The sequence below is a fragment of the Streptomyces sp. NPDC043996 genome, assembly GCF_056435225.1.
Genome location: NZ_JBWKEY010000001.1, coordinates 168,365 through 225,055, shown reverse-complemented (window position 1 = coordinate 225,055; position 56,691 = coordinate 168,365). Strand labels below are relative to the sequence as shown.

The window sequence follows — 56,691 nt, the reverse complement described above, 5'->3', positions numbered from 1 at the left end:
GCCCGCGCCGTCCGCTGTCCGTCGCCGCGCTCGTCGCGGAGCTGCGGGCGACCACCGTCGACCCGCGCGCGCCCCGGGCGCTGCGCGAGGCGGCGGCCCAGCGCCTGGCCCGCCTCGCCGGCCTGAGCGACACCGACGGGCGCCCCCTGGTCCCTTCCGCCCACCCGTCGCGCTGGTGGGGCATGTACGAGCCGACGGCGAGCGCGGTGCCCCTCAGGGACCGCGACAGGCCGGTCGTCCTGTCGGGCAGCGCCCTGGACCAGCTCGCCAACACGTGCGCCCTGCAGTGGTTCCTGGGCCGCGAGGTGAAGGCCGACGCGCCCGCGACCGTGGCCCAGGGCTTCGGCAACGTCGTGCACGTCCTGGCCGACGAGGTCGCCTCCGGGCGCACGCCCGCCGACCTGGACGTGCTCATGGAGCGCCTGGAGTCGGTGTGGGACGCCCTCGCCTTCGACGCCCCCTGGAAGTCGGAGCAGGAGAAAGAACACGCGCGCGCGGCGCTCGAACGCTTCCTCCAGTGGCACGTCAACGGCGCCCACGCGGGCCGCGCCCCCGTCGCCAGCGAGCACGACTTCGACGTCACCCTGGAAGCGGGCCCCTACGAAGTGCGCGTGCGCGGCTCCATGGACCGCGTCGAGCGTGACGCCGACGGCCGCGCCTACGTGGTCGACTTCAAGACCGGCAAGCAGGCCCCGAGCGCCGCCGACGTCGCCCGCCATCCGCAGCTGGCCGTCTATCAGCTCGCCGTGCGCGAGGGCGCGGCCGACGACGCGTTCGCGGACGGCCACCCCGAGGTGGGGGGCGCGGAACTGGTGCACCTGCGCCAGGGCGCGGCCAAGAAGGACGGCGGCGACGCCCTGCCGAAGGTGCAGGTCCAGCAGCCGCCTCCGGAGGGCGAGGGCGACTGGATCGGCGACCTCCTGGCCACGGCCGCGGGCAAGGTCCTGGACGAGCGCTTCACGCCCGCAACGGGCCAGCACTGCGGCCACTGCGCCTTCCGCGCCTCGTGCAGCGCGCTTCCGGAGGGCCGACATGTCGTGGAGTGAACGGCGGTGCGGCCCGGCGGCGGCGGTGGCCAACGTCACCCCTGACCTCGGCGCTTAGCACCCGCACAGGCCATCTAAAGTCTTCGTAAAGCTGAACCGCGCACTCAGCGCACGGTGCCCCACCGCACCTTTCGAACGTGCGCCCTTTTCGAGGAGAGACACATGGCAGCCAACCGGAAGCTCCTGGCAGCGGCCGCCGCCTGCGCCGCCGCCGTCATCGGCATCACGGGCTGCAGCGGCGACAGCGGCGACAAGGACCCCTTCGAGGGCATGAGCGCCGACAAGATCGCCAAGAAGGCCGCCAACGCCTCCGAGGACGCCGGTTCCTTCCGCGCCAAGGGCAACGGCAAGCGGGACGGCAAGCTGGTCGACGTCGACTTCAGCGTCGCCAAGTCCGGCGACTGCAAGGGCAAGATGGGCTCCGCCACCGAGGGCCACGCCCAGATCCTCGCCGTGGGCAAGACGTCGTACGTCAAGGGCGACGACAAGTTCTGGGCGAACTCCCCGGGCGGCGGCTCCGGCGTGACCGAGCTCCTCAAGGGCCGCTGGATGAAGTCCCCGAGCGGTGAGGGCAGTCCCTGCAAGGCCGAGGAGATGTTCAAGACCAAGGAGCTCAAGGGCCTCAAGCGCGAGAAGGACGCCGAGGTCGACGGCAAGAAGGCCGCCGTGCTCACCAAGACCATCAAGAAGAAGAAGGGCGACGAGACCAAGACGTTCTACGTCGCCATGGAGGGCAAGCCCTACTTCCTGAAGGCCGTCATCAAGGGCGGTGACGAGCCCGGCACGGTGCTCTTCTCCGACTACGGCACGGCCATCGAGGTCAAGGCCCCGCCGGCCAGCGAGACCGTCGACACCGACAAGCTCGTCTCCGGTTCCTGACCCGCCGACGACCCTGGCGGCGGCTGCTGACGACCGGATCCACCCCGGCTGTCAGTGGCCGCCGCTAGCCTCTCTGACGTGCCTTCCCGCCTCACCGACCCCGACGAGCTCAAAGAGCTCCTCGGCATCCCGTTCACCCCGGAGCAGACGGCCTGCATCACCGCGCCGCCCGCCCCGCAGGTGATCGTGGCCGGAGCGGGCTCGGGCAAGACGACGGTGATGGCCGCGCGCGTGGTGTGGCTCGTCGGCACCGGCCAGGTCGCCCCGGAGCAGGTCCTCGGCCTGACGTTCACGAACAAGGCGGCGGGCGAGCTCGCAGAGCGCGTCCGCCAGGCCCTGGTCAAGGCGGGCGTCACCGACCCGGACGCGGCGGACCCCGACGACACCCCGGGCGAACCGGTCATCTCCACGTACCACGCCTTCGCCGGGCGCCTCCTGACCGACCACGGCCTGCGCCTCGGCCTCGAGCCCACCTCCCGCCTCCTCGCCGACGCCACCCGCTTCCAGCTCGCCGCGCGCGTGCTGCGCGAGGCCCCCGGCCCGTATCCCGCGCTGACCCGCTCCTTCCCGGACCTCGTCAGCGACCTCCTGGCCCTCGACAGCGAGCTTGCCGAGCACCTGGTGGACCCCGCCGCGCTGCGCGCGCACGACACCCGCCTCCTGAGCACCCTGGCGGGCACCCGGCTCACCAACGACGACCTGCGCAAGGTCCCCGAGACGGCGTCGGCCCGCATCGAGCTCACCGGCCTCGTCGAGCGCTACAGGAACGCCAAGCGCGCCCGCGACCTGCTCGACTTCGGCGACCAGATCGCCCACTCGGCGGCGCTCGCCCGCGACCACGCGGAGGTCGGCGCGATCCTCCGCGAGGAGTTCCGCGTCGTCCTCCTCGACGAGTACCAGGACACCTCGGTGGCCCAGCGCATCCTCCTCGCGGGCCTGTTCGGCGGCGGCACCGGCCACCCGGTCACCGCGGTCGGCGACCCCTGCCAGGCGATCTACGGCTGGCGCGGCGCCTCCGTCGCCAACCTCGACGACTTCCCGCACCACTTCCCGGGCGCCGACGGCCGCCCCGCAAGACGCCACGCCCTGAGCGAGAACCGCCGCAGCGGCGGCCGCCTCCTGGACCTCGCCAACGGCCTGGCCGCGCCCCTGCGGGCCCGGCACGCGGGCGTGGAGGCCCTGCGGCCCGCACCGGGGGCCGAGCGCGACGGAGCGGTGCGCTGCGCCCTCCTGCGCACGCACGCCGAGGAGATCGACTGGATCGCCGACTCGCTCGCCCACCTCGTGCGCACCGGCACCGACCCCGGGGAGATCGCGGTCCTGTGCCGCACGGCGACCGACTTCGCCGACATCCAGGGCGCGCTCGTCGCCCGTGACGTCCCGGTCGAGGTCGTCGGCCTGTCCGGCCTGCTGCACCTGCCGGAGGTCGCGGACCTCGTCGCCGTCTGCGAGGTCCTTCAGGACCCCGGGGCCAACGCCTCCCTGGTGCGGCTCCTCAGCGGGCCCCGCTGGTGCATCGGCCCCCGCGACCTGGCCCTGCTCGGCCGCCGCGCCCGCCTCCTGGTCCGCCACGGCCCGACGGCGCCCGTGGGCGCCGACGGCCCTGACGACGCCGAAGCCGCCGACCGGCGCCTCGCCGAAGCCGTGGAGGGCGTCGACCCGTCCGAGGTGATATCGCTCGCGGACGCGCTCGACACGTTCCTGGAGACGCCCATCGACGCCCCCGGGGGCGGGGGCGGGGACGACGGGCTGCCGTTCTCGGCGGAGGCGCGCGTGCGCTTCGCCCGCCTCGCCGCCGAACTGCGCGACCTGCGCCGCTCCCTGGCCGACCCGCTCATGGACGTGCTGCACCGCGTCCTGACCGTCACGGGCCTCGAAGTCGAGCTGTCGGCGTCCCCGCACGCCCTGGCCGCCCGGCGCCGCGAGACCCTCTCGAACTTCCTGGACGTCGCCGCGTCCTTCGCGGCCAACGACCCGTCGGCCCCGCTGCTCGCCTTCCTCGGGTTCCTGCGCACCGCCGCGCAGTACGAGAAGGGACTCGACAACGCCCTGCCCGGCGGCGAGAACACCGTCAAGGTGCTCACCGCCCACAAGTCCAAGGGCCTGGAGTGGGACGTCGTCGCCGTCCCCGGCCTGGTCAAGGGCACGTTCCCGAGCGCCCAGGGCCGCGAGAAGTGGACCGCCCAGGCCAAGGTCGTCCCGCACGCGCTGCGCGGCGACGCCGACACGCTGCCCGACGTCACCGCCTGGGACAACAAGGGCATGAAGGCCTTCCACGCCGACATGAAGGAGCACCAGCACACGGAGGAGCTCCGCCTCGGCTACGTCACCTTCACCCGCCCCAGGAGCCTCCTCCTGGGCTCGGGCCACTGGTGGGGCCCCACCCAGAAGAAGCCGCGCGGCCCCTCGGACTTCCTGACGGCGCTGTACGACCACTGCGCGGCCGGACACGGCGAGATCGAGGCCTGGGCGGACACACCGGAGGACGGCGAGGAGAACCCGGCCCTGCGCGAGGCGGCGGCCGACCACGCCTGGCCGCTGCCCCTGGACGCCGAATCGCTGGCCCGCCGCCACGCCGCCGCGGACACCGTCCAGGCGCACCTGGACCGCCTCCTCATGGCGGAAGGGGTGCCAGGCCGGGGCACCGCACACCCCGGAGCGCGCGACCACGCGGAGTCCCACCCGGCGGCCGACCCGGAGTGGCCACCGCCTCCGGAGGAGGACGGGTTCTACGAAGAGGGCGACGTCCTCTACGAAGGCGCCCTTCACGAAGACGCCCTTCACGAAGGTGTCCTTCACGAAGGCGCCCTCTACGAAGAGGGCGGGTCCGGAGTGGATCCGTACGACGACGGTGACCTCCCGCCCGAAGACGAGGACCCCACCGCCTGGGACTCCTGGAGCAGCGACCGCCCGGCACCCCCAGGGGCGGGCCCGTCCCCCGAACCGGCCATCCCGCACGCGCGCGTGCCGCACGCCACGGAGCCCGAGCAGGACCTCACCCCCGAGGAACTGCGCACCCTCGCCTCCTGGGACCGCGATCTGGACGCCCTCACCGGTGAGCTGCTGCGCGCCCGCGAAGGCGTGCGCGACGTGCTCCTGCCCACCTCGCTCAGCGCCTCCCAGCTGCTGCGCGTCGCCACCGACCCGGACGGCCTCGCGCAGGAGCTGGCCCGGCCCATGCCCCGGCCGCCCCAGCCCGCGGCTCGCCGGGGCACCCGCTTCCACGCCTGGGTGGAGGCCCGCTTCGAGGAGCTGCGGCTGCCCATGCTCGGCCCGGACGAACTGCCCGGCGGCGGTCCCGGGGAAGCCGAGATCGCCGACGAGCGGGACCTGGAAGCGCTCAAGGAGGCCTTCGAGCGCACCGAGTACGCCCGTCGCACGCCCCACCGCGTCGAGGCCCCCTTCCAGCTCACCCTCGCGGGCCGCGTCATCAGGGGCCGCGTGGACGCCGTCTACAAGAAGGCCGACGGCGACACCGTCACGTACGAGATCGTCGACTGGAAGACCAGCCGCGTCCAGGACGCCGACCCCCTCCAGCTGGCCGTGTACCGCCTGGCGTGGGCCGAGCAGCACGGAGTGCCGCTGGAGTCGGTGACGGCCGCGTTCCTGTACGTGCGCAGTGGCGAGACCGTGCGCCCCGAGCACCTGCCCGGCCGCGCCGAACTGGAGAGCCTGCTGCTCGACGGCGACGGCGACGGCGACGGCGGCGGCGACGGTGACGCTGACAGCGACCACCACGGCGATGAAGCCCATGGTGACGAAGCCCACGGCGGAGGCGGCCACGGCGGTGACCGCGCCCCCGGAGGGGGCGGTCACGCCCCGGCCCGCGCCGCCCGTCCCGGAGGCGCGGGAGCCGGTGGACCAGGAGGTGGACCGGGGACCGACCGGCCGCCCGGTCAGACGGCCCCCGAGGGCCGATAGGCTCGTGGCCATGAGCAAGTCCGTCAACAGCGCTGCCAGCGACGTCAGTGCCGTGAACGCCGTCAGGGCGTACATCGGCGACCACCGAGCCGCCTTCCTCGACGACCTCGCGGAGTGGCTGCGCATCCCGTCCGTGTCGGCGCAGCCCGAGCACGCGGACGACGTACGGCGCAGCGCCGACTGGCTCGCCGCGCGCCTCAAGGACACCGGCTTCCCGACCGCCGAGGTGTGGCCCACGCCGGGCGCCCCCGCCGTCTTCGCCGAGTGGCCCTCCGGCGACCCCGACGCGCCCACCGTGCTCGTCTACGGTCACCACGACGTGCAGCCCGCCGCCCGCGAGGACGGCTGGGACACCGACCCCTTCGAGCCGGTCGTCCGCGAGGGCCGCCTCTACGCGCGCGGGGCGGCCGACGACAAGGGGCAGGTCTTCTTCCACACCCTGGGGGTGCGCGCCCACCTCGACGTGACCGGCCGCACCGCCCCCGCGGTGAACCTGAAGCTGATCGTCGAGGGCGAGGAGGAGTCCGGCTCGCCGCACTTCCGCGACCTGGTCGAGCGGCACCGCGACCGCCTCGCCGCCGACGCGGTCGTGGTCTCCGACACCGGCATGTGGGCCAAGGACACCCCCACCGTCTGCACGGGCATGCGCGGCGTCGCCGACTGCGAGATCGAGCTGCACGGCCCCGACCAGGACATCCACTCCGGCTCCTTCGGCGGCGCCGTGCCCAACCCGGCCACGGCCGCGGCCCGGCTCGTCGCGGCCCTGCACGACGAGCACGCGCGCGTGGCGGTCCCCGGCTTCTACGACGGCGTCGTCGAACTCACCGACCGCGAGCGCGAGCTCTTCGCCGAACTGCCCTTCGACGAGGCCGAGTGGCTGCGCACGGCCAAGTCGTACGCCCCGCACGGAGAGGCCGGACACACCACCCTGGAGCGCGTCTGGGCCCGCCCGACCGCCGAGGTCAACGGCATCGGCGGCGGCTACCAAGGCGCGGGCGGCAAGACGATCATCCCGTCGAGCGCGATGCTGAAGCTCTCCTTCCGGCTGGTCGCGGGCCAGGACCCGGACCGGATCGAGGACGCCGTCCGCGCGTGGGTGGCCGATCAGCTGCCCGCGGGCATCCGGCACACGATCACCTTCGGCGCCGCCACCCGCCCCTGTCTGACCCCGCTGGACCACCCCGCCCTGCGGTCCGTGGCCCGCGCCATGGGCCGTGCCTTCGAACAGGAGATCCGGTTCACGCGCGAGGGCGGCTCGGGCCCGGCGGCCGACCTCCAGGACGTCCTCGGGGCGCCCGTGCTCTTCCTCGGCATCTCGATTCCCTCGGACGGATGGCACGCGCCGAACGAGAAGGTCGAGCTCGACCTGCTGCTCAAGGGCGTCGAGACCACCGCCTACCTGTGGGGCGACCTCGCCGAGCACTGGCGCGATGCACACTGAACGGACCGCGTCCCGTCCGCACGGAACCGCACCGCACGCCGCACACCCGCTCACCGAACCACCCATTCCACCGGGGGAGTTGGAAGCACCAGTGACCACCTGGACCGACCGCGCCGCTGACCGTCCCGTCTCGCTCACCGCGCCGAGCGGCATCGACCGCGCGGCCCACCACCGTCTCGACGAGGCCTGGCTCGCCGCCGCGTGGAGCCACCCCTCGACACGGGTCTTCGTGGTCTCCGGCGGTCAGGTCCTCATCGACGAGACGCCCGACGGCCGCACCGAACTGGTGACGACCCCGTCCTTCGAAGCACCCCTCACCGAGGCCCACCGCTACTTCCTGGGCACCGATGACGACGGCGTGAGCTACTTCGCCCTCCAGAAGGACTCCCTGCCCGGCCGCATGGACGCCTCCGCGCGCGCGGCGGGACTGCGCGAGGCGGGCCTGCTCCTGTCGCCGCGCGACGCGGGCCTGATGGTGCACGCCGTGGCCCTGGAGAACTGGCAGCGCATGCACCGCTTCTGCTCGCGCTGCGGCGAGCGCACCACCATCGCGGCCGCGGGCCACATCCGCCGCTGCCAGGCCTGCGGCGCCGAGCACTACCCGCGCACCGACCCGGCCGTGATCATGCTCGTGACGGACGAGAAGGACCGGGCGCTGCTCGGCCGCCAGGTGCACTGGCCCGAGGGCCGCTTCTCGACGCTCGCGGGCTTCGTGGAGCCGGGGGAGTCCATCGAGCAGTCCGTGCGGCGCGAGGTCTGGGAGGAGGCGGGCGTCACCGTCGGCGAGGTGGAGTACGTCGCCAGCCAGCCCTGGCCCTTCCCGTCCAGCCTCATGCTCGGCTTCATGGCCAAGGCCACCTCTTCGGAGATCAACGTCGACGGGGAGGAGATCCACGAGGCGCGCTGGTTCTCCCGGGAAGACCTGCGGGCCGCGTTCGAGTCCGGGGAGGTCCTGCCTCCCTACGGCATCTCGATCGCGGCCCGCTTGATCGAACTCTGGTACGGCGAGCACCTGCCGCGCCCGGGCGCGGCGGCCTGACCCGCCCCGAGGTCCTAGGCGGCGAGCTTCTGCTTCACCTGCGCCAGCGAGGGGTTCGTCAGCGTCGAACCGTCCGGGAAGAGGACGGTGGGAACGGTTCTTGCTTTTCCCACCGTCTCTCAGGCGGCCAGGCTCACTAGGTCCCCCCAGAGGAGAGGGACGGTAGCCACCTCCCCTGTACGGAGGTCGGTCACGTCCACGCTGCGGGTCATGCCCAGGGAGATCGACTGAGTGCCCTCCGGCGGCGTGTCGGTAAAGCCGATCTCCATCACGAACGCCTGCGAGGGGAAGTTCTGGCCGTACTCGAACCTGACACCGTCAGGGCCAGCGATGACCTTCACACCCCATGAGATCAGCTTCTCCCGCCGCTCCTCACGACTCGCGCTGTCCCACCATTCCCCGTAGGTCCGACCGGTTGGGCGCCACTCACTGACAGGAGCTGTCTCCGGAGCGCTGGTCAGTGCCTCACGGTCGGCAGCGGCCTTCGCGACATGTCGTCCGTACTCGACTGCTGACAACCGACCGGCCTTGAGCTCTGCGGTGAACTGCTCAATCTGAGCGTCCACAAGCGCTACTTGAACGGCCCTGGAATCGTCCTGAATGGCCCGACGCTCCATCACGGGACGATCGCCTATCTGAGCCTTGAGCGTGGCTTCCACGAGGCTGTAGAGCGGTTCTGCGGCCATGGTGTGCCCCTCGCACCGGACGCGGCCCTTGCTCTTGTTGCCCTGGCACCGGATGCGGGCGGCTTGGTTTCCCTTGCCGCCCCGGACCCAGTAGAGCGGGTGCTCGTAGTCGGAGCCGTCACAGAAGAGCCACCCACGCACAGGAGAGACTTTCGCAGGCCCCTTGGTGTACTTGACCAGGGTCACGGCTTCCTGGAGCGCCAACCACTCCGACTCGTTCAGCAGAGGCTCCGAGCGCATGACCGGTGTCCCGTCCGCGTTCCTCACCACGGTCCCGTCAGCCCCCGGGCGAGCCGCAGGGGTTCATGGGCGATTCAGAGAGCTGGACGTATAGGGGGCAGATTGAGTTACCGCTTCGCCAAGGTCTATCGACCCGAGCACCGCAACCTGGCTGTTGGGAATCCGGGGCTGCATCTTGAGCTCCGCATGTGGCTCTTGGCCGTCGGCCGCATGCAGCGTGGAGGGCATGCGCCCCTAGGTTCCGGAGAGCTGGAGCTGATCCTGTCCAAGGAGGACGGCAGTCCGTACACCCCGAGTCGCTACCGGCAGGCCAGGGGGGGTCTGATCAAGGCGGGCCTGCTCGCCCCATCCGCCTCCGCGCGGTGCCTGCTCATCCCGTTCACGGTCGCGTCCATGGACGCCCCGTCGAAGGGGGAGCGGGAAGAGTGCGCCACCCACGGCCACAACGTCCCCTGGGATGGCCGGAGCGGCGACTGGCTGTTCAAGAACCCTGAACGGGCCCGAGCGGGGGAGGCCGAGTGCGACAACATCGCGGTAGTCCGTTTCCTGCGGGCGGGTGGGCGCGGTCAGTGCGTCTGAGTGCCGAGAGCAGCGTTAACGGACCGGCGCCCTCGGCGGCTTGATGCCAAGGGCCAGCACTACGCCCCTTCTTGAATAAGCATGGCCGCCCCCACGCGGGGCGAGCCAAAGCTGGTTCCAGATATAGATAGAAGCTAATCCCCTTAAAGGGGTAGTAATTGCTGGACAGTTAAACTCTCTCCCTCTAAGGGAGGGTGAGTGAAGTTGACATCTCAGAAGTAACTACACTCCCCTCCTTGAGGGAGGGGACACTTCCCCACCGAAGAGACAGCTTCAACCCACCCTTCGGGGTGGAGAATTGATCAGTCAACTGGCGGGAGCTGCGAGGTTGGGACGCGGCCTAGCCCTCGTTGCCGTCGTCGAGCTGCTGCCTGTCGAGTCATGATGACCACCTCCAGGCCCTGACCCTCGACCTGGAACGGCACTGCTGTGGATCTTGGTGGATAGCTCGAAGGCTGTGGACAACTTCGTCACCCTCCTGAGGGAGGGGAAGCCGACTGTCGTTCTGGCATGAATCGAGGCCCTGCCTCGACGACAGGGCCCCACAACGCCATGGCCCGGGCCTAACCGTCTACTTCCGGTACCCGTTTGGCGTGGCCAGGTCAGAGAACAGGTACGTGACCATGTTGACCGACTCGGGCCTGAGAGAGGAAATCCCAGAACATGTCTGCGTCAGGGAGGCCGGAGTGCGGGTTCCTCTTCTGTATTGCCTTCATTGTCTCACTTCCTCCGCCCTTTTCCTCGGACATTTGGATGAGCATCTCGACGACGACATCTGGTTTTGCCCCGTCGATTCTCACTGAACCCACTTGCCCTAGGCCGACGTCCTCCAGCGAGAACGACTGGCCTTCCTTGAGAGCGCGAGTCTCGGAGTGCCCTTTGAACCCTGGTGCACCGTAGAACGTGATCTTCATGTCCCTCATCCCTTGCTCCGGCGTGGCAACATCGCCGAACGGCAGGATGATGCCTGCCCTCTCAGGAGACGCCTTGACGCTTCTCCCCGCCAGCTCACCCGTTCGGCCTACGCCGGGTACTGACCATGGACCGTCGGTGAGCTACTGAACTGGGGGATCAAACGCGAAGTAGTTCACGGAGGCGACATGCCTAGGCAGAAGACGGCGAACAGTAAGCGCTCCAAGTCGGGAGCAGCGAAGAAGACCTCTCCATATAACCAGTTCATGAAGGACGAAGTTCCCAAATACGAGACGGGCCACCCCGGGGTCACGCACAAAGAGGCGTTCAGGAAGGTCTCGGAAATGTGGAAGGACTCCAAAGAGAACCCGGGAAACTAAATGCCGGTTGTGCAGTAAGATGCGCACAGAGGAAGTCGGCAAGGGAAACGGGTGCTGAGCCTGCTGCCTCTGCAGCCTAGCCCCCACGGAACTCGTGGGGGCTTCTGCTTGCCCATCCTTGGATCACCAACGAATCAACATCCCCCACCTTCAGGGGTGGGGTTGGATCAGATCAGTTGTTGTCTGTAGCAGATCGGCCGGGGTTATATACCCCCGGCCGTCATCAATAATGTACGTGTCCTCTGATGAGCACCGGGACGGCCTGTGACGCAGGCAAAAGTGATGATGATTCCTCACTCTGTCTGACGTTTCGAACCATCCTCCAGAGCCCAGTGGTTGCCCTCCCGGGGCTCACCGGAGGCTCTGTGCATTCTTGTGGCACCTCTTGATGACCTCGTTCGGGGATTCCTAGGGTTGCGTCCCCTTGGGGTCCTCGCGGGCCCTTCTGCGGCTTCAAACTCGTACGCGATCCATGGAAGGTGCCCCTGCGGTCCTCATGGGGCGGGAGTCGGAGCATTACCCCCGTTGCGCAGGGCGTGACAGCCGTGGGAGGTCTCAAAAACCATCGTTTGTGAGACGTCAGGTCAATGCTGGAGGCGCGCCCGATTCGAACCACCCCGCACGTCTCGAAACTCGTCTCAAAACGACCCGCCTTGGCCTTCGTTATGAGACGCCTTTGTGAGACATCGGCGGCATGGCAGCGACTACGGCCCCGGCCGCCCTCGTTGAACGTCACGACTGCCCCAAGTGCAGCGCACCGGCCGGGAGTCCATGCCGGACTGCCAGCGGGAAGGTGGCCACCGGTTACCACACTGGACGCTTCACCCTGGTGCCGTCCCTCAAGGCCGAGCTGGAGATCAAGACCCCACTCGACCGCAGCCCCGGCAAGCCCTGGACCGAAGGCGCTCCTGTCTCGGTCGATCAGTCAGCGGATGCGAGCACGGCCATCCGCATCGGCTACGCCCGCTGCTCCACCGTCGGGCAGGAGCTACAGAGCCAGTTGGATGCACTGGAGCGTGCCCACTGCAAGCGTGTCTTCTCCGAGAAGGTCAGCACCCGGGTCAAGGTCCGTCCAGAGCTGGAGATCGCCCTGTCCCTGGCCAGGGAGATCAAGAGGGCGGCACCTGACCAGGCCGTGGTCCTGGTGGCGCATGAGATGAAGCGGCTTGCTCGGTCGGCAGTGGAGTTGATGACCCTGGCATCCGTCCTCCAGGCCGAGGGCATTCAGCTAGAGCTCCTCTCCGGCCCTCTCCAGGGCCTCTACGATCCGAATGGCGCCGGGGCCATCGTGTTCGCCGTCCTGGCCGTGGGGGCCGAGGTGGAGCGCGAAGGCATCCGGGAGAAGACCCTGGAAGGGCTGGATGCGGCGGCACGTCTGGGCAACCATGGCGGACGGCCCTCCGTGATCACAGACGACATGCTTGCCGTCGCCCGTGCCAGGAGGGCCAAGGGGGAGGGTGTCACCGCCATCGCCAAGGCTCTGGGGGTATCCAGGGCGACTTTGTACCGGCACATCGAGGAGTGACAAGACAGCCGCTGCCTAGCCCTTCTCGCATGCGCACCGCTGGTCTCTTGGCCCGTAATTGATCGGCTTCCCGCACTCGGGGCAGTCCCGCAGCACGGTCATGGCGGAGGCGTCCATCAAGCTCTCTCCACCTCCGTGCCATGCACGCCGGATGCGTGATCGCGAACCAGGGTGCTGGCCCTGCTGGCTACTCGAAGATCGTTAGCCATGATGGCTCGGGCACGGTCGGCCCAAGCCGACGCGCACTGAGCGCACCCCGGGGCAGGAGCACAGTCGAGCAGCCAAGCACGGTAGCCGACGGGCAGCTCAATAGGGATGGGGTCCGGATGCGTCTGCGTCCTGGAAGGCATGCACCCCATGGTCTTGATCGTCTTCGGTCACCGCGACGGCGCTGCGGGCGTCGCCTAGGCGTCACTCGAAGGCGTCAAACCGGTGTCATTCCAGAGTTGCCGGATCTACCGTGGTCCTATGGCGACGATGACGCAGGTACCGAATGACACGCTGCGTGCCGTGCGTATCGGCATGCGCATGAGCCAGGACGAATTCGCTGCGGCTATCCGCAAGGCCGGTGATGAACTGGGGGAGCCGAACGAGGCGAACAAGCGGCTTGTGCAGAGGTGGGAGTCAGGCGTGACGCGCTCGTGCCGCCCGGTGTACGCACGGGCGCTGGAGAGGGCTACAGGGCGGCCTGTCGAGACCTTGGGGTTCGGGCTGCCGGTGCCACCCGCACGGGTGCGTGAGGACGGTTCTGGGGGCCATGACATGGAGCCGAGCCTTGAGGGCGTAACGCACCCCGCGAGTGGTTCCCCGCGAACAGCTCCCAAGGGAGAGAACTACTCGGGTGTGTGGCTGTCCCGGTACGAGTTCTTCTCATCGAGCAGGGACGAGACCTTCGAAGGTAAGCACTACGTCCTCGTGCTGCACCGGGGGAACCGTCTGACCGTGGAGTCCTTGCCTGGTGCCTCGTCCAACCCGGACTCTCCCCTCTCCCTGGACCTGACCGTTGATCGCAACGTGGTGACGGGATCGTGGGTGGAGCAGACCGCCACCGACGGCTACTACCAGGGCGCCCGCTACCACGGGGCGATTCAGATGCTGGTGGAGCCGACCGGTCGCAGGATGGCGGGGAAGTGGGTCGGGTTCGGGAAGGACTTCGATGTCAACAGTGGCCCCTGGGAGCTTCGGCTCATGGACCGTTCGACCAGTAAGGCCACCATGGAGAGCTTCAGCCGTACGCCAGAGTGAAGCCGTCCGTGCCCGACAGCATGACTTGGCCCCTGCCCGATCTTGCGGACAGGGGCCTTCTGCTTGGAGGGGGACTCAAGCTGCCATGGCCTGCTTGACCTGAGCCAACGACGGGTTCGTCATCACGGACTCAGTGCCAGCGTCGGAAACCACGAGGAGCGTGGGAACCGTCTGGTTCCCACCGTTCGCCTTCTCGACGAACGCGGCGGAATCCGGGTCATGCTCGATGTTGACCTCGGTGTACGCGATGCCCTCGCGGTCCATCTGGCTCTTCAGCCTGCGGCAGTAGCCGCACCACGTGGTGCTGTACATCGTCACGGTGCCCGGCATGTCTCTCGCGCTCCTTCACGGCTCGGGGTGCGTCAGCGCACTTCGGGGTGCGTGCTCGCACTGACACGAACGTACGCGACCGGCCCACCATTCCCGCATTAGTACGACTGCGACCGCTCCCCTGTGGACAACCGGCTCGTCCGGCCCAGGGGACCTGGCAGCATGGCGGGGTGACACCAGCAACGCACTCCAGCCTCTTCCCGGCGGTCCCGGACTCCGCCGACGCGGTGCTCGAGGGCCTCGACCCCGAGCAGCGCGAGGTCGCCCTGGCCCTGCACGGGCCGGTCTGTGTGCTCGCGGGCGCGGGCACAGGCAAGACCCGCGCCATCACCCACCGCATCGCCTACGGCGTGCGGGCGGGGATCCTCCAGCCCGCCAGCGTGCTCGCCGTCACCTTCACCAACCGCGCGGCCGGGGAGATGCGCGGCCGCCTGCGCCAGCTCGGCGCCCACGGCGTCCAGGCCCGCACATTCCACTCCGCGGCCCTGCGCCAGCTCCAGTACTTCTGGCCGAAGGCCGTCGGCGGCTCCCTGCCCCGCCTCGTCGAGCGCAAGGTCCAGCTCGTCTCCGAAGCGGCCGCGACCTGCGGCACCCGCCTCGACCGGAACGAGCTGCGGGACGTCACGGGCGAGATCGAATGGTCCAAGGTCACCCAGACCGTCCCGGCGGACTACGCGGCCGCGGCCGCCAAGTCCGGCCGCGAGTCCCCCCGCGACCCCGCCGAGATCTCCCAGATCTACGCCGCGTACGAGGACCTCAAGCGGGACCGCTCCGTCATCGACTTCGAGGACGTCCTGCTCCTGGCCGTCGGCATCCTCCAGGACCGCCACGACATCGCCGAGCAGGTCCGCTCCCAGTACCAGCACTTCGTGGTCGACGAGTACCAGGACGTGAGCCCCCTCCAGCAGCGCCTCCTGGAGCTCTGGCTCGGCGAGCGCGACAGCCTCTGCGTCGTCGGCGACGCCAGCCAGACGATCTACTCCTTCACCGGCGCCACCCCCGACCACCTGCTGAACTTCCGCACCCGCCACCCGGGCGCCACGGTCGTCAAGCTCGTCCGCGACTACCGCTCCACCCCCCAGGTCGTCCACCTCGCCAACGGCCTGCTCGCCCAGGCCCGCGGCCGCGCCGCCGAGCACCGCCTGGAGCTGATCTCCCAGCGCGAGCCGGCCGCCGAGCCGGTCTACGCGGAGTACGCGGACGAGCCCGCGGAGGCCGAAGGCGCCGCCCGCCGCATCCGCGCCCTCATCGCCGACGGCGTCCCCGCCAGCGAGATCGCCGTGTTGTTCCGCACGAACTCCCAGTCGGAGATCTACGAGCAGGCCCTGGCCGACGCCGGGATCCCCTACCAGCTGCGGGGCGCCGAGCGCTTCTTCGAGCGCACCGAGGTGCGGGAGGCGGGCGCCGCGCTGCGCGGCGCGGCCCGCTTCGGCGCCAACGACGCCCTCCTGGACGACATGGTCGACCTGCCCTCACAGGTCCGTGCCGTCCTGTCCACCAAGGGCTGGACGACGCAGCCGCCCGCAGGCTCCGGCGCGGTCCGCGACCGCTGGGAGTCCCTGGCCGCCCTCGTGCGCCTCGCGGAGGACTTCGCCCGGGCCCGCCCCACCGCGACGCTCACCGACCTGGTGGCCGAGCTGGACGAGCGCGCCGCCGCCCAGCACGCCCCCACCGTCGAGGGCGTCACCCTCGCCTCCCTGCACGCCGCGAAGGGCCTGGAGTGGGACGCCGTGTTCCTGGTGGGCCTCGCCGAGGGCATGATGCCGATCACCTACGCCAGGACCGACGAACAGATCGAGGAGGAGCGCCGCCTGCTGTACGTGGGCGTGACGCGGGCGCGCGTCCACCTGTTCCTGTCCTGGGCGGTGTCCCGCTCGCCCGGCGGGCGCCCCAACCGCAAGCCCACCCGGTTCCTGAACGGGCTGCGCCCTGGCTCGGGCGCGGCGGCGGGGGCACGCGCGGCGGGCGGCGGCGCAGGCATCGAGCGCGGCACAGGCCCCGGCGGCGGTGGCTCCGGCGGCCCGCAGCCCCGTCGTCGTAGCAGTCGCACACCGGCCCGCTGCCGGGTCTGCGGGCGCACGCTCACCGAGGCCGGTGAGATGAAGCTCATGCGCTGCGAGGACTGCCCGTCGGACATGGACGAGGGGCTGTACGAGCGGCTGCGGGAGTGGCGCTCGGTGCAGGCGGGACGCACGGGCCAGCCCGCGTTCTGCGTCTTCACGGACAAAACCCTGATCGCCATCGCCGAGGCCGTGCCCGAGGAGGAGGGCGAGCTCGCCCGCATCCCCGGCGTCGGCATGCGCAAGCTCCGCCGCTTCGGCACCGATGTCCTGGCCATTTGCGCAGGTCAGGAGGTTTCGGATGGCGACGAGGGCAACTGATTCAAACTCGTCGAAAAAATAGTTTGCGCATGCGCCAGCAATCCCCATAGGTTCTTAAGCACGGGAACAGCGGCTTCTCCGAAGCCCGGGTTCCGTGCTGTACTTAATAGTCCGCAGGTCCGGCCCCGGCCGGTCCCCTAGACGCCGAGAGGAGGCGATTCCAGTGATCAGCACCACCGAGAGCTTCACCAGCACCGTCAAAATGACCGATCGCTCGGTCGTCGCTTCCTGCCTGCTCGGCCTCTCGAACCCGGGCACCGGTCTGTCCGTCGGCACCGCCGCCGTGCGTCCGGTTGCCTCCCTGTCTCCCGCTGGTCTGCTGATCCGCGAGGGCAATGAGCGACCGACCAAGGCACCGGAAGCAGTAGCGACGGCACAGGCGCAGGCCTATGCCTCCGCGGCAGCCGGTGCCGGATTCCGGACGCAGACGCAGCAGCACCACACGATGTGGGCCTTCCGTGGGCTCGAACCCTGGAGTGATCCAGCCTGATCTCGATCAGGCCGGCGCCTTCAGGGCCGCGGAACCCCACCCGGGATCCGCGGCCCTTCTGTTTTCCCCGAACAGGAAGACAGAACGAAGGGGCCACAGCAAGACCCGGTACCAGCCGCCAACCGGCCGACCCCGGCCGGAACGACCAGACGAGGAAGAACACCACCGTGCAACTCGAAGCGCACGCCCCGTCCGTACCGCCTTCAGACACGCTCCCGCCGCCCGCACCCACGGAGGACCCGACCTTGACTCCCCTCACCGCGCTCACCGCGCTCGACGACGCCATCGAGAACCTCGGCGTACCCGTTCCCTGCCGTGCCTACGACCCGGAGGTCTTCTTCGCGGAGTCCCCGGCCGACGTCGAGTACGCCAAGTCGCTCTGCCGCACCTGCCCGCTGATGGAGGCCTGCCTCGCCGGCGCCAAGGAGCGGCGTGAGCCGTGGGGCGTCTGGGGCGGCGAGCTGTTCGTGCAGGGCGTCGTCGTAGCCCGCAAGCGGCCGCGTGGCCGTCCGCGGAAGAACCCGGTAACGGCATGAACACCGGAACGATCGACCGCCCCCTGACGCACGACCCGAAGAAGCAGGCCCCGATGAAGGCACCCACGAGCGAGCCCACCGGCTCCGCGACCCCAGACTTCACCACCACCGGCGCGCTCGGCTCGCGCCAGAACAGGACCCGAGAAATGCAACTCATCCCAGAAGCCCTGGCTCGTGCGCATATGCACGAGCGACTGCGTGAGGCCGAGCAGCAACGCCCGGCCATGCGCCTGATCGCGGCCCGCCGCATGCAGCGCCGCGCGGAGCGCGCCTCGCTGCGCGCCCGGCGCGCGCTCGCCATAGCGGTCATGCAGTAGTCAGCTACGCAGGCAACACACGCGACGCAGGCAGCACACGCATCACACGCGACACACGCCAGACGGAGCACGCCCAGCACACGGAACACGTGCCGCACGCGCGGCAGGCGCCGCACGCGTCGCGCGCCCGGCACGGAAGCTGCCGGTGAGCTCCACAGCAGTCCCCACGGGGGCCGGTCCGAACGGACCGGCCCCCGCGGTGCGTGGTGACCACCGATCCCCGGGCGACGGCGATATGGTCGCCGGGTGGACCAGCAGCCTTCTCAACCTGCGGACACCGAGGATCTCGTGTGCTCCCGCTGCGGCACGGTCGCCCACGGCCGACCGCCCACCTGGACCTGCTCCGTGGAGAACGGCACCCGTCACTACTTCTGCGACGCCTGCGCCCGGGACAACATCCGGGCGATCGAAGGGCGACTCGACTCGTCCTGGTGGTGACCGCGGGCGCCGTCGCCGTCGCCGCCCGCCATCAGCTCACGCCTGCGCCGCGTCCCCCAGCTCCGGCTCGTCCCCCACCTCCGGAACCTCCTGCTCCGTCGGCCGCTCCGGCTCCCGCGCCTCCTCCGGCAGGAAGCCGGGCAGCCACGCCTCCAACTCGTCCCGCATCCGCACGGTCGCCCCCAGCTGGCACAGGACGCCGATGGTGCTCAGCGTCACGCGGTGGATCAGCAGATACGACGGCGGCAGGTTCAGCCGCTTGCCCAACTGGTAGGCGGGGGAGCGGGGGTCGGCAACGCGGGCCGCCTGGCTGCGCATCCAGCCCCGGGTGAAGGTGAACTCGTCCGCCAGCGCCGGCTCGATGATCGGCAGCAGATAGTCGAGCACCGCCTCCGGCTCCAGGTCCACCGAGTCCTTGACGAAGCCCTCCTCGCACAACATCTCGTAGACCGCGTCGGCCTCGCCCTCGACCGTCATCCGCAACGAGTGGCCGATCGTCGGCGGCAGCCCGCCGGGCAGACGGTCCACCGTGCCGAAGTCCAGGACCCCCAGCCGCCATTCGCCCTTCTCGCCCGGCAGCAGACGGAAGTTCCCCGGGTGCGGGTCGGCGTGCAGAAGACCGGTGCGGGCCGGGCCGGAGAAGAGGAAGCGGGCCAGGAGTTGGCCCGCCCGGTCGCGCTGCTCCTGCGATCCCTCGGTGATCACCTCGGACAGCGGCACCCCGTCCATCCACTCCGTGACCAGGATCTGCTCGCACTGGTGGACCACATCGGGCACCGCCACGTCCGGGTCGTCCGCGAACTCCTGCGCGTGCGCGCGCTGGGCCCGCGCCTCCAGGTCGTAGTCGAGTTCCTCGGAGACGCGGTCGCGCAGCTCCGCGATCAGCGGCTTGATGTCCATCCCCGGGATCAGCGGCCCGAGGACCCGGGCGAAGCGGCCCAGTTGGTTGAGGTCCGAAAGGAGCGCCTCGCCCGCGCCCGGATACTGGACCTTCACCGCGACATCGCGCCCGTCCTCCCACACGGCCCGGTGCACCTGCCCGATCGAGGCCGCCGCCGCGGGCTTGTCCTCGAACTCGAGGAACCGCTCGCGCCAGTCCGGGCCGAGCCGCTCCGCGAGCACCGCGTGCACGGTCCGGGTCGGCATGGGCGGCGCCGCCTCCTGGAGCTTGGTCAGCGCGGCGCGATAGGGCCCCGCCAGTTCCTCCGGCAGCGCCGACTCGAAGACGGACATCGCCTGTCCGAACTTCATCGCACCGCCCTTGAGCTCGCCGAGCACCTTGAACAGTTGCTCCGCCGTGCGCTGTTGCAGCTCGCGGCCGACGATTTCCGCGGACTTCCCGCCGATCCGTTTGCCGAGCCCCCAGGTCGCACGGCCCGCGAAGCCGAGTGGCAGCGCGGCCAGTTTGGCAGTACGGGTGACCGCCTTCCGGGGAAGATCAGACATGCGCCCCTCCAAGTCCCAGACAGCCGCGCCCCTTCAGGCGGTTACCCGGCCATTGTCTCGTGTGGCTCTTGATCCACGGAGGCGCGCTCCCCCTTTTCCTCCTCCCCGGCTCCACAGGAACAGGAACGGTGCGCGGGCACGCGGTCCGCGCGCCAGGTGAAGTCGGGCATCGCCGCCTGCCAGCGCAGGCCCGCGAGCGTCGGCTCCGCCCCGTCCAGGAAGGCCAGGGCGTGCGCCGCCGCCATCCCGGCGACGGTGGTCGCGAGGGCCAGGTCGCAGGCGGGCACGGGGCGTCGGCCACCGGAGTGCCACTGCGCCAGCATGCGTGGCCAGGCCTCGTCGCGGTCCGTCTCGGCCAGGGCGAGACAGCCCGCGCACGCGCTCACCCCCGGCAGCACCAAGGGGCCCACCACGCCCGTGCCCTCGATCACGCCCGCGTACAGATGAGGGGTCCCCGAGGCGATCAGGGGCTCGGCGGTGGCGGGTGCGGGAGCGTACGCGTCGAGGCCGTCGCGCGGGGTGAGCAGGACCAGGGACAGGGGCCGCTCGTCGGCCCTGTCCTCGGGGTGGCGCGGCGGGCGGTCCGGCGCCGCCTGCCGCACGGCCCGTCGCGCCGCGGTGTCCCTGCGCTGGCCGACCGACTCGGCGGGCAGCCCGCCCGGAGCGACGTCCCACGGCTCGACGCAGCCCCCGTCCATCACATCGACCTGTCCGACCCCCGCCCCGGACAGGACCGACGCGACGACCGCGCCCACCCGGCCCGCGCCCCGCACCCGCACGCGCGCCGTTCTGCGGGCGGCCGCCTTGCGGATGGCGTCACCGGGCCGCGGGGTGACGGCGGACAGCGCGGAGACGTCGGGGCGCAGCCGGTCCATGGCGTCCGCGCGGGCCCGCAGGGCGTCGGCCGCGGGGCCCCCGCCCCGCGCGTCGTCGAGCAGACCGGCGTGGGCGAGGCGGTCGATGAGCCCGTCCACATGGCCGTCCGGCAGGCCCATCCGCTGGCCTTCCGCGCGCAGCAGCGGGAGTCCGCGGGTGCCGTCGAGGAGAGTGAGGAAGGTGCCCGTCGCCGTGTCGACCGGCGCCAGTACGCGGGCGTGTGCGGGGGTCACCCCGAACTGCACCGTGTTCAGATCGCGCCAGCCGCGCCGCAGCGCGGGCTTGAGGATCGGATACATCGCATACATACGTGCCCCCCCGTGTTCGCGTCACCGCCGGACCCACCTCACGCGTCCGCGCGCCGTACCTGCTTTCGCCATGCTTTAGCCGCTTCATCCCGCCCTATCCCGTTCAGGCAGGTCTGGGGCGGTCCATGCCGTGTCCCCGCTCGACAGCCAGCATGCCCGTCCCGGCGGAGACGTGCCCGGAGTTGTCCACAGGCGCGGACCACTTGTCGTACTAATCGAGCTGATCGAGCGCAGAGAGAGTGGATCGATACCGAACCGTCCCGGAGGCGGGACTTCCACCTTGCCCAGCGGGTAACGTCGAGGCGTGCCCGCCGACCCGTCCCCTCGCCTCGCTGGGGAGACCTCACCGCACCGCACCGGAAGTCCACAGCGCAGCGCGACCAGCCCGCCGTCAACCGGTCCCGCGGCAAACGCGGTCGAGGTACGGCGGAGCGCACGCCGCCGCAGAACGGTCTCGGCGTACCGCGAGGGCGACCGGACGGTCGTGCTCATCCCCGCGCGCATGTCCGAGGCGGAGGAGCAGCGCTGGGTGACGGTCATGCTGGACAAGCTGGCCGCGCAGGAGAGCAAGCGGGTCCTCGGCGACAGCGAGCTCGCCGAGCGGGCGCGGCGCCTGTCCGAGCAGTACTTCGACGGCCGCGCGCGCCCCACGTCCGTTCGCTGGGTCACGAACCAGAACACGCGCTGGGGCTCGTGCACCCCGGCGGAGGGCAGCATCCGCCTTTCGCACCGGCTGCAGGGCATGCCCGAGTACGTGGTGGACTACGTCCTCGTCCACGAGCTGGCCCATCTGCTCGTGCCCGGGCACGGCCCCCGCTTCTGGCGCCTGTTGGAGGCGTATCCGCGGACCGAGCGGGCCAGGGGCTACCTCGAAGGAGTGGTCGCGTCGGAGCGGCTGCCGCACCTGCCCGCCGCCCGGGAGGAGTGAGCGGACACCGGGTGGGCCCGTGCCCCCGCGGGGTTGTGTACCGGGTCTGTACCGACTTCGTCCACTGTCGGACTTTGCGGTTAGCCTGGCGCGACGCATTCACCATCGGGATGGGGGACGGTCGTTACGCATGGCCAGGGAATTCCAACGCGGCCACAAGGCCAAGATCAGTGACCTCACGGCAGGAACCGATCTGTACGTCGGCGTGCACATCGCTGCCCCCGGGCTGACGTTCGACATCAGCTGCTTCGGCCTGGACGCGAGCGAGCGGCTCTCGGACGACCGTTACTTCATCTTCTACAACCAGCCGAAGTCCCCGGAGGAGTCGCTGCAGCTCCTGGGCGCGCAGGCGGGCGATAACGAGTCCTTCCGGATCACGCTCGACCGGATCCCGCCGCAGATCCAGAAGCTGTCGTTCACAGCCGCGATCGACGGTGCCGGGCAGATGTCCCAGCTCGCGTCGGGCTACATCCGGATCGTCGCGGGCGGCGAGGAGGTCGCGCGGTACGCGTTCAGCGGCTCGGAGTTCTCCACCGAGCGCGCGCTGATGCTGGGCGACTTCTATCTGAAGGACGTGTGGCGGTTCGCCGCGGTCGGACAGGGCTTCGACGGCGGGCTCGACGCGCTGCTCAGGAACTTCGGCGGGGAGGTCGCCGCGGAGGAGCCCCCGGCGCCGCAGGCGCAGGCGCAGGCTCCCGGCTTCGCGCCGCCCGCGGACACGACGGCGCCGCCCGCGTTCGGCGCCCCCGCGGCATCGGCCCCCGCGCCCGCTCCGGCCCCGGTCCCGGCTCCCGCGCCCGAGAGCGCGACGCCGCCCCCCGCTCCGGCCCCCGCCGTCCCGCCGGTGCACGCCGCGCAGACCATCGTGGCGCCGCTGCACCAGACGGGCGGCCAGGTGCCGCCCCCGGCGGCCCCGCAGGCCCCCGCGCCGGGTGCCCAGCCCCCGGGCCAGCCCTACGGCCAGCCCGGCCAGCAGCCGCCGCAGCAGTTCGGCCAGCCCGCGCCGCAGGGCTACGGCCAGCCGAGCGCGCCCCTGCCTCCCGGGTACGGCCAGCCCAGCGCACCGCCGCCTCCCGGCTACGGTCAGCCCAGTGCGCCGCCGCCCCCTGGCTACGGCCAGCCGAGTGCGCCGCCGCCTCCCGGCTACGCCCAGCAGCCGCAGGCCCCCGTCCCCGGCCAGGCCCCCGCGCCCTTCGGCCAGGGCGGCCAGGGCGTGCAAGGCGCCCCAGGCGCCCCCGGAGCTCCGGCCGTCGGTGGCATCCCGCAGACCGCCCCGCAGGGCGCCGGTGTCGCCGCCGCGCTCCAGAAGTACCGCGAGGCGGGCACCGGGCAGCGCTGGACGCAGCAGAACGAGAAGCTGGTCCGCATCGACCTGAACGTGGGCGGCCAGCCCGTGCTCGCGCGCCAGGGCAGCATGGTGCTCTACCAGGGCAAGGTCGAGTTCAGCTACAAGGGCGCGGGCTTCGCGGGCCGCGTGGTGGGCAACGCCACGGGCCAGGAGATGCAGCTGATGCGCTGCACCGGCCGCGGCCAGGTGTTCCTCGCCGAGCAGGGCACGCACCTGCACCCGATCGAGCTCCAGGGGGACGCGATCTGCGTCTCCGCCGAGAACGTCCTCGCCTTCGACGAGTCGCTCCAGCACGAGGTGCGCCGCATCGAAGGGCACGGCATCCCGGGTGGCGCGCTGTTCGTCATGCAGTTCCAGGGGAGCGGCACCGTCGTCGTCAAGACGCACGGCACGCCCGTCGTGCTGCCGGTCACCCCGACGACCTTCGCCGACTGCCACGCCGTCGTCGCGTGGTCGGCCGCCGCCCAGGCCATCGTGTCCAGCCAGGTCAGGCTGCGCGCCAACGCCTTCGCGGGCGCCACGGGGGAGAGCGTGAACCTCCAGTTCCGCGGCGCGCCCGGCAACTTCATCGTCGTCCAGCCGTACGAGGTCTGAGGGAGCCCGTCATGAACCAGCACCAGCTCGCGGGCTTCGCCCCGGCTCCGGTGGCCGCCCGCATGGAGAACCACGGCCACCACATGCTCAAGGTGGCCATGCAGACCGGGAACGACCTCTTCGCGCGCGTGGGGTCGATGGTCGCCTACGAAGGGTTCGTGCAGTACGAGCCGAACCCGCCCGCCGTCCGCCAGATCGCGCGCGACTGGATCACCGGTGAGGGTGCTCCCCTCATGAAGTGCTCCGGAGACGGCCTGCTGTACCTCGCCGACTACGGGGCGGACGTCGTCGTCATCAACCTGGCGGGCGACGCGCTCTCGGTGAACGGCACCAACCTCCTCGCCTTCGACGCGAACCTCCAATGGGGCGTCGAGCGGGTCAAGGGCCTCGCGAAGTTCGCGGGCCAGGGCCTGTGGAACATCAAGGTGTCCGGCCAGGGCTGGGTGGCGCTGACGTCGCGCGGCACGCCCGTCGTCGTCGACTGCGGCCGTGGCGAGGACGAGACGCATGTGGACCCGGACGCCCTGATCGCCTGGTCGCCGAACCTGAAGGTGAAGGGCAAGCGCAGCTTCAAGGCCGGCTCGCTGATCGGGCGCGGCAGTGGCGAGGCCTACCAGATGGGCTTCTCCGGAGAGGGCATCGTCGTCGTACAGCCCAGTGAGGACAGCACCGACCGCCTCCGGATCCGGAGCTGAGGGGGAGCAACACCATGCAGAGCTCGCTTTTCGCGCACTCCGAGCAGCAGTCCCAGGAGCGCTACACCGTCCAGAACCCGCAGCTGCTGCGCGTCGCCCTGGAGGGCCACGACGACGTGCTGGCCCGCAAGGGGGCGATGGTCGCCTACCAGGGGCTCGTCGAGTTCGACGCCGAGTTCCAGAGCCGTGGCCAGCAGCGGGCCCGGGCGCACACGGGTGAGGGCCTCGACCTGATGCGCTGCCACGGACAGGGCACCGTCTACTTCGCGAACCTCGCCCAGTACATCCACGTGGTGGACGTGGAGCAGGACGGCCTGACCGTGGACAGCTCCTATGTCCTCGCCATGGACTCGTCGCTGTCGCACCAGGTCATCGCCGTGGACAGCCAGTACGGCATCTCCGGGTCCGGCAAGTACCAGCTGAACATCACCGGCTGCGGCAAGGTCGCCCTGATGACCTCGGGCCAGCCGCTGATGCTCCAGGTCACCCCGGACCGGTACGTCAACGCCGACGCCGACGCGATCGTCGCCTGGTCCAGCGGCCTTCGGGTGCAGATGCAGGCGCAGACGCATTCCTCGGGCGTCTGGCGCCGCCGCGGCAACACCGGCGAGGGCTGGGAGCTCAGCTTCATGGGGCAGGGCTACGCCCTCGTGCAGCCGAGTGAACTGCTGCCGCCGCAGCACGCCCAGGTCGGCCAGGGCGCACGCGCCCAGTTCGGCATGGGCCAGCAGGGCGCCCGGGGCCAGAACCAGAGCAACGTCTGGAACTAGGCCCAGAGCACCCCGATGGGCGCATGCGTGCATGTGTAAGGGGCGGGCGCAATGGCGCCCGCCCCTTACACATGCCGGTGTTCGTTCCGTTACGCCTGAAGGCGCGCCCTGGTGGCCTCCACCAGTCGGACGACGGACGTGTCGGCGACGTCCGCCACCTCGTCATAGGCGAACCAGCGCAGATCGAGGGACTCGTCGCTGATGGCCTCGACCGCGTCGGGCGGGGCGAGCGCGGCGTACTGCACGTCCAGGTGCTGGGTGCAGGGGCCCGGGATCGGGTGGCGGTCCAGGCGCACCGGGCCGCCCGGCAGCAGCGTCAGGCCCGGCACGCCGGACTCCTCGGTGGCCTCGCGCAGCGCGGCGGCCGTGAGCGTCGCGTCGCCCGGCTCGCAGTGGCCGCCCATCTGGAGCCACATCCGCAGCTTCTTGTGGAGCGTGAGCAGCACGCGCCCGCGCGGCGGGTCGACGACCAGGGCACTGGCGGTCAGGTGACCGTCCGTGCAGGCCTTCCACATGCCGTTCTCGGGGTGGGCGGCCAGGTGGTCCAGGTAGTACTGGCGCAGGTCCTGCTGGGGCTCGTAGGCCTTCAGGACGAGCACCGCGTCCTCGTGCAGGGTCACTTGCCGTCGGTGTCCTTGCCGTCCTTGCCGTCTTCGCCGCTGGCGGAGTCGCCCGGGCCGCCATCGGAGCCGTCGGCGGCATCCCGCTTCGTGAGGTCCGGCTTGCCGCTGGCCGCCTCGCCGAGCATCTTGTCCAGCTCGGAGAAGTCCAGCTGCTCGCGGTGCACGAAGCCGTCCGGGTCGTCCAGGTCGGAGGCCGTGGGGAGCATGTCCGGGTGTGCCCACAGGCCGTCGCGGCCGTCCACGCCGCGCGCGTCCGTGAGCGAGGCCCACAGGCGCGAGGCGTCACGCAGGCGGCGCGGGCGCAGCTGCAGGCCGATGAGCGTCGCGAACGTCTGCTCGGCGGGACCGCCGGTCGCGCGGCGGCGGCGCAGCGTCTCACGCAGCGCGTCGGCCGACGAGAGCCGGGGCTTGGCCGCCTCGTGCACCACCGCGTCCACCCAGCCCTCGACCAGCGCGAGCGCCGTCTCCAGACGGGCCAGGGCGGCCTTCTGCTCCGCGGTGTCCTCGGGCTGGAACATGCCCTGCTGGAGCGCTTCCTGTAGCTGCTCGGGGTTCTGCGGGTCGAACTGGCCGACCACGTCCTCCAGCTTGGTGGTGTCGACCGTGATGCCGCGGGCATAGCCCTCGACGGCGCCGAAGAGGTGCGAGCGCAGCCACGGCACGTGGGCGAAGAGCCGCTGGTGGGCGGCCTCGCGCAGGGCCAGATACAGCCGCACCTCCTCCATGGGGACGCTCAGGTCCTTGCCGAAGCCCGCCACGTTCACCGGCAGGAGGGCCGCGCGCCCGGCCGGGCCGAGCGGCAGGCCGATGTCCGTGGAGCCGACGACCTCGCCCGCGAGGACGCCGACGGCCTGGCCGATCTGCTGGCCGAACATCGCGCCGCCCATGGAGCGCATCATCCCGATCAGCGGGCCCGCCATGGCCTGCATCTCCTCGGGCAGCACGCCGCCCATGGCCGCGCCGACGCGCTCGGCGACCGGGTCGACAAGCTCCTTCCACGCCGGAAGGGTCGCCTCGACCCACTCGGCGCGGCTCCAGGCCACGGCCGTGCCGGAACCGGAGGGCAGCGAGGTGACGTCATCCAGCCAGAGATCAGCCAGGCGCACGGCCTCCTCGACGGCGGTGCGCTCGGCGGGGCCGACGCTCGCGTCCTTGCTGCCGTCCGCCGTCCCCTGGGCGACGGTCTGGCGGGCGATGTCCTTGGCCATGTCCCAGTTCACGGGCCCGCCCTCATAGGACAGCATCTGGCCGAGCTGCTGGAAGGCGGCGCCCAGGTCGGTGGGGTTCATCGACCCGAACATCGCGGCGAACGGGTTGTCCCCGCCGCCCGGCCCGCCCGCTCCGGGCAGGCCGAAACCGAACGGGTTCCCAGGGCCACCGGAACCCTGTCCCTCTCCGGGGGTGTCCTTCTTCTTGCCCTCGTCGCCGTTCTCCGGCTCCTCCGGCGGAAGGCCGAATCCGAATGGGGTGTCACTCACGGGATTCCTCGGCTCGTTAGGCCACCGGATCTGTCTCCGGCGGCGGCTGCCCGACAACACCACCCAGCGTAGACACCGCGACGGGATCGGGCCTCGGTGCTTCGCCGCCTCGGGGGCTGCGGCAGGATGGATGCCACCTGGTACGTACGCGTCATTCGCATACGTACTGAAGACAACCGCTGGAGACGCCCGGTGAGTTCCCCAGATCCACAGGTTCGCGCAGCGCGAAACCCATCAACCCCGGCCCCCGTGCGCGGGCCCGTCGTCGCCGTGACCGGCGCCGCGGCGGGCGTGGGTGCGCTGCTTACCGAGCGCCTGGCGGCGTCCGACGAGATCAAGCAGGTCGTGGCCATCGACGAGCGGCGCGGCGAGTGCGCGGCGGCCCAGTGGCACATCCTGGACGTCCGGGACCCGGCGATCGCCGAGAAGCTGCGCGGCGCGGACGTCGTCGTGCACCTGGCGCTCGACCTCGACCTGGAGACCGACGGGGCGGCCCGTACGGCGTACAACGTACGAGGTACGCAGACCGTGCTGACGGCGGCGGCCGCCGCCGGGGTGCACCGGGTCGTGCTGTGCACCTCGGCGATGGTCTACGGAGCGCTCGCCGACAACGAACTGCCCCTCTCCGAAGACGCCGAACTGCGGGCGACCGCGGAGGCCACCGGCGTCGGCGACCTGCTGGAGATCGAGCGCCTCGCCCGCCGCGCCCCCCGGGCGCACCCCGGCCTGAACGTCACCGTCGTGCGGCCCGCCGTGCTCGTGGGCGGCACCGACACCGCGCTGACCCGCTACTTCGAGTCGCCGCGCCTCCTCGTAGTGGCCGGGTCCCGGCCCACCTGGCAGTTCTGCCACGTGGACGACCTGTGCAGCGCCCTGGAGTACGCGGTCCTGGAGAAGGTCGACGGGGAGCTGGCCGTCGGGTGCGACGGCTGGCTGGAGCAGGAGGAGGTCGAGGAGCTCAGCGGGATCCGGCGCATGGAGCTGCCGTCCGCCGTCGCCCTCGGGGCGGCCGCGCGGCTGCACCGCATCGGGCTCACGCCGTCTCCGGCGGGTGACCTCGCGTACACGATGTACCCGTGGGTCGTGAGCGGCAGCAGGCTCCACGAGGCGGGGTGGCGGCCGCAGTGGACCAACGAGGAGGTCCTTGAGGAGCTCCTGGAGGAGGTCGCGGGGCGGCGTACGGTCGCGGGGCGGCGGCTGGGGCGCAAGGACGCGACGGCCGCGGGGGCGGCGGGGGCGACCGTGGCTCTGCTGGGCACGGCGGCGCTGGTGCGGCGGGCGCGGAAGGCACGGCGGCGGCTCTGAGGCCCGCCTGGCCTCGCCGGCGAGGCTATGCCCGGCCTCCCCGGTGGGCCTGTGGGGACTCCCGGCCTCCCGACGGGGCTTCTCTGGCCTCCTGGCGGGGCTCTGGGGCTCCGTGCCCCCCGGCGGGGGCTTCGGTGCCCCCAGCCCGTTGCTCGCCGTCGTGGGCTGTGCCCACCCTCCCCCAAGCTCTCGGCTTCGCTCGAGCAGGGGGTACCCCCCTCGCCCTCTGGGCGGACCAGCTGCCCACAGAGGGGAGCGGTGGCAGCCCCTGCGTCACGGGGCACGGCCTTGTAGGGAACTCCAGCCGTGACGCACGCGTGCCAGGAGAAAACGCTATTCCGTGTTGTCAGTGCCGTACGGCACCATGGCCGCATGGCACGTACTCCGATCGATCACCCCGGAGAGCGGGCGGCTGACGAGCCGATCCGGCTGCTCGCCGTCCGGGACACGCCGCTCTCGCTCGACGAGGTCTTCCAGGCCGTCACGGACGACTCCGCGGGCGGCACGGCGCTGTTCGTCGGGACGGTGCGCGACCACGACGGCGGCTCGGACGTGGACGCGCTCGCGTACTCCAGCCACCCCACCGCCCACGCGGAGCTGCGCCGCGTGGCGGAGAAAGTCGTCGCCGAGTTCCCCGTGCGGGCCCTGGCCGCCGTGCACCGCGTCGGTGACCTCGCCATCGGTGACCTCGCGGTCGTCGTGGCCGTCTCCTGCCCGCACCGGGCCGAGGCCTTCGCGGCCTGCCGCAAGCTGATCGACGACCTCAAGCACGAGGTGCCCATCTGGAAGCACCAGACGTTCTCCGACGGCCAGCAGGAGTGGGTCGGCGCCTAGGGCCCTAGAGCGGGGCTGGCGCCTCCCGGGGCGGGAGAGGCCCCCTGGGGCTCCGGTTGCGTAACCGCACCCCTGCCGTGAGCGTTGTCGAAGCGGATGGTTAATCTGCTGATCAGTCAGTTGTGGTTGCTCACGGGGTCGGGAGGTCGGCATGGCGTCACTCGCCTGGTTGCTGATTCCACTTCTGGCGGCGGTCGGTGCCGGTCTGTGGGCCGTCTTGGCCAACCGGAACCGCAAGAGCGGGAAGACCGGCGACAACAGCGAACTGCATGGTTACGCCGCGTTCCGCGAGGCGATGGAGAAGACCCACTCGGGCACGGACGCCGTCTGATCCGCGGTCCCCACGACACCGTGGGGACCGCCGAGCGGCCCGCCGCGGCCCCTGGCCGCCGTCCCATACGGACCGGCCCCACAGGTGGCCTCACAGGACCGTCCCGTACTGTCGTTCCATGCCACGCCGCACTGCGACGATGCTCGCCTCCACTCTGATGCTGATCGTGCTGCTCTGCGCGGGACTGCTCATCAAAGTGCCGTACTCGGAGATGTCTCCGGGGCCGACGGTGAACACGCTGGGCGACCACGACGGCGAGCCGGTGCTGCAGATCTCGGGCCGCAAGACGTACCCGACGAGCGGCCACCTCAACATGACGACCGTCCGGGTCACCAGCGCCGACTACAAGATGAACCTCGTCGAGGCGGTCTACGGCTGGCTCGCGCACGACAACATCGTCGTGCCGCACGAGACCCTGTACCCGGACGGCAAGACCGAGCAGGAGTCCACCCAGGAGAACGCCGAGGAATTCAGCCAGTCCCAGGAGAGCGCGAAGGTCGCCGCCCTGAAGGAACTGGACATCCCGGTGAAGACCCAGGTCGTCGTGGGCAGCGTCTTCAAGGACAGCCCGGCCGAGGGCAAGCTGCACGCCGGAGACGTGATCAAGAGCGTGGACGGCACGGCGGTGAAGCGGACCACCGACGTGGCGAAGCTCGTCACCAAGCACAAGCCCGGCGAGGCCGTCACCTTCGCCATCGTGCCGGTCAAGGAAGCGGCGGCCGCCGAGAAGGCGGGCAAGGCGCCCACCCGGACCGAGAACATCAAGATCACCACGGAGAAGGCGGACGACGACGGTCCTGCCCGCGCGATCGTCGGCATCCAGGCCGGGACCGACCACACCTTCCCGTTCACCATCGACATCAAGCTCGCCGACGTCGGCGGCCCGAGCGCGGGCCTGATGTTCGCCCTCGGCATCGTCGACAAACTCACCCCGGGCGACCTCACCGGCGGCAAGTTCGTCGCGGGCACCGGCACCATCGACGAGGACGGCAAGGTCGGGCCGATCGGCGGCATCGAGATGAAGACCGTCGGCGCGCGCGACAAGGGCGCCCAGTACTTCATGACCCCCAAGGACAACTGCGCGGCCGCCGCGAGCGACGTGCCGGACGGGCTCACGCTGGTCAAGGTGGACACCATCGACGACGCGGTGGCCTCCCTCAACAAGATCCGCAAGGGCGACACGGCGGACCTGCCGCGGTGCGGCGCCAAGGGCTGAGCCCGCGGACACGGCCGTGGCCGGGGCGGTCGACACCGCACCCGGCCACGGCCCGGACAAGTCGGGGAAGCGGTTACTCCGCGAAGGTCGCCGTCAGCGCGTCGGCGAGCCCCGGCACCAGGTCGGAGCCGGTCAGGACCTCCGTGGGGGAGTCCTTCTCGCGCAGGCGCACGGCCGAGTCGCGCGCGCCGTCGCGCAGCACCGCGACCGTCATGCGCACCTCCTGGCGCTTGGGGTGCTTGGCCACCCACGCGGCGAGCTGCTTCTCGCTCAGGTCCTGCGGAACGGACGCCTCCGCGGAGGGCGGCAGCATCAGGCGCTCCACCGTGAGGGCGCAGCCCGCGACGGAGTCGGGCCAGGCGATGGTGCCGAGGAACTCGTCGAGCGCGGCACCGGCGGGCAGTTCGTCCTGCTCGATGGGGGTGAGCGGCGCGGCGGAGCCGTCGTCGGGAAGGCCGAGGCGGTCGGCGAGGCCGGGCTCCTGGGAGCGCAGCCGTGCGGTGTCCACGAGGGCGAAGAGGCGGGCGGGCTGATCCCAGCCGAGGCTCGCGGCATACTCGTCGATCTCGAGCACGGCGCGGGTGAGGGGGCTCGCGGCCATCGGTGGGCCGGAGGGGGAAACATTGGGCATGCCCAATATCCTGCCTGGTTCAGACCCGGGAACGGGAACTGAGTAAAGCGTCGGTAAGTTGCATGAGTGGGCTCTACGATCGCGGGGCCTGTTTCAGCCAGCTACAGCTACAGCGAACTTCGAGGTGCGCACCTTGGCTTTCCAGATGCCGGACCGCGGCGGAGGCCCGACGGGGCCACGGATCAGAGTGGGCCGACCGTCCCGTCGCGTCCGGACCCTGCTCATGACGCTGGGCGTCCTGGCCGTGCTGGCCATGGCGTTCGTCATGTTCGCGGGGTTCTGGACGGACTGGCTCTGGTTCCGCTCGGTCGGCTACTCCTCCGTCTTCACGACGACCCTGTGGACCAAGATCGGCCTGTTCTTCGTCTTCGGCCTGCTCATGTCGGCCGCGGTCGGCGTGAACATCTGGCTGGCGCACCGGCTGCGCCCGCCGCTGAGTGCCATGTCGATGGAGCAGCAGAGCCTCGACCGGTACCGCATGGCGATCGCGCCGTACAAGAAGTGGATCCTCATCGGCATCACGGCCCTGGTCGGCCTGATCGCGGGAGCGTCCGCCGCGGGTCAGTGGCGCACCTGGCTGATGTGGGTCAACGGCGTCCCCTTCCACCAGAAGGACCCCCAGTTCCACCTGGACGTCTCCTTCTTCGCCTTCGACCTGCCGTGGTACCGCTTCCTGCTCGGCTTCGGCTTCGCGGCCACGGTGCTCGCGGTGATCGCCGCCGCCCTGACGCACTACCTGTACGGCGGGCTGCGGATCACCAGCCCCGGCGGCCGGGCGACGGCCGCGGCGACCGGGCACCTCTCGGTGCTCATCGGCATCTTCGTCGCCCTCAAGGCGGTCGCGTACTGGCTCGACCGGTACGGCCTCGCGGTGAAGTCCAGTGACTTCAAGGCCACCGACAGCTGGACGGGCCTCAGGTACGTCGACGCCAACGCCTATCTGCCGGCGAAGACGATCCTGTTCTGCATCGCCGTCATCTGCGCGCTGCTGTTCTTCGCCACCCTGTGGCGGCGCACCTGGCAGCTGCCGGTCATCGGCTTCGGCCTGATGGTGCTCTCGGCGATCCTGATCGGCGGCCTCTACCCGGCCATCGTCCAGAAGTTCCAGGTCCAGCCGAACGAGCAGGCGAAGGAAGCCCCGTACGTCGAGAAGAACCTGGAAGCCACGCGCAAGGCGTACGACATCGGCGGCACCGATGTGAAGAAGTACCCGGGCGTGAGCAGCACCAAGGACACCTCGAAGCTGCGGGGTGCCGCGACCGACGCCGCCAGCTTCCGCCTGCTCGACCCGAACATCGTCTCGCCGACGTTCCAGCAGCTCCAGCAGATGAAGGCCTACTACGGCTTCCCGTCGAACCTGGACGTCGACCGCTACAAGGACAAGGACGGCAAGGAGCAGGACACCGTCATCGGCCTGCGCGAGCTCGACCTCAAGGGCGTCCAGAAGAACAACTGGATCAACGACCACTTCCGCTACACCCACGGCTACGGCGTCGTCGCGGCCAAGGGCACGGAGGCCAAGGGGTCCGGCGAGCCGGTCTTCACCGAGTCCGACCTGCCGTCGAAGGGCAGCCTGCCGCCGTACGAGCAGCGCATCTACTACGGCGAGAAGACCACCCAGTACTCCATCGTCGGCGGTCCGCAGAAGGAGATCGACTACTCGGACGACAGCGGCGAGAAGACCACCAGCTACAAGGGCAAGAGCGGCGTCAACCTCTCCAACCCGATCAACAGGGCCGCGTACGCCGTGTCGTTCGGCGAGCCGCAGATGCTGTACTCAGGAGCGATCGGCGAGGGCTCGCGGATCCTGTACAACCGCACGCCCAAGGAGCGCGTCGAGGCGGTGGCCCCCTGGCTGACGATCGACGGCGACGCCTACCCGGCGGTGGTCGACGGCAAGATCCAGTGGATCGTGGACGCGTACACGACGACCAACGGCTATCCGTACGCCTCGCGCACCACGCTCGGCGACACCACGGCCGACTCCCTGACGGCGCGCAACAACCAGCGCCAGGTCGTCGCCCAGCAGAACCAGGTCAACTACATCCGCAACTCGGTGAAGGCGACCGTCGACGCGTACACCGGTGACGTCAAGTTGTACGAGTGGGACACCAAGGACCCCATTCTGAAGACGTGGCGCAAGGCCTTCCCGGGCACGGTCAAGGACAAGAGCGAGATCTCCTCCGCCCTGATGGACCACCTGCGCTACCCGCAGGACCTGTTCAAGGTGCAGCGCGAGCTCCTCACCCGCTACCACGTGAAGGACGCCGACACCTTCCTCAGCGGCAGTGAGGTGTGGGAGGTCCCGAGCGACCCGACGAACCAGACGTCCAGCGCGGTCCCGCCGTACTACCTGAGCATGAAGATGCCGGGTGCCAAACGGCAGGACTTCTCGCTGACGACGACGTTCGTGCCCAACCAGCGCAACAACCTCAGCGCCTTCATGGCGGTCAACGCGGACGCGCGATCGCCTGACTACGGCAAGATGCAGATCCTGAAGATGCCGACGGACAGAACGGTCGACGGACCGAAGCTGGTGCAGAGCCAGTTCAACTCCGACAAGGACATCGCGGAACAGATCAGGCTCCTCAAGGGCGGCGACTCGGAAGTCGACTACGGCAATCTGCTGACCGTGCCCCTGGACGGCGGGCTGCTGTACGTGGAACCGGTCTACGTCAAGGGCGGCGGGCTCAAATACCCGCTCCTGAAGCGGGTCCTGGTCACCTACGGAGACAAGATCGCCTTCGAGAGCACCCTGGAGAAGGCCCTCAACGTGGTCTTCGGTACCGAAGGGGCGACGCCGGTCGAGCCACCAGACAAACCGGATAGCGGCGAGAAGGACAAGCCCGACAAGCAGAAACCGCCGACGTCGGACAACCCCGCCCTCCAGAAGGCCATCGACGACGCCCAGAAGGCGATCGACGACGGCAAGGAAGCTCTCAAGAACGACGACTGGGAGGAGTACGGCAAGGCGCAGGAGAGGCTCCAGGAGGCACTCGAGCGCGCCGAGGACGCCCAGCCGAAGAAGAGCGACAAGGGCGGCGACGGGGGCGGTTAGAGGCCCCTCAGCAGGCCCGTAGCGCGCGACAGCGCGCGGAGGCCACCTCGCGCCGTGGTACTGTTGCACACACAACGGCGCGGGGTGGAGCAGCTCGGTAGCTCGCTGGGCTCATAACCCAGAGGTCGCAGGTTCAAATCCTGTCCCCGCTACTCTCGGTCGAAGGCCCGGATCCTCTAGCAGGATCCGGGCCTTCGTCGTGCCCGGCGCGCCCCTTTCCGCGCGGTGCCCTTGCCGGTGTCCCATGCCAGTGCTGTGGGGTTCGTGCGAAGAGTGGTCCGGGCGGGGGGAGTTGAGGGAAGCTGTGTTTCACTTATCTCTCTGTGGGCATGTCGACAAAACGCTGAAGTGACCTCACTGGCTGCGGTATACCAGGTGTACCCAGGTTGCGGGTGGTGCGACGATGGACGTTATGGGGGACAAGGCAACTCTGTTGGAGAATGGGCGTTTCGCGCCGTCGGCCGACCGGGATGACCCGGGGGCCGCCGCGGAGGAGATGCGGCACCGGCAGGCTGCCGAGGCCGGCGACGTGGACGCGATGAGCGTCCTGGGCAGCCTGCTGCTGCGACGCGGCGATCTCGACGGTGCCGAATCCTTGCTGCGCGCGGCCACCGCCGCCGGTGACCGCGCCGCGGCCAACAACCTGGGCGTCCTCCTGCACCAGCGCGGCTACGTGGACGAGGCCGCGGGCTGGTGGCGGATCGCCGCCGTCGCGGGCTCGGCCGCCGCCGCGCACGCGCTGGGCCGCCACCACCGCGAGCGCGGCGACGAGCCGGCCGCCGAGTACTGGTTGCGCCAGTCCGCCGAGCAGGGCCACACCCTCGGGGCGTACGCCCTCGCCGACCTCCTGGAGCACCGCGGCGACGTCGGCGCCGAGCGCTGGATGCGCGCCGCGGCCGAGCGCGGCCACCGCGAGGCCGCCTACCGCCTGGCGCGCGCCGTCGACCGGCGCGCCGAGCAGGACGGCACGGCCGAGACGGGCGCGCGCTCCCTGCGCGACGCGCGCGCCGATCGCGGGGCACGCGCGAACGGCGCACGCGCCGGTGACGCCCGTGCCGGTGACGCACGCGCCGACGACGGGCGCGCGCTCCTCGCCGAGGCCGAGCAGTGGTACCGCCAGGCGGCCGCGCGCGGACACCGGCGAGCGGCGCTGCACCTCGGCGCCATCCTGGAGAAGCGCGGCGACCTCAAGGAGGCCGGGCGCTGGTATCTGACCTCGGCCAAGGACGGCGAGGCCAAGGCCGCGTGCGCCCTCGCCTTCCTGCTGCGCGACGCCGGGGACACCGAGAGCGCCGCCGTGTGGTGGCTCAGGGCCGCCCAGGACGGCGACGGCAACGCCGCCAACGCCCTGGGCGCGTTGCACGCCGAGCGGGGCGAGACCCAGACCGCCGAGCGCTGGTACCGCGCGGCCCTGGACGCGGGCGACGTGAACGGCGCGTACAACCTCGGCCTGCTGTGCGCCGAGCAGAAGCGCACCGCGCAGGCCGACCAGTGGTACCGCCGCGCCGCCTACGCGGGCCACCGCGAGGCGGCCAACGCGCTCGCCGTGCTGCTGCTCCAGGGCGACGACGCGGCGGGCGCCGAGCCCTGGTTCTCCAAGGCCGCGGAGGCCGGAAGCGTGGACGCGGCGTTCAACCTCGGGATCCTGTACGCGAGCAGGGGCGACGAGGCGGCGGCGCTGCGCTGGTACGAGCGCGCCGCGGCGGCGGGCCACACCGACGCCGCGCTCCAGGTCGGCACGGCGCGCCTGCGCGAGGGCGACGAGCGGGAGGCCGAGCGGCACCTGCGGTGCGCGGCGGGCGGCGGCAGCGCCGAGGCGGCGTACCGGCTCGGCACCGTGCTCGACGCGCGCCGCCCGAACGCGGACGCGCCCGCGCTCGGCGAGCCCGTGGCCCGCAAGTCGGAGTGCGAGGAGTGGTACGAGCGCGCGGCCCAGCAGGGGCACCGCCGCGCCCAGGTGCGGGTCGGAATGCTCGCCGCCGGGCGGGGCGACGTGGTCGAGGCGGCGCGCTGGTACCGCCGCGCGGCGGAGGCCGGGAGCCGCAACGGCGCGTTCAACCTGGGCCTTCTGCTGGCCCGCGAGGGCAGCGAGCCGGAAGCGGCGCTGTGGTGGACGCGGGCCGCCGACGCCGGGCACGGGCGCGCGGCGCTGCGGCTCGCCCTGCTCTACGCCCGCCGGGGGCAGCTCGTGGAGGGCAAGCGGTGGGCCTCGCGGGCGGTGGAGCTCGGCCCGGCGGAGGTCGCCGAGCGGGCGGCCCGCCTTGGCGAGGCGCTGCGGCAGGAGCTCTCCGCATAGGGACGCGGCGGGGCCCGCGCGGGCCCCGAGCGGGCCCCGCGTGCGGGCCCTGGGCGCCTGTCTTTCCGTACGCGGAAGCGATTTGCGCTGGTCGTAGGCTTGGCGTACTGTTGGGTTCACCGACGCGGGGTGGAGCAGCTCGGTAGCTCGCTGGGCTCATAACCCAGAGGTCGCAGGTTCAAATCCTGTCCCCGCTACTGAAGGCCGAGGGCCCGGAACCAGTCACTGGTTCCGGGCCCTCGGTGTTTTCGCGTACGCCCGGAAAGCGTTCTCGCGCGCCTGCCAGCAGGCGGCGATGCACACACATGTAAGGCCCAGCACCCTATGGATGCTGGGCCTTACACATGACCGTCTAAGCGGCCGCCGCACACGAGGGGCAGACGCCTCGGTACGTGACCTCCACGTCCGAGATCGTGAAGCCGAAGCGCTCGGAGTCCGGGAGGCTCGCGAGCGGATTGCCCGTCGGATGGACGTCGCGGATGGCGCCGCAGCGGGCGCAGACCAGGTGCTGGTGCGGCCGGTGCGCGTTCGGGTCGTACCGCTTGGCCCTGCGGTCCGTGGTGACCTCGAGGATCTCGCCGAGGGAGACCAGCTCGCCCAGGGTGTTGTAGACGGTCGCCCGGGAGATCTCGGGAAGCTTCACGACGGCGCGGGCGTGCACCTCGTCAGCCGTCAGATGGACGTGGTCCCCGTCGAGGACCTCGGCCACGACGCGCCGCTGGGAGGTCATGCGCCAGCCGCGTCCGCGCAGGCGTTCCAACAGGTCACTCATACAGCCAGCCTAACAGCAGGGGGACCAGATCCCGAACGGGTGTGACTTTGGAAGCTCACTTGACTTAGACAATGTCTATCGTAGGATCGAGTACGGCGAACACCAAGGGACAGGACTTGCACGGAATGACGCAGGAGGCGCACGTGACGCAGGGACCCCTCACCACCGAGGCCGGCGCGCCGGTCGCCGACAACCAGAACAGCGAGACGGCGGGCGTCGGCGGTCCGGTGCTCCTCCAGGACCAGCACCTCCTGGAGAAGCTGGCGCACTTCAACCGCGAGCGCATCCCGGAGCGCGTCGTGCACGCGCGCGGCGCGGGCGCGTACGGCACGTTCACGGTGACGGCGGACGTCACGCCGTACACGCGAGCCGCGTTCCTCTCCGGGATCGGCAAGGAGACCGAGGTCTTCCTGCGCTTCTCCACGGTCGCGGGCAACCTGGGCGCGGCCGACGCGGTGCGCGACCCGCGCGGCTTCTCGCTGAAGTTCTACACCGAGGAGGGCAACTACGACCTCGTCGGCAACAACACCCCGATCTTCTTCATCAGGGACGCCATCAAGTTCCCCGACTTCATCCACACCCAGAAGCGCGATCCGTACACCGGCTCCCAGGAGGCGGACAACGTCTGGGACTTCTGGGGCCTGAGCCCGGAGACCACGCACCAGGTGACGTGGCTGTTCGGCGACCGCGGCATCCCGGCGTCGTACCGCCACATGGACGGCTTCGGCTCGCACACCTTCCAGTGGCAGAACGAGGCGGGCGAGGTCTTCTGGGTCAAGTACCACTTCAAGACCGACCAGGGCATCGAGAACCTCACCCAGGCCGAGGCCGACCGGCTCGCCGGTGCCGACCCCGACAGCCACCAGCGGGACCTGCGGCAGGCCATCGAGCGCGGCGAGTTCCCGACCTGGACGGTGCAGGTCCAGATCATGCCCGCGGCCGACGCGGCCGGGTACCGCTTCAACCCCTTCGACCTCACCAAGGTGTGGCCGCACGCGGACTACCCGCCGATCGAGATCGGCAAGCTGGAGCTCAACCGCAACCCGGAGAACGTCTTCGCCGAGGTCGAGCAGGCGATCTTCTCGCCCGCGCACTTCGTCCCCGGCATCGGCCCGTCCCCGGACAAGATGCTCCAGGGCCGCCTGTTCGCCTACGCCGACGCGCACCGCTACCGGGTCGGCATCAACGCCGACCACCTCCCGGTGAACCGTCCGCACGCCACCGAGGCCCGCACCTACGGCCGTGACGGCTTCATGTACGACGGCCGCCACAAGGGCGCCAAGAACTACGAGCCCAATTCCTTCGGGGGCCCGGCCCAGACGGACCGGCCGCTGTGGGGCGCGACGGCCGGGTTCGCCGGCGGCACCGGCACCCACGCGACGCCCTCGCACACCGAGGACGACGACTTCGTGCAGGCGGGCAACCTCTACCGGCTGATGTCGGAGGACGAGAAGGGCCGTCTCATCGAGAACCTCGCGGGAAACATCGCGGGCGTCTCGCGCGACGACATCGCCGAGCGGGCGATCGACAACTTCCGTCGTGCCGACGAAGACTTCGGCAAGCGCCTGGAGGCCGCTGTCCAGGCCCTGCGCGGCTAACACCCAGGCCCTTGCCGTAGGTGACGGGCCGGACCCCCTCGGGGGCCCGGCCCGTCCGCCGTGTTGACGCGGCCACGTACCGCCGTGTTCAGGCCACCGTCGTCGGGCGGCGGCTCGGTGCCCAGCAGCGGATGATGTCGCGCACGGAGACGATGCCCACCGGCTCGTCCCCGTCGAGGACGACCAGATGCCGGAACCCGCCGTGCGACATGGCGTCCGCGGCGTCCTCCAGGGTCCAGGACGGCGTCGCGAAGACGATGTCCGTCGTCGTGTGCGCGCCCGCGGTCTCGCGGTCGGGGTCCTGGCCGAGGCCGAGGGAGTTGAGGACGTCGCGCTCGGTCAGGATGCCGAGTCCGTAGGTGTCGGGGTCGAGGACGACGGCCGCGCCGACGCGGCGCGCCGACATCAGCCTGGCGGCCTGGCGCAGGGTGTGGGCGGGGCCGATGGTGAGGACCAACGTGCTCATGGCGTCGCGGACGAGCATGGGCGTGAGCCACCTCCTTGGCGATCCCTTTGTCCTTGGCATGCCTCCAGTAGGGAGCGGCATTGCCAAGAGAAAGGATTCACAAGTTCACAAGTGGGGGAACTCTCAGAGTCGCAGCGAAGCGGAACGCCAACAAGGGGGTGCGTGCGGTCAGTTCGGCGGGCGCGCGGCGAGCGGGCGCGCCCCGTTCGCGCGCCCGAAGGCGCGCTAGCGCTGGTTCAGATAGGCGAGCAGGTCGTCGTGGAGCAGGCCGTTCGACGCCGCCGCGTTGCCGCTGTGCGGGCCCGGCCTGCCGTCGAGGCCGGTGAAGCGGCCGCCCGCCTCCGTCACCACGATCGCCGTCGCCGCCATGTCCCACAGGGACAGCTCGGGCTCCGCGCACAGGTCGACCGAGCCCTCGGCGACCATCATGTACGGCCAGAAATCGCCGTAGCCACGGGTGCGCCAGACGGCGCGCGTGAGGTCGAGGAAGCCGTTCAGGCGCCCCTGCTCCTCCCAGCCGCTGAGCGAGGAGTACGCGAACGACGCGTCCTGGAGCCTGGACACCTTCGACGCCCGCAGCCGCGTCGCCGACGACAGGCTGCGGCCGGTGAACGCGCCGCTGCCCTTCGCCGCCCACCAGCGGCGGCCGATCGCGGGCGCGGAGACCACGCCGACCACCGGCTGATAGCCCCCCTCGCCCGCCTCCATGAGGGAGATGAGCGTGGCCCAGACCGGCACGCCCCGCACGTAGTTCTTGGTGCCGTCGATGGGGTCGATGACCCAGCGGCGCGGGCCCGTGCCCTCGATGCCGTACTCCTCGCCGAGGATGGCGTCGCGCGGGCGGGCGCGCTGGAGCTGGCCGCGGATCAGTTCCTCGGCGGCCTTGTCGGCCTCGCTGACCGGCGTCATGTCCGGCTTGGTCTCGACCTTCAGGTCGAGGGCCTTGAACCGGGCCATGGTCGCGGCGTCGGCGGCGTCCGCGAGGACATGGGCGAGACGCAGATCATCGTGGTAGTCGGGCATGGATGAACAGTATCGATCCCGTTTCGCGCGAGCCACAGCGCGTATCGGGCGCCGCCCGCCGGAACCCTTGACAGTGCTGTCGGGCACGTCAACTCTGACGAGCAGAACCGCAAGGGCCGCTCGGCCCGGGGCAGCGGGAGGCGACCATGCCTGCAGCGCGGGAATCTCTGCTCGACGCGGCGTACACCGCACTGGCCCGCAGGCCGTGGGCGGGCGTGCGGATGGTCGACGTGGCGGCGGTCGCCGGGGTCTCCCGGCAGACCCTGTACAACGAGTTCGGCAGCAAGGACGGTCTGGCGCGGGCCCTGCTGCGGCGTGAGACGGACGCCTATCTGCGGGGCGTGGAGCGGGCGCTGGCCCAGGCCCGCGACCCCGTGGACCGGCTCGCCGCGGTGAGCGCCTGGACCATCGGCGCCGCGCGGGAGAACGTCCTGGTGCGGGCGGTGCTCACCGGCTTCTGGAGCGAGCGCCTGCCCGCGCCGAGCCGGGCGGCGGTGTCCAGTTCGCCGGTGCCCGCGCAGCGCCGCGCGGACGCCGGCGTTCCGGCCCCGGCCGAACTGCTCGCCCAGGTCCGCGACCGGGCCATGGCCGCCCTGGTCGAGCGGGGCCGCCCCTCGCAGACGGAGGACCTGGCGCGGGCCTGCGAGAGCGCGGTGCGGGTGGCACTGTCGTTCGTCGTGGCGCCCGCGGCGCGTGACGAGGACTCGGTCCAGCTGGTACGGCGGGTGGTCGCGGGCGCGGTCGGCCGGTGACGGGGCGGGGCTCCGGGTTCCGGGTGCTCAGCGGGCCGCCGGGCAGAGGGCCGCGTGCCTTAGCGTGCCTCAGTGACCTCAGTGACCTCAGTGGGCCTCAGTGCGCCGAGCCCGACAGCTGGAGGCCGATGACGCCGACGATCACCAGCGAGATCGAGACGATCTTGAGCGTGGAGACCAGGTCACCGAGGAAGATCATGCCGTAGATGGCCGTGCCCGCGGCGCCGATGCCCGTCCACACCGCGTACGCCGGACCCACGTCCAGCTTCTTCAGGGCCAGCGTGAGCAGGCCGAAGCTGCCGAGGGCGAAGCAGGCGAAGGCGATGGTGGGCCAGACCCGGGTGAAGCCGTGCGACAGCTTCAGGCAGACCGCGAAGCCCGTCTCGAGGATTCCGGCGACGATGACCAGCAGCCACGCCATGGTTGTGCCTCCCGCGTCCGTACGACCCGTACGTTCCGTGACTGCTTCGCCAAAGCTTGGAACAATCTTGGTGCGATTATGCACTTACCTGCGGGCCCCAGGCGTAAACAACGCGAAGATCGGGTCACCCTCGCGGGAGACGGCACGCGATCGGAGGCCAGGGCCCGCGGGCACGGGTGCCAGGCCGCGCGGGGACGGACCCGCGCCGCGGGAACCGGAGGCGGCTCAGTCGCCGTCGCGGCGCTCCCGCGTGGCCAGGAGCCTGCGCAGTGAGTAGAGGCGGGCGGGGTCGGCGTGCCCCTCGGCGACCCAGGCGTCCAGGGCGCAGTCCGGCTCGTCGTGGCTGCACGCGCGCGGGCAGTTCTCCGTGCCGGGCTCCAGGTCGGGGAAGGCGTGGATGACGCGCGAGGGGTCGACGTGGTGCAGGCCGAAGGAGCGCACGCCCGGGGTGTCGACCACCCAGCCGTCGCCGCCGCCCAGCGGCAGCGCGAGGGCGGAGGTGGTGGTGTGGCGGCCGCGCCCGGTCACCGCGTTCACATGTCCCGTCGTGCGCCGCAGGTCGTCGGGGACGAGCGCGTTCACGAGGGTGGTCTTGCCGACGCCGGAGTGGCCGACGAACGCCGTGACCTTGCCGTCGAGTTCGGCGCGCACGCGCTGCACGGCGGTGCCGCTCTCCAGCTCCTCGCGGCTGGTGACGACGTAGGGGATGTCCAGGTCGCCGTACAGCTCCAGGAGCTTGTCCGGCGGGGCCAGGTCGGACTTGGTGAGGACGAGCAGCGGGGAGAGCCCGCCGTCGTACGCCGCGACCAGGCACCGGTCGATCATGCGGGGGCGCGGCTCGGGGTCGGCGAGGGCGGTGACGATCGCGAGCTGGTCGGCGTTGGCGACGACCACGCGCTCGTAGGGATCGTCGTCGTCGGCGGTGCGGCGGAGCACCGAGGTGCGCTCCTCGATGCGGACGATCCGGGCGAGGGTGTCCTTCTTGCCGGACAGATCGCCGACGATGCCGACGTGGTCACCGACCACGGCGGCCTTGCGGCCCAGTTCGCGGGCCTTCATCGCGATGACGGCGCGGCCGTCGACGAGGCAGGTGAGGCGGCCCCGGTCGACGGTGAGGACCATGCCGTCGGCGGCGTCCTCGTGCTTGGGGCGGATGCGGGTGCGCGGGCGGTTGCCCTTGCGGTTGGGGCGGACGCGGATGTCGTCCTCGTCCGGGTTCTTGCCGTAGCGGCGCATGATCGTGATCGCCCGTCAGTTCCCGAGCATCCCGGACCACAGCTCGGGGAAGTCGGGCAGCGTCTTCGCCGTCGTCGCCACGTTCTCGATCTGTACGCCCGGCACGGCGAGGCCGATGATCGCGCCCGCGGTGGCCATGCGGTGGTCGTCGTAGGTGTGGAAGACGCCGCCGTGCAGCTTGCGCGGGCGGATGTGCAGGCCGTCGGCGGTCTCGGTGACGTCACCGCCCAGCTCGTTGATCTCCTTGGTGAGCGCGGCCAGGCGGTCCGTCTCGTGCAGGCGCAAGTGGGCGACGCCGCGCAGGGTGGAGGGGGAGTCGGCGAGGGCGGCGACGGCCGCGATGCCCGGGGTCAGCTCGCCGACCTCGCTGAGGTCGGCGTCGATGCCGCGGACCGAGCCTGAGCCGGTGAAGGTGAGGCCCGCTTCGGTCAGTTCGCAGGAGCCGCCCATCTCGGTGAACAGCTGGCGCAGCGCGTCGCCGGGCTGGGTGGTGCGCGTGGGCCAGTCCGGGATCGTCACGCGGCCCCCGGTGACCAGGGCCGCGGCCAGGAACGGCTGGGCGTTGGACAGGTCGGGCTCGACCGTCAGGTCGCGGCCGAGCAGCGCGCCGGGGGTGACCCGCCACACGTTCGGCTCGCCGCCCGCCTCCGGGGTGTCCACCTGCGCGCCCGCCGAGCGCAGCATGTCGACCGTCATGCGGATGTGCGGCATGGAGGGCAGGGCGCCGCCCACGTGCCGCACCTCCACGCCCTGGTTGAAGCGGGGGCCCGAGAGCAGCAGGGCGCTCACGAACTGGGACGAGGACGAGGCGTCGATCGAGACCTGGCCGCCGTCCAGGGCGCCGCCGCCGTGCACGGTCAGGGGCAGCGCGCCGCGCCCGTCATCGTCGATGCGGGCGCCCAGGGAGCGCAGCGCGTCGATCACGCCGTGCAGGGGGCGCTCGTAGGAACGGGCGTCGCCGTCGAAGCGGATGGCGCCGTCGGCGAGCGTGGCGACCGGCGGCAGGAAGCGCATCACGGTGCCCGCGTTGCCCACGTCGACCGTGGCCGGGCCGTGCAGGCCCGAGGGGATGACGCGCCAGGCCTCGCCGGAGCCGTCGGGGCCGCCCGCCCCGGCGGAGCTGGAGGACGAGGACACCGTCTCCTCGATGCCGACGCCCATGGCGCGCAGGGCCGCGGCCATCAGGAGCGTGTCCCGCGAACGCAGGGGGCGGCGCAGCCAGCCGGGCTCGGCGGCGAGGGCGGCCAGGACGAGGGCGCGGTTGGTGACCGACTTGGAGCCCGGCACGTGGACCGTCGCGGCGACGGCTCCGCTCGCGTGCGGGGCGGGCCAGAGGGCGGTGTGCGTCGGGTTCACGGTCATGTCCTTCACTTTAGTGGTTGGCGACGACCGCAGATCTTGATCAAAAGTGGTGAAATCCAGGCGAACCAGAGAAGTGGTAGGGAGCACGGCGCTACGGACGGGTGTCGGCGGGGTGGCCCGAAGATGTCGGGCGGGCCCCGCCCGCCCCCTCACGTGGTGAGCAGCCAGCGGCCTCCGCCTATCAGCGAGCACAGCGACACGGCGTGGAAGAGGAACAGCCACATTCCGGCCGGAACGTGGGTCAGGCGCGACAGCTGGTCAGCGTCCGAGTCCCCGGCGCCGCCGTGCCGCCGCTTCGCCTGGAGTTCGAAGGCGGGCCGCACGCCGCCGAGGAGCAGGAACCACACCACGGCGTACGCGAAGGCCGCCTGTACGTCGGTGCTGGCCAGCCAGGAGACGACCAGGAACGCGCCGCCCGCCACGACCATGGTGAGCGCCCCGTAGGCGTTGCGGATCATCACCAGCATCGCCGCGAGCAGGGCCGTGGCGAGCCACAGGAAGGCCGTGATGTGCCCCTGGGAGAGCAGCGCCGCGCCGCCGAGGCCGAGCAGTGGGGGCGCGGTGTAGCCCGCGGCGGCGGTCAGGATCATGCCGAGCCCGGTGGGCTTGCCGCGGCTGACGGTGAGGCCGCTGGTGTCGGAGTGCAGCCGGATGCCGTCGAGGCGGCGGCCGGTCAGCAGGGCCACCAGGCCGTGGCCGCCCTCGTGGGCGATGGTGATGGCGTTGCGGGCCAGGCGCCACACCCCGTGCGGGACGACGGCGGCCAGGGCCACGACACCGGCGGCGATCACCAGCCACCGGTCGGGCGCGGACTGCGTGCCGACGACGCGGTCCCACAGGTCGCTCAGGCTGGCGGAAGCGATGGTGTGCATTGCTCGGTTGGCTCCCTGTCGTCGGCCACGGCGTGGCAGTGTGGCACGTATGTGCGGACGGTATGCATCGAGTCGTAGGCCCGAGGATCTCGCAGGAGTCTTTGAGATCGAGAAGTGGGAGCCGGAAGAGGCGCTGGAGGCGGACTACAACGTCGCTCCCACGAAAGAGGTCTACGCCGTCCTCGACCGCCCCCTTAAGGACGCCGAGGACAAACGTCCGGTTCGTCAGCTGCGCAAGCTGAAGTGGGGACTCGTGCCGTCCTGGGCGAAGACGCCGGAGGGCGGCGCGCGGATGATCAACGCGCGCGCCGAGACGGTGCACGAGAAGCCCTCCTACCGCCGCGCCTTCGCCGCCCGCCGCTGTGTCCTGCCCGCCGACGGCTATTACGAGTGGGTGACCGCCGCCGCCGAGCGCGACCTGGAGGTCGAGGGCAAGAAGAAGCGGCCCCGCAAGCAGCCCTACTTCGTGCTGCCCGCCGACGGCTCGGTGTTCGCGATGGCGGGCCTGTACGAGTTCTGGCGGGACCGCACGCTGCCCGACGAGCACCCGCTGGCCTGGTGGGTGACGTGCTCGGTGATCACCACGGAGGCGGAGACCACGCCGCTGGCCGCCGCCCCAGAGGAAGGCCCCCAGTCGCTCGCGGACATCCACCCGCGGATGCCGCTGATGCTCACCCCCGACCGCTGGGACGCCTGGCTGGACCCGGCGCGCACCGACGTGGAGGACCTGCGCACGCTCCTGGAGCCGCCGCCCGCCGGGCTCCTTCGCGCGTACCCGGTGTCGACGGCCGTCAGCAACGTCCGCAACAACGGCCCGGAGCTCCTGAAGGAGCTGGAGGGCCCCGAAGAGGGCACACTCTTCTGACGTGACGCACAGTGAGACGCACAGCGAGAGCCGCGGCGAGACCCACAGCGAGCTCGTCGAGACCGACGCCGGCGCCGCCCGGATCACCTGGCACCCGGCGAAGAAGGCGCGCTTCGTGCTCGCCGTCAGCCACGGGGCGGGCGGCGGCATCGAGGCCAGGGACCTCGCGGCCATCGCCGCCGCCCTGCCCGCGCACGGCGTGACCGTCGCCCTGGTGGAGCAGCCCTGGCGGGTCGCGGGGAAGAAGGTGGCGCCCGCGCCGAAGACGCTCGACACCGGCTGGCGCGGCGTGTGGCCCGCCCTCGCGAAGCCAGGACCGCCCGTGATCGCGGGCGGCCGCAGCGCCGGGGCCCGCGTCGCCTGCCGCACGGCCACCGAGCTCGGCGCGGCCGCCGTGCTCGCGCTGAGCTTCCCGCTGCACCCGCCGGGCAGGCCGGAGAAGTCCCGCGCTGACGAACTGCTCGGCGCCGGGGTGCCCACCCTCGTCGTCCAGGGCGGCAACGACCCCTTCGGCAAGCCCGCCGAGTTCCCCGAGGGCGGCTCGTACGACCTCGTCGAGATCCCCTTCGGCGACCACTCCTTCGCCGTGCCCAAGCGGGCAGGCATCGGCCAGGAGGAGGCAGTGAGCCGGATCACGGACGCCGTCGCCGCGTGGGCGGGCCCGTCGGGAATGTTGAGGGTGTGACGACTGTTCTCGCGTACGGAACGCAAACAGGGTTCGTACGAGAGGGAGACCGCCGCATGGGAACGACCATCTGCCCGGACCGCTCCAACGCCTCTGACCTGGAGTGGAGCGTGCTGAGCGCACCCAAGGCGGCCTCTATTCGAGCGGCGCGCAAAGCGGGTCGTCGTCTATCCTCCGAAACCAGTGGGACCGCTTACGGCCCCGCCACGTCGTTGGAGGAGGTGGGTCCGGTCACTGGGACCGACGCAGGGACTGAGCACGGTCACTCCGAGCAGCCGGAGCGTCCCGAGGAGACGGCCGCGGAGCGCACGGCCCGCTTCGAGCGGGACGCGCTGATGTTCCTCGACCAGATGTACTCGGCGGCGCTGCGCATGACGCGCAATCCCGCGGACGCGGAGGACCTGGTGCAGGAGACCTACGCGAAGGCGTACGCGTCGTTCCACCAGTTCCGCGAGGGCACCAACCTCAAGGCCTGGCTGTACCGCATCCTCACGAACACGTTCATCAACTCGTACCGCAAGAAGCAGCGCGAGCCCCAGCGCAGCGCCGCCGAGGAGATCGAGGACTGGCAGCTGGCGCGCGCCGAGTCGCACATGTCCACCGGACTGCGCTCGGCCGAGTCCCAGGCCCTCGACCACCTGCCGGACTCCGACGTGAAGAACGCGCTGCAGGCGATTCCCGAGGAATTCCGCATCGCCGTCTATCTCGCGGACGTAGAGGGCTTTGCGTACAAGGAGATCGCGGACATCATGGGTACACCCATCGGTACGGTGATGTCCCGTCTTCACCGCGGCCGCCGCCAACTCCGCGGCATGCTCGAGGACTACGCGCGCGACCGCGGCCTGGTCCCGGCCGGTGCCGGAGAGTCGAACGAAGCGAAAGGCTCGGGCTCATGAGCTGCGGAGAGCCGCACGAGACTGACTGCAGTGAGGTCCTGGACCATCTCTATGAGTTCCTCGACCACGAGATGCCGGACAGCGACTGCACCAAGTTCGAGACGCACTTCGAGGAGTGCTCTCCCTGCCTGGAGAAGTACGGCCTCGAGCAGGCGGTGAAGAAGCTGGTCAAGCGCTGCTGCGGGCAGGACGACGTGCCCGCGGACCTGCGCGCGAAGGTGATGGGGCGGATCGACCTGATCCGCTCGGGCCAGGCCGTGCCGGACCAGGACGTGGACCTGGCCCCTGGTTCCTGAGCGGTGCGGTGCCGGGTCTCGCGCCCGGCCGCCCCGGGGCCGCGTCGGCCGCCCCGACCGCCGGGCACGTGCCGCTGGAGAAGGCCGTTCACACATTAGTTGAACGTTTCTCTTTCTTTCTTCCCCCCTTTCTCACTCGAAGGTGCTAATTAGCGGCCGCGAGCGCTGGGGTCCCGCGCCCCCGTTCTAATCTCCCGACCTGGATCGGGAGGAGATGGCTTATGCGGTCGGTGCCGGTGTGGGCCCGCGGCTACGTCCTGTGCGCCGCGCTCGGTGGCGCCGTCTGCGCCCTGCCCGCGGCCGGACCCCGCACCCCCTGGACGGTCCTCGCGCCGCTCGCGCTCCTGTACGCGTGCGGGGAGCGCGTCGTCGACCGGTTCGGGCCCGCCGCGCCCGCCTTCTACCCCGTGCTGCTCGCCGGGGTGTTCCTGCTGCCGCCCGCCGCGGCGGCGCTCGTCGCCGTCCCCGGCGCCCTCCTCGCCCGAGTCGAACGGCGCCCCCGGTGGCTGCGCCGGACCTGGCGCGCGTCCCAACTCGCCCTCGCCGCCTGGGCGTCGGGGCAGGCGTACGCCGCGCTCGGCGGGCCCGCGGCGGCGTCGGCGCCGCCCGACTTTCCCTACGTGCTGCTGCCTGCCGGGGCCGCCGTGCTCTGCTTCGCCCTGGCGCTCGCCGCCCTCGACGGCGGCATCCTGGCGACGGCGGAGCGGGTGCCGCCGCGGCGGGCCTGGCGCGCGGCGCCGCCGCTCGCGCCCGTCGCCGTGCACGGGCTCGCCGGGCTGATGATGGCCGTCCTGTGGAACAGCAGGTACGGCCCGCTGGCCGCGCTCCTGGTGCTCCTTCCGATGGGCGTCTCCTGCTGGGTGTTCGCCCAGTACCACCGCGAGCGCTCCGCCCACCAGGCCACGATCCGCGCGCTGGTGCAGGCCGTCGACATCAAGGACCGCTACACCCGCGGCCACAGCGAGCGGGTCGGCCGCGCGTCGGTCCTGATCGGGCGCGAACTCGGCATGGACGACGAGCGCGTGGAGGTGCTCCGCTTCGCCGGAATCCTGCACGACGTGGGCAAACTCGGCGTCCCCACCCGGCTGTTGCGCAAGGAGGGACCGCTGACCCCGCAGGAGCGGCGCGTGATCGAGCTGCACCCCGAGTACGGGCACGAGATGGTGCGGGGCATCGGCTTCCTCGGGGAGGCGCGGGCGGCCATCCTGCACCACCACGAACGGATCGACGGAAGCGGTTACCCCTACGGTCTCGCGGGTTCCCAGATCCCGGAGTGCGCGCGGGTGGTGGCCGTCGCCGACGCCTTCGACGCCATGACGTCCACCCGCTCCTACCGGCAGGGCCGCCCCGTCGAGGCCGCGGTGGCCGAGCTGGAGCGCTGTGCCGGGGCGCAGTTCGACCCCGCCATGGTCGCCGCCCTGGCCCGCGCGCTCGACCGCTGCGGCTGGGCCACCGAGAGCATGGCCACGACCGCGGCCGAGGGCGGGGGAGCCGGGGGAAACGTCACGGCTGAGGACATGGGGTGCGGGTGGGACGGCTGGGGCGGCCGGGACGTGGCCGGGGCCCCGGGCGGTGGCGCGGGCGGTGGCGCAGGCGGTGGTGCGGGTGCGCGGGCCGCCGGGGCGTCCGTGGCGCGCGGGCCGGCCGGGTGGTGACCGCGCCCGGCGGCGGCCGGCGCGCGGCCGCCGCGGCCGCGGGCATCCGGTGCGCCGCCCTGCTGATCGCCGCCGTCGCCCTCGCCGCGACCCTGTGGCACGGCGTGCGCGAGCCCTCGCTGGCCCTCGCCTTCGGGGTGCTCATAGCCGTCGGGGAGCTGGCCAGGTGGGGCGGCGGGGGTGAGCGGGAACCGGCTCCGCTGGGGGCCGCGGGCGCCCTCGCGTACGCCCTGCTCGGCGAGAGCGGCGGCCGGGCGACGCACCACGGCGTCCTCCAGGTGGTCGCCGTCGTGGTCGCGGCGGGGCTCGTCGCCGCCGTGCCCTACGTCGCGGTCGGCCGGGGGCCCGCGCCCGACCGCATGGCCCGCCGGGTCCTCACGGTCACGTTCGCCGCGGTGTGCTTCCAGCCGCTGTACCACTCCGGGGCGCCGTCGGGGCGTACGGGACACGGGGCCCGGTACGCGGCGGCCGTGGTGGCGCTGCTCGCGCTCACCGCGCTGTGCGACGCCGTCCTCGCCGCCGCCCTCGCGCACGCCCGCACCGGGTGGCCGTTCGGGCCGCTGCTGCGGGACGAGCTGCGGCGGGTGCCCGGCATCGGCTCCGCCGTGTGCGCGACCGGCGCCGTGATGGCGCTCGCCGTGGCCGTGGCGGGGCTGTGGGCGCTGCCCGTGTTCAGCTGCCCGCTGCTGCTCACCCAGCTGGCCGTGCGGCGCTACGCCGCCGTGCGCGCCACCTACCGGCAGACCATCGCGTCGCTCGCCCGCGCCACCGAGATCGCCGGGTACACCCCCGCGGGCCACGCCCGCCGCGTCGCCGACCTCAGCCGCGCCATGGGCCGCGAGCTCGGGCTCGGCGGGGCCGACCTCACGGTCCTGGAGTACGCGGCGCTGATGCACGACATCGGGCAGCTCTCCCTCGTCGACCCCGTGCCCGCGGGCGCCACGGCGGCGCTGCCCGAGGCCGAGCAGCGCCGCATCGCCCTGCTCGGCGGCGCGGTCGTCCGCCAGACCGGGGTGGCCGCCGCGGTCGCCGTCGTCGTGGAACGCCAGGCCGATCCGTACCGCGAGCAGCCGCTCACCGCCCGTATCGTCCGCACCGCGAACGCGTACGACGAGATGGCGCGGGAACACGGACCCCAGGGGCCACTGGCCGCCCTGGCACGACTGCGGCTGGCGACCGGCCGCGAGTACCAGCCGGAGGTGGTGGAGGCCCTGGCCCGAGCCTTGACGGGTACAAGCCCGTCCGGCGTTTGAGGACGAGCCGCGAAGCGGCAATAAGGCGGGGTAGGGGGCCGCGGCCCCCTACACGATCGGGGGGCTGGGGGGCGGCGCCCCCCAGTTCGGGAAGGGGCGGGTCTGGGGCGCCCCGCGAGGGCCCCGGGGAGGGTCGTCTGACCCCGGGCCCCGTTGGGTAACCCATGGGTAATGAGCGGCCGTCCGACCGTACGTGGTTGGATGCGAAGGGACCCCGGAGAAGCCGGGCCGCGCGGCGGCGCGGCGGTGGGGTCACACCCGACAAGAGCTGGCAGGCGGGAATCGTGAGGATCTTCGGCAAGGGACGGCACCGGCCCTCCGCCTCTTGGCGGCAGGCCACCGACAGGGCGTTCACGCTCATCGGCGACGGCCGCTACGAGGACGCGGGCGCGCTCCTGACGCGCGCCGCCGATCTCGAACCCTGGCTCTCGGAGTCCTGGTTCAATCTCGCGCTGCTCCACAAGTTCCGCCACGACTGGGAGCAGGCCCGGGCCGCGGGCCTGCGGGCCGTGGCGCTCCTTGACCGCTCGGCGGGCGCCCCTGACTGGTGGAACGTGGGCATCGCGGCCACCGCCCTGCAGGACTGGCCGCTGGCGCGCAGGGCCTGGCAGGCGTACGGCCTCAAGGTGCCCGGCGGGATCGCCGCGACGGGCGAGCCCACGGGCATGGACCTGGGCAGCGCGGCCGTGCGGCTCTCGCCGGAGGGCGAGGCGGAGGTCGTGTGGGGCCGCAGGCTCGACCCGGCCCGCATCGAGGTCCTGTCCATCCCGCTGCCGTCCTCCGGGCGCCGCTGGGGCGAGGTCGTGCTGCACGACGGGGTCCCGCACGGGGAGCGCACCACGTCCGCCGGGCACGCCTACCCCGTCTTCGACGAGATCGAGCTGTGGGCGCCCTCTCCCGTGCCCACCTGGGTCGTCCTCCTGGAGGCCGCGACCGAGGACGACCGGGACGCCCTGGAGAAGCTCGCCTCCGACGCGGGCTTCGCCGCGGAGGACTGGTCGTCGTCGGTGCGGCTGCTGTGCCGCATGTGCTCGGAGTCGCGCATGCCGAGCGACGAGGGCGACGGGGAGCACCTGGACCCGCACGACCACAGCGAGCCGGGGCATCCAGGACCCCTCGGCCACCGCAGCCCAGGGCCCCTGTGGGTGCCCGAGCGCGAGTGCGGCATCGCGGCGCCCCCCGGGCTGGTGCGCGGGCTCCTCGACGGCTGGGTGACCGACAGCCCGGACTCCCGGGACTGGCGGGACCTCGAAGAGGTCTGCTGACGCCGCGGACCCCTCCGGCCCCTCCGCCTCCTCTGACCTCTCCGACACCTGACCGGCCCCTGACCGACTCCTGACCCCGACCGGGCGCGGGCCGCGGGCGATGCCGGGCCCGAGGGCGCCCCGTACCCTGTACGGGCACCACATGCTTCGGGTTCCCAGGAAGAAGGCATACGGCGGACATGGCGCAGGACACTGAGCAGCAGCGGCCGGGCGGAGTGCTCCCGGTCGACGACGAGGGCTTCGTCATCGACACGGAGGACGCCGAGGAGCGCGAGACGGCCTACCGCGAGCGCGGCACATCGCGGCCGATCACGGTCGTCGGCAATCCGGTCCTGCACAAGGAGTGCAAGGACGTCACCGCCTTCGACGACGACCTCGCGAAGCTGGTCGACGACATGTTCGCGAGCCAGCGGACCGCGCAGGGCGTGGGCCTGGCCGCCAACCAGATCGGCGTCGACCTGAAGGTCTTCGTCTACGACTGCATGGACGACGAGGGCGTGCGGCACGTGGGCGTCGTCTGCAACCCCGTCCTGCAGGAGCTGCCCGCCGACCGGCGCCGCCTGGACGACTCCGGCGAGGGCTGCCTCTCGGTGCCCACCGCCTACGCGGACCTGGCCCGCCCGGACTACGCGGTCGTGACCGGGCAGGACGAGAAGGGCAACGCCATCACGGTGCGCGGCACGGGCTACTTCGCCCGCTGCCTCCAGCACGAGACGGACCACCTGTACGGCTATCTGTACATCGACCGCCTCTCCAAGCGGGAGCGCAAGGACGCGCTGCGGCAGATGGCGGAAGGCACGCCGCGCTACCCCGTGGTGCCGAATGACTGAACCGCGCCACGGTTGAGGCGCGCGGGAAGCGCGTGACGACAGCGGCCCCTGGTCGGGGAACACCCCACTGACCAGGGGCCGTTGGCGTACCCGCTCAGAACCGGACAGGACTAGCCCACGATCAGCCGCCGGTGATCCATATTCGGTCACGTAAGGGGATGTTCTCGGCACGGTGGGGTAGTGAATGGCGCAAATCTGTTCCCTGAACGGTCAGTTGTGGTGCTGAATAGAAAGCGCGGGGATACGCAACGGCGCGCGCCCGGCACGGCGGGAGGGGCGTGGGTCCTCAGGTGGTTGAGAGGGGTTTGTTCGTGCCTGCTTCCTCACACAGCACTTCACAGTCGGACCGGGCGGCACCTGTCCCGGTACGGGTTCCGGCATATGCGATGGAACGCGTACCGAGGCAACGCCGGAAGCCGGTCGAGTCCGTACAGTCACCAGTTCGAGCGGCGGTATCCGTGCCGCCCGCACTGGCTCTTCCCGTGGTGGAGTCGGAGTTTCCCCGACATCTGCATCCGTATTGGCCAAAGCTTCAGGAGAAGTCACGCGCATGGCTCCTGGAAAAGCGGCTCATGCCCCCCGACAAGGTCGCGGTATATGCCGACGGACTTTGCTACACCGACCTGGTGGCGGGCTACTACATCGGTGCGCCAAACGAACTGTTGTCCGCCATCGCGGACTTGAGCTCCTGGTTCTTCGGCTGGGACGACCGGCACGACCGGGACGCGGTGCACGGCAGGACGGCCGGGTGGCGGCGTCTGTGCCATGGGTTGCACGAGACACTCGGTGACCCGCGCCGCCAGCTGCACCACGAGGACCCTCTGGTCGCCGGCTTCGCGGACTGCGTCCTGAGGCTGTACGCGCACCTCGGGCCGGGGTGGAACGCGCGCTTCGCCCGCCACTTCCACCCGGTGATCGACGCCTACGACCACGAGTTCGGCAACCGCCGCACCGGGACGGTGCCGAGCGTCGAGGCGTACGTCGAGCTGCGCCGGCTCACCTTCGCGCACTGGATCTGGATCGATCTGCTCGAACCGACCGCGCGCCAGGAGCTTCCGGACGCGGTGCGGAAACATCCCGCGTATCGCGCGGCGGCACGCGCGACCCAGGATTTCTCCGCCTGGTACAACGACCTCTGCTCGCTTCCGAAAGAGCTCGCAGGGGACGAGGTGCACAATCTCGGGATCTCCCTCATCCACCACGAGGGAATGTCCCTTGAGCAGGCCGTCGCGGAGGTGCACCAGCGGGTCAGCGAATGCGTGAGTGACTTTCTCGCGGTGGAACCCGAAGTCCTCGCCCTCGCCGATGAATTGATCGACGGCAGCGCGGCGGGCCGCAAAGTGAGCGCGGCGCTTCAGTCCTGCCTCTTCAATATGCGGAACTGGTTCAGTTCCGTGTACTGGTTCCACCACGAATCCGGCAGGTATCGCGTCGAGAGCTGGCTCGACCGGTCATTGCCGCCGTATGTCTCCGACACTCCGGGACCCGATGTCCCGGAGTGCGAATGGGCAGGTTCCGAACTGGCAGGAGGACAGGAATGACCGTCGAATCCACGGCGTCCGCGATAACCGCCCAGGCCGCGCGCGCACGGCTGAATACACCGCCACTGGTCCCCGGCGGAGCGCCGCTTCTCGGCCACGCCTGGAACCTCGTGCGCGACCCGCTCGGCTTCCTCGCCGCCCTGCGTGACCACGGAGATCTCGTCCGGATCAGGCTGGGGCCCAGGACCGCGTACGCGGTGTGCGATCCGCAGCTCGTCGGAGCCCTGTTGAAGAGCCCGGAGTATGTCGTCGGCGGGCCGCTCTGGGACACCCTGGAGGTGCTCCTCGGCAAGGGCGTGGCGACCAGCAACGGATCGCTGCACCGGCGCCAGCGGCGCATGATGCAGCCCGCGTTCCGCCCCGAGCGCGTCGTCGGCTACGCGCGCGTGATGGAGGAGGAGGCCCAGGCGACGGCCGCCCGCTGGAGTGACGGCGACGCGGTGGACGTGAGCGCGGAGATGTTCCGCACCGCCGTGCGCATCGTGTCCCGCTCCCTCCTGGAGGTCGACTCCATCGCGGAGAAGGCCGACCGCATCAGCGACGCGCTGCACACCGTGTTCGAGGGCCTGTACCGCCGCATGGTGCTCTCCGTGGGGCCGCTCTACCGGGTGCCGACGCCCGCGAACCGGCGCTTTGAGCGCGCGCTCGCCGATCTGCACGCGGTCGTCGACGAGATCGTCGCCGAACGCCGCGCCGGTGAAAACGGCACGGAAGAGGACTTGCTGGCCGTATTGCTCCAAGCGCGCGACGAATCGGGGCAGCCGCTGACGGATCAGGAGATCCACGACCATGTGGTCTCTCTCGTCGTGGCGGGCGCCGAGAATGTCGCGTCGACACTGGCGTGGACCTTCCAACTGCTCACCGAACACCCGGAGCACGAAAGGCGGTTGGTTGAAGAGGTAAATTCCGTGACGGCAGGTCGGCCTGTCGCCTTCGCCGACCTCAAGGAGCTGCCGCACACGCGCAATGTCGTCACGGAGGCCATGCGTATACGACCGGCCGCCTGGATTTTCACGCGGCGGTCCGTTGCCGAGACCGCCCTCGGCGGCTATCGCATTCCGGCCGACGCGGACATCGTGTACAGCGTGTACGCGATGCAGCGCGATCCGCGTTCCTTCGAGCGGCATCTGGAGTTCGACCCGGACCGCTGGAATCCGGAACGCGCGGCGAGCGTACCGGAGTTCGCCATGATGCCCTTCAGCGTCGGCAACCGTAAGTGCCCCGGGGATCACTTCAGCCTGGCGGAACTCGCCATCATCCTGGCGACGGTCGCCCCGAAGTGGCACCTCGCCCCCGTGGCCCGGACCGATTCCCGCACCAAGGTCGGCATCACGCTGCACCCGAGGAGGCTGGTCCTGAGGGCGCGGCGGCGGTGACGCCCGGGGGCCCGGCGTCAGGCGGCGGTGCCGATGCCGGGCCCCCGGAACGTCCGCCGGTAGGCGTTCGGGGTGGTTCCGAGGGCGCGGACGAACTGGTGGCGCAGCGCGGCGGCGGTGCCGAAGCCGGAGCGCGCCGCGACGGTGTCCACCGTCTCGTCCGTCGCCTCCAGGAGCTCCTGGGCGCGCAGCAGCCGCTGGCGCAGCAGCCAGCGGTAGGGCGTGGTGCCCGTCTCCTCCTTGAAGCGGCGCGCGAAGGTGCGCGGCGACATATGGGCGCGGGCGGCCAACTGGTCGACGGTCAGCTCCCGGTCCAGATGGCGCTCCATCCAGGCGAGGGCGCCGCCGACGGTGTCGCACCGGGTGCGCGGCAGCGGCCGCGCGACGTACTGGGCCTGGCCGCCG

52 protein-coding genes, 2 tRNA genes and 1 pseudogene (2 of these 55 only partly in view) are annotated in these 56,691 nt (G+C 71.3%); 38 read left to right on the top strand and 17 right to left on the bottom strand.

Going from position 1 to position 56,691, the window contains the following annotated elements; translation table 11 throughout:
* The 5 genes from AC07A4_RS01065 to nudC all read left to right on the top strand — a co-directional run.
* Positions 1-1,046, top strand: the final stretch of a protein-coding gene (locus tag AC07A4_RS01065; protein WP_478592829.1) for an ATP-dependent helicase. The gene continues 2,449 nt to the left of window position 1, outside the view; 1,046 of the gene's 3,495 nt are visible here — the last part of the coding sequence; the start codon falls outside the window, past its left edge; it ends in the stop codon at positions 1,044-1,046.
* A 162-nt stretch (positions 1,047-1,208) separates the two neighbouring features.
* Complete coding sequence (locus AC07A4_RS01060) at positions 1,209-1,925, top strand: hypothetical protein (RefSeq protein ID WP_478591202.1); 717 nt, start codon at positions 1,209-1,211, stop codon at positions 1,923-1,925.
* 78 nt (positions 1,926-2,003) lie between these two features.
* Complete coding sequence (locus AC07A4_RS01055) at positions 2,004-5,846, top strand: UvrD-helicase domain-containing protein (protein ID WP_478591200.1); 3,843 nt, start codon at positions 2,004-2,006, stop codon at positions 5,844-5,846.
* 10 nt (positions 5,847-5,856) lie between these two features.
* Positions 5,857-7,287 carry a dipeptidase gene (locus tag AC07A4_RS01050; protein ID WP_478591197.1) on the top strand — a complete coding sequence of 477 codons (1,431 nt, stop codon included), beginning with the start codon at positions 5,857-5,859 and terminating at the stop codon, positions 7,285-7,287.
* A gap of 91 nt (positions 7,288-7,378) precedes the next feature.
* A complete protein-coding gene (gene nudC, locus AC07A4_RS01045) occupies positions 7,379-8,326 on the top strand; it encodes an NAD(+) diphosphatase (RefSeq protein WP_478591195.1) in 948 nt (315 codons plus the stop codon).
* A 14-nt stretch (positions 8,327-8,340) separates the two neighbouring features.
* Here nudC and AC07A4_RS01040 read toward each other — a convergent pair.
* A pseudogene (locus AC07A4_RS01040) lies at positions 8,341-8,436 on the bottom strand (thioredoxin domain-containing protein); the annotation flags it as partial.
* Between the two features lie 9 nt (positions 8,437-8,445).
* Positions 8,446-9,279 carry a hypothetical protein gene (locus tag AC07A4_RS01035; protein WP_478591193.1) on the bottom strand — a complete coding sequence of 278 codons (834 nt, stop codon included), beginning with the start codon at positions 9,277-9,279 and terminating at the stop codon, positions 8,446-8,448.
* Positions 9,280-9,354: 75 nt separating this feature from the next.
* Between AC07A4_RS01035 and AC07A4_RS01030 the strand changes: the two genes are divergently transcribed.
* Positions 9,355-9,831: a hypothetical protein gene (locus AC07A4_RS01030; RefSeq protein ID WP_478591191.1), complete on the top strand. Its 477-nt coding sequence runs from the start codon at positions 9,355-9,357 to the stop codon at positions 9,829-9,831.
* A gap of 602 nt (positions 9,832-10,433) precedes the next feature.
* Here the strand turns inward: AC07A4_RS01030 and AC07A4_RS01025 are convergent.
* On the bottom strand, positions 10,434-10,745 hold the full coding sequence (locus AC07A4_RS01025; protein WP_478591189.1) for a hypothetical protein: 312 nt from the start codon (positions 10,743-10,745) through the stop codon (positions 10,434-10,436).
* A 186-nt stretch (positions 10,746-10,931) separates the two neighbouring features.
* On the opposite strand from AC07A4_RS01025, the gene AC07A4_RS01020 reads away from it, so the two are divergent.
* From AC07A4_RS01020 to AC07A4_RS01010, 3 genes are all read left to right on the top strand, one after another.
* Positions 10,932-11,123, top strand: coding sequence for a hypothetical protein (locus AC07A4_RS01020; RefSeq protein WP_478591188.1), 192 nt, complete (start codon positions 10,932-10,934; stop codon positions 11,121-11,123).
* Between the two features lie 694 nt (positions 11,124-11,817).
* Positions 11,818-12,648 carry a recombinase family protein gene (locus tag AC07A4_RS01015; RefSeq protein WP_478591186.1) on the top strand — a complete coding sequence of 277 codons (831 nt, stop codon included), beginning with the start codon at positions 11,818-11,820 and terminating at the stop codon, positions 12,646-12,648.
* 468 nt (positions 12,649-13,116) lie between these two features.
* Entirely contained in the window at positions 13,117-13,893 is a 777-nt protein-coding gene (locus AC07A4_RS01010) for a helix-turn-helix domain-containing protein (RefSeq protein WP_478591183.1), read from the top strand.
* 75 nt (positions 13,894-13,968) lie between these two features.
* On the opposite strand, the gene AC07A4_RS01005 is transcribed toward AC07A4_RS01010, so the two are convergent.
* Positions 13,969-14,223, bottom strand: coding sequence for a mycoredoxin (locus AC07A4_RS01005; RefSeq protein ID WP_478591181.1), 255 nt, complete (start codon positions 14,221-14,223; stop codon positions 13,969-13,971).
* Between the two features lie 89 nt (positions 14,224-14,312).
* Between AC07A4_RS01005 and AC07A4_RS01000 the strand changes: the two genes are divergently transcribed.
* The 5 genes from AC07A4_RS01000 to AC07A4_RS00980 all read left to right on the top strand — a co-directional run bounded on the left by AC07A4_RS01000 (position 14,313) and on the right by AC07A4_RS00980 (position 18,385).
* Positions 14,313-16,604, top strand: a complete 2,292-nt coding sequence (locus AC07A4_RS01000) for an ATP-dependent DNA helicase UvrD2 (RefSeq protein WP_478592826.1) — start codon at positions 14,313-14,315, stop codon at positions 16,602-16,604.
* A gap of 163 nt (positions 16,605-16,767) precedes the next feature.
* Entirely contained in the window at positions 16,768-17,094 is a 327-nt protein-coding gene (locus tag AC07A4_RS00995) for a hypothetical protein (protein WP_478591178.1), read from the top strand.
* A 167-nt stretch (positions 17,095-17,261) separates the two neighbouring features.
* A complete protein-coding gene (locus AC07A4_RS00990; RefSeq protein WP_478591175.1) occupies positions 17,262-17,630 on the top strand; it encodes a WhiB family transcriptional regulator in 369 nt (122 codons plus the stop codon).
* Positions 17,627-17,947 carry a hypothetical protein gene (locus AC07A4_RS00985; protein ID WP_478591173.1) on the top strand — a complete coding sequence of 107 codons (321 nt, stop codon included), beginning with the start codon at positions 17,627-17,629 and terminating at the stop codon, positions 17,945-17,947. Before AC07A4_RS00990 ends, AC07A4_RS00985 begins: the two co-directional genes overlap by 4 nt.
* Positions 17,948-18,193: 246 nt before the next feature.
* On the top strand, positions 18,194-18,385 hold the full coding sequence (locus AC07A4_RS00980) for a hypothetical protein (RefSeq protein ID WP_478591170.1): 192 nt from the start codon (positions 18,194-18,196) through the stop codon (positions 18,383-18,385).
* A 36-nt stretch (positions 18,386-18,421) separates the two neighbouring features.
* Here AC07A4_RS00980 and AC07A4_RS00975 read toward each other — a convergent pair whose 3' ends face one another.
* On the bottom strand, positions 18,422-19,831 hold the full coding sequence (locus AC07A4_RS00975) for an ABC1 kinase family protein (RefSeq protein WP_478591167.1): 1,410 nt from the start codon (positions 19,829-19,831) through the stop codon (positions 18,422-18,424).
* A gap of 41 nt (positions 19,832-19,872) precedes the next feature.
* Positions 19,873-21,006: a ThiF family adenylyltransferase gene (locus AC07A4_RS00970; protein WP_478592823.1), complete on the bottom strand. Its 1,134-nt coding sequence runs from the start codon at positions 21,004-21,006 to the stop codon at positions 19,873-19,875.
* A gap of 313 nt (positions 21,007-21,319) precedes the next feature.
* Between AC07A4_RS00970 and AC07A4_RS00965 the strand changes: the two genes are divergently transcribed.
* The 4 genes from AC07A4_RS00965 to AC07A4_RS00950 all read left to right on the top strand — a co-directional run bounded on the left by AC07A4_RS00965 (position 21,320) and on the right by AC07A4_RS00950 (position 25,350).
* On the top strand, positions 21,320-21,943 hold the full coding sequence (locus tag AC07A4_RS00965) for a M48 metallopeptidase family protein (RefSeq protein ID WP_478591165.1): 624 nt from the start codon (positions 21,320-21,322) through the stop codon (positions 21,941-21,943).
* A 130-nt stretch (positions 21,944-22,073) separates the two neighbouring features.
* Positions 22,074-23,885, top strand: a complete 1,812-nt coding sequence (locus AC07A4_RS00960) for a TerD family protein (RefSeq protein WP_478591162.1) — start codon at positions 22,074-22,076, stop codon at positions 23,883-23,885.
* An 11-nt stretch (positions 23,886-23,896) separates the two neighbouring features.
* Complete coding sequence (locus tag AC07A4_RS00955) at positions 23,897-24,580, top strand: AIM24 family protein (protein ID WP_478591160.1); 684 nt, start codon at positions 23,897-23,899, stop codon at positions 24,578-24,580.
* A gap of 14 nt (positions 24,581-24,594) precedes the next feature.
* The gene (locus AC07A4_RS00950; protein WP_478591158.1) at positions 24,595-25,350 is read left to right on the top strand and encodes an AIM24 family protein; all 756 of its coding nucleotides are present in this window, start codon (positions 24,595-24,597) and stop codon (positions 25,348-25,350) included.
* An 89-nt stretch (positions 25,351-25,439) separates the two neighbouring features.
* On the opposite strand, the gene AC07A4_RS00945 is transcribed toward AC07A4_RS00950, so the two are convergent.
* A complete protein-coding gene (locus tag AC07A4_RS00945) occupies positions 25,440-25,970 on the bottom strand; it encodes an NUDIX hydrolase (RefSeq protein ID WP_478591156.1) in 531 nt (176 codons plus the stop codon).
* Positions 25,967-27,451 (bottom strand): zinc-dependent metalloprotease, encoded by a 1,485-nt coding sequence (locus AC07A4_RS00940; RefSeq protein WP_478591153.1) that lies wholly within the window; start codon positions 27,449-27,451, stop codon positions 25,967-25,969. Before AC07A4_RS00940 ends, AC07A4_RS00945 begins: the two co-directional genes overlap by 4 nt.
* A gap of 192 nt (positions 27,452-27,643) precedes the next feature.
* Here AC07A4_RS00940 and AC07A4_RS00935 point away from each other — a divergent pair, with 192 nt between their 5' ends.
* From AC07A4_RS00935 to AC07A4_RS00920, 4 genes are all read left to right on the top strand, one after another.
* Complete coding sequence (locus AC07A4_RS00935; RefSeq protein WP_478591150.1) at positions 27,644-28,756, top strand: SDR family oxidoreductase; 1,113 nt, start codon at positions 27,644-27,646, stop codon at positions 28,754-28,756.
* Positions 28,757-29,128: 372 nt separating this feature from the next.
* Positions 29,129-29,590 (top strand): molybdenum cofactor biosynthesis protein MoaE, encoded by a 462-nt coding sequence (locus AC07A4_RS00930; RefSeq protein WP_478591148.1) that lies wholly within the window; start codon positions 29,129-29,131, stop codon positions 29,588-29,590.
* Between the two features lie 151 nt (positions 29,591-29,741).
* Positions 29,742-29,921, top strand: a complete 180-nt coding sequence (locus AC07A4_RS00925; RefSeq protein WP_478591146.1) for a hypothetical protein — start codon at positions 29,742-29,744, stop codon at positions 29,919-29,921.
* Between the two features lie 118 nt (positions 29,922-30,039).
* On the top strand, positions 30,040-31,137 hold the full coding sequence (locus AC07A4_RS00920) for a YlbL family protein (RefSeq protein ID WP_478591143.1): 1,098 nt from the start codon (positions 30,040-30,042) through the stop codon (positions 31,135-31,137).
* Between the two features lie 73 nt (positions 31,138-31,210).
* Here the strand turns inward: AC07A4_RS00920 and AC07A4_RS00915 are convergent, their stop codons facing one another.
* Complete coding sequence (locus AC07A4_RS00915) at positions 31,211-31,768, bottom strand: PPA1309 family protein (RefSeq protein WP_478591140.1); 558 nt, start codon at positions 31,766-31,768, stop codon at positions 31,211-31,213.
* A 145-nt stretch (positions 31,769-31,913) separates the two neighbouring features.
* On the opposite strand from AC07A4_RS00915, the gene AC07A4_RS00910 reads away from it, so the two are divergent.
* The 4 genes from AC07A4_RS00910 (at position 31,914) to AC07A4_RS00895 (ending at position 37,319) form a co-directional block, all read left to right on the top strand.
* Positions 31,914-34,826, top strand: coding sequence for a UPF0182 family membrane protein (locus AC07A4_RS00910; RefSeq protein WP_478592821.1), 2,913 nt, complete (start codon positions 31,914-31,916; stop codon positions 34,824-34,826).
* Between the two features lie 78 nt (positions 34,827-34,904).
* Positions 34,905-34,978, top strand: a tRNA-Met gene (locus AC07A4_RS00905).
* Between the two features lie 251 nt (positions 34,979-35,229).
* On the top strand, positions 35,230-37,122 hold the full coding sequence (locus tag AC07A4_RS00900; protein ID WP_478591138.1) for a sel1 repeat family protein: 1,893 nt from the start codon (positions 35,230-35,232) through the stop codon (positions 37,120-37,122).
* 123 nt (positions 37,123-37,245) lie between these two features.
* Positions 37,246-37,319, top strand: a tRNA-Met gene (locus AC07A4_RS00895).
* A 155-nt stretch (positions 37,320-37,474) separates the two neighbouring features.
* Here AC07A4_RS00895 and AC07A4_RS00890 read toward each other — a convergent pair.
* Positions 37,475-37,894 carry a Fur family transcriptional regulator gene (locus AC07A4_RS00890; RefSeq protein ID WP_478591135.1) on the bottom strand — a complete coding sequence of 140 codons (420 nt, stop codon included), beginning with the start codon at positions 37,892-37,894 and terminating at the stop codon, positions 37,475-37,477.
* 125 nt (positions 37,895-38,019) lie between these two features.
* Between AC07A4_RS00890 and AC07A4_RS00885 the strand changes: the two genes are divergently transcribed.
* On the top strand, positions 38,020-39,492 hold the full coding sequence (locus tag AC07A4_RS00885; protein WP_478592819.1) for a catalase: 1,473 nt from the start codon (positions 38,020-38,022) through the stop codon (positions 39,490-39,492).
* Positions 39,493-39,580: 88 nt separating this feature from the next.
* Here the strand turns inward: AC07A4_RS00885 and AC07A4_RS00880 are convergent, their stop codons facing one another.
* Both AC07A4_RS00880 and hisN read right to left on the bottom strand, forming a co-directional pair.
* A complete protein-coding gene (locus AC07A4_RS00880; RefSeq protein WP_478591132.1) occupies positions 39,581-39,976 on the bottom strand; it encodes a CBS domain-containing protein in 396 nt (131 codons plus the stop codon).
* 207 nt (positions 39,977-40,183) lie between these two features.
* A complete protein-coding gene (gene hisN / locus AC07A4_RS00875; RefSeq protein WP_478591129.1) occupies positions 40,184-40,981 on the bottom strand; it encodes a histidinol-phosphatase in 798 nt (265 codons plus the stop codon).
* A 146-nt stretch (positions 40,982-41,127) separates the two neighbouring features.
* Here hisN and AC07A4_RS00870 point away from each other — a divergent pair, with 146 nt between their 5' ends.
* Positions 41,128-41,733, top strand: coding sequence for a TetR/AcrR family transcriptional regulator (locus tag AC07A4_RS00870; RefSeq protein ID WP_478591126.1), 606 nt, complete (start codon positions 41,128-41,130; stop codon positions 41,731-41,733).
* 97 nt (positions 41,734-41,830) lie between these two features.
* Here AC07A4_RS00870 and AC07A4_RS00865 read toward each other — a convergent pair whose 3' ends face one another.
* The 4 genes from AC07A4_RS00865 to AC07A4_RS00850 all read right to left on the bottom strand — a co-directional run bounded on the left by AC07A4_RS00865 (position 41,831) and on the right by AC07A4_RS00850 (position 45,624).
* Complete coding sequence (locus AC07A4_RS00865) at positions 41,831-42,154, bottom strand: DMT family transporter (protein WP_391884446.1); 324 nt, start codon at positions 42,152-42,154, stop codon at positions 41,831-41,833.
* A gap of 225 nt (positions 42,155-42,379) precedes the next feature.
* Entirely contained in the window at positions 42,380-43,390 is a 1,011-nt protein-coding gene (rsgA, locus tag AC07A4_RS00860; protein WP_478591123.1) for a ribosome small subunit-dependent GTPase A, read from the bottom strand.
* Positions 43,391-43,405: 15 nt separating this feature from the next.
* Entirely contained in the window at positions 43,406-44,752 is a 1,347-nt protein-coding gene (gene aroA / locus AC07A4_RS00855) for a 3-phosphoshikimate 1-carboxyvinyltransferase (protein ID WP_478591120.1), read from the bottom strand.
* A gap of 149 nt (positions 44,753-44,901) precedes the next feature.
* Positions 44,902-45,624, bottom strand: coding sequence for a M50 family metallopeptidase (locus AC07A4_RS00850; protein ID WP_478591117.1), 723 nt, complete (start codon positions 45,622-45,624; stop codon positions 44,902-44,904).
* A gap of 49 nt (positions 45,625-45,673) precedes the next feature.
* Between AC07A4_RS00850 and AC07A4_RS00845 the strand changes: the two genes are divergently transcribed.
* From AC07A4_RS00845 to AC07A4_RS00800, 10 genes are all read left to right on the top strand, one after another.
* Complete coding sequence (locus tag AC07A4_RS00845) at positions 45,674-46,489, top strand: SOS response-associated peptidase (protein WP_478591115.1); 816 nt, start codon at positions 45,674-45,676, stop codon at positions 46,487-46,489.
* A 1-nt stretch (position 46,490) separates the two neighbouring features.
* The gene (locus tag AC07A4_RS00840; RefSeq protein ID WP_478591112.1) at positions 46,491-47,174 is read left to right on the top strand and encodes an alpha/beta hydrolase family protein; all 684 of its coding nucleotides are present in this window, start codon (positions 46,491-46,493) and stop codon (positions 47,172-47,174) included.
* Positions 47,175-47,395: 221 nt separating this feature from the next.
* On the top strand, positions 47,396-48,070 hold the full coding sequence (gene sigR / locus AC07A4_RS00835) for an RNA polymerase sigma factor SigR (RefSeq protein ID WP_478591110.1): 675 nt from the start codon (positions 47,396-47,398) through the stop codon (positions 48,068-48,070).
* Positions 48,067-48,366: a mycothiol system anti-sigma-R factor gene (gene rsrA / locus AC07A4_RS00830; protein WP_478591108.1), complete on the top strand. Its 300-nt coding sequence runs from the start codon at positions 48,067-48,069 to the stop codon at positions 48,364-48,366. Before sigR ends, rsrA begins: the two co-directional genes overlap by 4 nt.
* Positions 48,367-48,587: 221 nt before the next feature.
* Positions 48,588-50,021: an HD-GYP domain-containing protein gene (locus AC07A4_RS00825; protein ID WP_478591106.1), complete on the top strand. Its 1,434-nt coding sequence runs from the start codon at positions 48,588-48,590 to the stop codon at positions 50,019-50,021.
* Positions 50,018-51,274, top strand: coding sequence for an HD-GYP domain-containing protein (locus tag AC07A4_RS00820; protein WP_478592817.1), 1,257 nt, complete (start codon positions 50,018-50,020; stop codon positions 51,272-51,274). Before AC07A4_RS00825 ends, AC07A4_RS00820 begins: the two co-directional genes overlap by 4 nt.
* Before the next feature lie 284 nt (positions 51,275-51,558).
* Positions 51,559-52,539, top strand: a complete 981-nt coding sequence (locus tag AC07A4_RS00815; protein WP_478591104.1) for a tetratricopeptide repeat protein — start codon at positions 51,559-51,561, stop codon at positions 52,537-52,539.
* A 179-nt stretch (positions 52,540-52,718) separates the two neighbouring features.
* Positions 52,719-53,369: a peptide deformylase gene (gene def / locus AC07A4_RS00810; protein WP_478591102.1), complete on the top strand. Its 651-nt coding sequence runs from the start codon at positions 52,719-52,721 to the stop codon at positions 53,367-53,369.
* Between the two features lie 482 nt (positions 53,370-53,851).
* On the top strand, positions 53,852-54,910 hold the full coding sequence (locus tag AC07A4_RS00805; protein WP_478591100.1) for a terpene synthase family protein: 1,059 nt from the start codon (positions 53,852-53,854) through the stop codon (positions 54,908-54,910).
* The gene (locus AC07A4_RS00800; protein ID WP_478591097.1) at positions 54,907-56,286 is read left to right on the top strand and encodes a bifunctional albaflavenone monooxygenase/terpene synthase; all 1,380 of its coding nucleotides are present in this window, start codon (positions 54,907-54,909) and stop codon (positions 56,284-56,286) included. Before AC07A4_RS00805 ends, AC07A4_RS00800 begins: the two co-directional genes overlap by 4 nt.
* A 17-nt stretch (positions 56,287-56,303) precedes the next feature.
* Here the strand turns inward: AC07A4_RS00800 and AC07A4_RS00795 are convergent, their stop codons facing one another.
* Positions 56,304-56,691, bottom strand: the 3' end of a protein-coding gene (locus AC07A4_RS00795) for a GlxA family transcriptional regulator (protein ID WP_478591094.1). The gene runs 584 nt beyond the window's last position; only the last 388 of its 972 coding nucleotides appear in the window; its start codon lies beyond the right edge, outside the window — the gene reads right to left on this strand; the stop codon is at positions 56,304-56,306.

Coding starts and splice junctions, on each gene's coding strand:
- AC07A4_RS01060 (WP_478591202.1), top strand. CDS start 1,209: ATGGCAGCCAACCGGAAGCTCCTGGCAGCGGCCGCCGCCTGCGCCGCC.
- AC07A4_RS01050 (WP_478591197.1), top strand. CDS start 5,857: ATGAGCAAGTCCGTCAACAGCGCTGCCAGCGACGTCAGTGCCGTGAAC.
- AC07A4_RS01025 (WP_478591189.1), bottom strand. CDS start 10,745: ATGAAGATCACGTTCTACGGTGCACCAGGGTTCAAAGGGCACTCCGAG.
- AC07A4_RS01020 (WP_478591188.1), top strand. CDS start 10,932: ATGCCTAGGCAGAAGACGGCGAACAGTAAGCGCTCCAAGTCGGGAGCA.
- AC07A4_RS01015 (WP_478591186.1), top strand. CDS start 11,818: ATGGCAGCGACTACGGCCCCGGCCGCCCTCGTTGAACGTCACGACTGC.
- AC07A4_RS01010 (WP_478591183.1), top strand. CDS start 13,117: ATGGCGACGATGACGCAGGTACCGAATGACACGCTGCGTGCCGTGCGT.
- AC07A4_RS01005 (WP_478591181.1), bottom strand. CDS start 14,223: ATGCCGGGCACCGTGACGATGTACAGCACCACGTGGTGCGGCTACTGC.
- AC07A4_RS00985 (WP_478591173.1), top strand. CDS start 17,627: ATGAACACCGGAACGATCGACCGCCCCCTGACGCACGACCCGAAGAAG.
- AC07A4_RS00975 (WP_478591167.1), bottom strand. CDS start 19,831: ATGTCTGATCTTCCCCGGAAGGCGGTCACCCGTACTGCCAAACTGGCC.
- AC07A4_RS00970 (WP_478592823.1), bottom strand. CDS start 21,006: ATGTATCCGATCCTCAAGCCCGCGCTGCGGCGCGGCTGGCGCGATCTG.
- AC07A4_RS00960 (WP_478591162.1), top strand. CDS start 22,074: ATGGCCAGGGAATTCCAACGCGGCCACAAGGCCAAGATCAGTGACCTC.
- AC07A4_RS00955 (WP_478591160.1), top strand. CDS start 23,897: ATGAACCAGCACCAGCTCGCGGGCTTCGCCCCGGCTCCGGTGGCCGCC.
- AC07A4_RS00950 (WP_478591158.1), top strand. CDS start 24,595: ATGCAGAGCTCGCTTTTCGCGCACTCCGAGCAGCAGTCCCAGGAGCGC.
- AC07A4_RS00930 (WP_478591148.1), top strand. CDS start 29,129: ATGGCACGTACTCCGATCGATCACCCCGGAGAGCGGGCGGCTGACGAG.
- AC07A4_RS00925 (WP_478591146.1), top strand. CDS start 29,742: ATGGCGTCACTCGCCTGGTTGCTGATTCCACTTCTGGCGGCGGTCGGT.
- AC07A4_RS00920 (WP_478591143.1), top strand. CDS start 30,040: ATGCCACGCCGCACTGCGACGATGCTCGCCTCCACTCTGATGCTGATC.
- AC07A4_RS00915 (WP_478591140.1), bottom strand. CDS start 31,768: ATGCCCAATGTTTCCCCCTCCGGCCCACCGATGGCCGCGAGCCCCCTC.
- AC07A4_RS00910 (WP_478592821.1), top strand. CDS start 31,914: ATGCCGGACCGCGGCGGAGGCCCGACGGGGCCACGGATCAGAGTGGGC.
- AC07A4_RS00900 (WP_478591138.1), top strand. CDS start 35,230: ATGGACGTTATGGGGGACAAGGCAACTCTGTTGGAGAATGGGCGTTTC.
- AC07A4_RS00890 (WP_478591135.1), bottom strand. CDS start 37,894: ATGAGTGACCTGTTGGAACGCCTGCGCGGACGCGGCTGGCGCATGACC.
- AC07A4_RS00885 (WP_478592819.1), top strand. CDS start 38,020: ATGACGCAGGAGGCGCACGTGACGCAGGGACCCCTCACCACCGAGGCC.
- AC07A4_RS00880 (WP_478591132.1), bottom strand. CDS start 39,976: ATGCTCGTCCGCGACGCCATGAGCACGTTGGTCCTCACCATCGGCCCC.
- hisN (WP_478591129.1), bottom strand. CDS start 40,981: ATGCCCGACTACCACGATGATCTGCGTCTCGCCCATGTCCTCGCGGAC.
- AC07A4_RS00870 (WP_478591126.1), top strand. CDS start 41,128: ATGCCTGCAGCGCGGGAATCTCTGCTCGACGCGGCGTACACCGCACTG.
- AC07A4_RS00865 (WP_391884446.1), bottom strand. CDS start 42,154: ATGGCGTGGCTGCTGGTCATCGTCGCCGGAATCCTCGAGACGGGCTTC.
- rsgA (WP_478591123.1), bottom strand. CDS start 43,390: ATGCGCCGCTACGGCAAGAACCCGGACGAGGACGACATCCGCGTCCGC.
- aroA (WP_478591120.1), bottom strand. CDS start 44,752: ATGACCGTGAACCCGACGCACACCGCCCTCTGGCCCGCCCCGCACGCG.
- AC07A4_RS00850 (WP_478591117.1), bottom strand. CDS start 45,624: ATGCACACCATCGCTTCCGCCAGCCTGAGCGACCTGTGGGACCGCGTC.
- AC07A4_RS00845 (WP_478591115.1), top strand. CDS start 45,674: ATGTGCGGACGGTATGCATCGAGTCGTAGGCCCGAGGATCTCGCAGGA.
- rsrA (WP_478591108.1), top strand. CDS start 48,067: ATGAGCTGCGGAGAGCCGCACGAGACTGACTGCAGTGAGGTCCTGGAC.
- AC07A4_RS00825 (WP_478591106.1), top strand. CDS start 48,588: ATGCGGTCGGTGCCGGTGTGGGCCCGCGGCTACGTCCTGTGCGCCGCG.
- def (WP_478591102.1), top strand. CDS start 52,719: ATGGCGCAGGACACTGAGCAGCAGCGGCCGGGCGGAGTGCTCCCGGTC.
- AC07A4_RS00800 (WP_478591097.1), top strand. CDS start 54,907: ATGACCGTCGAATCCACGGCGTCCGCGATAACCGCCCAGGCCGCGCGC.